This is a genomic window from Nonomuraea sp. NPDC049480, from assembly GCF_044465905.1.
Classification (GTDB): Bacteria; Actinomycetota; Actinomycetes; order Streptosporangiales; family Streptosporangiaceae; genus Nonomuraea.
Window position 1 is genome coordinate 56,496 of the sequence record NZ_JBITMD010000003.1, and the last position, 56,518, is coordinate 113,013.

49 protein-coding genes and 3 pseudogenes (2 of these 52 only partly in view) are annotated in these 56,518 nt (G+C 69.4%); 19 read left to right on the top strand and 33 right to left on the bottom strand.

Annotation, left to right across the window (positions count from 1 at the left end):
- The 5 genes from ACIBX3_RS10000 to ACIBX3_RS10020 form a co-directional block, all read right to left on the bottom strand.
- Window positions 1-551: the 5' portion of a HoxN/HupN/NixA family nickel/cobalt transporter gene (locus ACIBX3_RS10000; protein ID WP_397115155.1), read on the bottom strand. The gene continues 541 nt to the left of window position 1, outside the view; only the first 551 of its 1,092 coding nucleotides appear in the window; the start codon lies at window positions 549-551; its stop codon lies off the left edge, out of view.
- A gap of 149 nt (window positions 552-700) precedes the next feature.
- Window positions 701-1,009, bottom strand: a complete 309-nt coding sequence (locus tag ACIBX3_RS10005; protein WP_397115157.1) for a nitrile hydratase accessory protein — start codon at window positions 1,007-1,009, stop codon at window positions 701-703.
- A 32-nt stretch (window positions 1,010-1,041) separates the two neighbouring features.
- A complete protein-coding gene (nthA, locus tag ACIBX3_RS10010; RefSeq protein WP_397115159.1) occupies window positions 1,042-1,665 on the bottom strand; it encodes a nitrile hydratase subunit alpha in 624 nt (207 codons plus the stop codon).
- Entirely contained in the window at window positions 1,662-2,414 is a 753-nt protein-coding gene (gene nthB, locus ACIBX3_RS10015; protein WP_397115161.1) for a nitrile hydratase subunit beta, read from the bottom strand. The genes nthA and nthB overlap by 4 nt, the downstream gene beginning before the upstream one ends.
- Window positions 2,411-2,929: a DUF1097 domain-containing protein gene (locus ACIBX3_RS10020; RefSeq protein WP_397115163.1), complete on the bottom strand. Its 519-nt coding sequence runs from the start codon at window positions 2,927-2,929 to the stop codon at window positions 2,411-2,413. The genes nthB and ACIBX3_RS10020 overlap by 4 nt, the downstream gene beginning before the upstream one ends.
- Before the next feature lie 678 nt (window positions 2,930-3,607).
- On the opposite strand from ACIBX3_RS10020, the gene ACIBX3_RS10025 reads away from it, so the two are divergent.
- Complete coding sequence (locus tag ACIBX3_RS10025; RefSeq protein WP_397115165.1) at window positions 3,608-4,672, top strand: GlxA family transcriptional regulator; 1,065 nt, start codon at window positions 3,608-3,610, stop codon at window positions 4,670-4,672.
- A gap of 429 nt (window positions 4,673-5,101) precedes the next feature.
- Window positions 5,102-5,338: pseudogene (locus tag ACIBX3_RS10030) on the top strand (transposase domain-containing protein); the annotation flags it as partial.
- A gap of 642 nt (window positions 5,339-5,980) precedes the next feature.
- Here the strand turns inward: ACIBX3_RS10030 and ACIBX3_RS10035 are convergent.
- Together ACIBX3_RS10035 and ACIBX3_RS10040 are read right to left on the bottom strand one after the other, a co-directional pair.
- The gene (locus ACIBX3_RS10035) at window positions 5,981-6,529 is read right to left on the bottom strand and encodes a MarR family winged helix-turn-helix transcriptional regulator (RefSeq protein ID WP_397116362.1); all 549 of its coding nucleotides are present in this window, start codon (window positions 6,527-6,529) and stop codon (window positions 5,981-5,983) included.
- Between the two features lie 65 nt (window positions 6,530-6,594).
- Complete coding sequence (locus ACIBX3_RS10040; protein ID WP_397115167.1) at window positions 6,595-7,239, bottom strand: YitT family protein; 645 nt, start codon at window positions 7,237-7,239, stop codon at window positions 6,595-6,597.
- A 311-nt stretch (window positions 7,240-7,550) separates the two neighbouring features.
- Between ACIBX3_RS10040 and ACIBX3_RS10045 the strand changes: the two genes are divergently transcribed.
- Window positions 7,551-9,086 carry a GMC family oxidoreductase gene (locus tag ACIBX3_RS10045; protein ID WP_397115169.1) on the top strand — a complete coding sequence of 512 codons (1,536 nt, stop codon included), beginning with the start codon at window positions 7,551-7,553 and terminating at the stop codon, window positions 9,084-9,086.
- A 41-nt stretch (window positions 9,087-9,127) separates the two neighbouring features.
- Here the strand turns inward: ACIBX3_RS10045 and ACIBX3_RS10050 are convergent, their stop codons facing one another.
- The 5 genes from ACIBX3_RS10050 to ACIBX3_RS10070 all read right to left on the bottom strand — a co-directional run bounded on the left by ACIBX3_RS10050 (window position 9,128) and on the right by ACIBX3_RS10070 (window position 15,489).
- Window positions 9,128-10,102, bottom strand: a complete 975-nt coding sequence (locus ACIBX3_RS10050) for a helix-turn-helix domain-containing protein (RefSeq protein ID WP_397115171.1) — start codon at window positions 10,100-10,102, stop codon at window positions 9,128-9,130.
- Window positions 10,103-10,872: 770 nt separating this feature from the next.
- Window positions 10,873-11,571, bottom strand: coding sequence for an ABC transporter ATP-binding protein (locus ACIBX3_RS10055; protein WP_138711356.1), 699 nt, complete (start codon window positions 11,569-11,571; stop codon window positions 10,873-10,875).
- Entirely contained in the window at window positions 11,568-13,424 is a 1,857-nt protein-coding gene (locus ACIBX3_RS10060) for an ATP-binding cassette domain-containing protein (protein ID WP_397115173.1), read from the bottom strand. The genes ACIBX3_RS10055 and ACIBX3_RS10060 overlap by 4 nt, the downstream gene beginning before the upstream one ends.
- A complete protein-coding gene (locus tag ACIBX3_RS10065) occupies window positions 13,411-14,268 on the bottom strand; it encodes a branched-chain amino acid ABC transporter permease (RefSeq protein ID WP_397115175.1) in 858 nt (285 codons plus the stop codon). The genes ACIBX3_RS10060 and ACIBX3_RS10065 overlap by 14 nt, the downstream gene beginning before the upstream one ends.
- A 12-nt stretch (window positions 14,269-14,280) precedes the next feature.
- A complete protein-coding gene (locus tag ACIBX3_RS10070) occupies window positions 14,281-15,489 on the bottom strand; it encodes an ABC transporter substrate-binding protein (RefSeq protein WP_397115177.1) in 1,209 nt (402 codons plus the stop codon).
- Window positions 15,490-15,704: 215 nt separating this feature from the next.
- Between ACIBX3_RS10070 and ACIBX3_RS10075 the strand changes: the two genes are divergently transcribed.
- Entirely contained in the window at window positions 15,705-16,667 is a 963-nt protein-coding gene (locus ACIBX3_RS10075; protein ID WP_397116364.1) for an MBL fold metallo-hydrolase, read from the top strand.
- Between the two features lie 13 nt (window positions 16,668-16,680).
- Complete coding sequence (locus ACIBX3_RS10080; RefSeq protein WP_397115179.1) at window positions 16,681-18,279, top strand: FAD-dependent monooxygenase; 1,599 nt, start codon at window positions 16,681-16,683, stop codon at window positions 18,277-18,279.
- Between the two features lie 174 nt (window positions 18,280-18,453).
- Here ACIBX3_RS10080 and cutA read toward each other — a convergent pair.
- Both cutA and ACIBX3_RS10090 read right to left on the bottom strand, forming a co-directional pair.
- A pseudogene (gene cutA / locus ACIBX3_RS10085) lies at window positions 18,454-18,639 on the bottom strand (divalent cation tolerance protein CutA); the annotation flags it as partial.
- A 69-nt stretch (window positions 18,640-18,708) separates the two neighbouring features.
- Window positions 18,709-19,338 (bottom strand): GntR family transcriptional regulator, encoded by a 630-nt coding sequence (locus tag ACIBX3_RS10090; protein WP_397115181.1) that lies wholly within the window; start codon window positions 19,336-19,338, stop codon window positions 18,709-18,711.
- A gap of 22 nt (window positions 19,339-19,360) precedes the next feature.
- On the opposite strand from ACIBX3_RS10090, the pseudogene ACIBX3_RS10095 reads away from it, so the two are divergent.
- Together ACIBX3_RS10095 and ACIBX3_RS10100 are read left to right on the top strand one after the other, a co-directional pair.
- Window positions 19,361-19,612 (top strand): annotated as a pseudogene (locus ACIBX3_RS10095) (fumarylacetoacetase); the annotation flags it as partial.
- Window positions 19,613-19,796: 184 nt separating this feature from the next.
- Window positions 19,797-21,242 carry an aldehyde dehydrogenase family protein gene (locus ACIBX3_RS10100; protein WP_397115183.1) on the top strand — a complete coding sequence of 482 codons (1,446 nt, stop codon included), beginning with the start codon at window positions 19,797-19,799 and terminating at the stop codon, window positions 21,240-21,242.
- Between the two features lie 155 nt (window positions 21,243-21,397).
- Here ACIBX3_RS10100 and ACIBX3_RS10105 read toward each other — a convergent pair whose 3' ends face one another.
- The 13 genes from ACIBX3_RS10105 to ACIBX3_RS10165 form a co-directional block, all read right to left on the bottom strand.
- Window positions 21,398-22,894 carry an alpha/beta hydrolase domain-containing protein gene (locus ACIBX3_RS10105; protein ID WP_397115185.1) on the bottom strand — a complete coding sequence of 499 codons (1,497 nt, stop codon included), beginning with the start codon at window positions 22,892-22,894 and terminating at the stop codon, window positions 21,398-21,400.
- A gap of 501 nt (window positions 22,895-23,395) precedes the next feature.
- Window positions 23,396-24,370, bottom strand: coding sequence for a helix-turn-helix domain-containing protein (locus ACIBX3_RS10110; RefSeq protein ID WP_397115187.1), 975 nt, complete (start codon window positions 24,368-24,370; stop codon window positions 23,396-23,398).
- A gap of 51 nt (window positions 24,371-24,421) precedes the next feature.
- A complete protein-coding gene (locus tag ACIBX3_RS10115) occupies window positions 24,422-25,141 on the bottom strand; it encodes an SDR family NAD(P)-dependent oxidoreductase (RefSeq protein WP_397115189.1) in 720 nt (239 codons plus the stop codon).
- On the bottom strand, window positions 25,138-26,175 hold the full coding sequence (locus tag ACIBX3_RS10120) for a 2,3-butanediol dehydrogenase (protein ID WP_397115191.1): 1,038 nt from the start codon (window positions 26,173-26,175) through the stop codon (window positions 25,138-25,140). Before ACIBX3_RS10120 ends, ACIBX3_RS10115 begins: the two co-directional genes overlap by 4 nt.
- On the bottom strand, window positions 26,172-27,425 hold the full coding sequence (locus ACIBX3_RS10125; RefSeq protein WP_397115193.1) for an MFS transporter: 1,254 nt from the start codon (window positions 27,423-27,425) through the stop codon (window positions 26,172-26,174). Before ACIBX3_RS10125 ends, ACIBX3_RS10120 begins: the two co-directional genes overlap by 4 nt.
- Window positions 27,426-27,458: 33 nt before the next feature.
- A complete protein-coding gene (locus tag ACIBX3_RS10130; RefSeq protein WP_397115195.1) occupies window positions 27,459-27,992 on the bottom strand; it encodes a 2,4'-dihydroxyacetophenone dioxygenase family protein in 534 nt (177 codons plus the stop codon).
- A gap of 214 nt (window positions 27,993-28,206) precedes the next feature.
- Complete coding sequence (locus tag ACIBX3_RS10135; protein ID WP_397115197.1) at window positions 28,207-28,431, bottom strand: hypothetical protein; 225 nt, start codon at window positions 28,429-28,431, stop codon at window positions 28,207-28,209.
- A 542-nt stretch (window positions 28,432-28,973) separates the two neighbouring features.
- Entirely contained in the window at window positions 28,974-29,894 is a 921-nt protein-coding gene (locus ACIBX3_RS10140) for an ABC transporter permease (RefSeq protein ID WP_397115199.1), read from the bottom strand.
- Window positions 29,891-31,078, bottom strand: a complete 1,188-nt coding sequence (locus ACIBX3_RS10145; RefSeq protein WP_397115201.1) for an ABC transporter permease — start codon at window positions 31,076-31,078, stop codon at window positions 29,891-29,893. The genes ACIBX3_RS10140 and ACIBX3_RS10145 overlap by 4 nt, the downstream gene beginning before the upstream one ends.
- The gene (locus ACIBX3_RS10150; RefSeq protein WP_397115203.1) at window positions 31,075-32,727 is read right to left on the bottom strand and encodes an ABC transporter ATP-binding protein; all 1,653 of its coding nucleotides are present in this window, start codon (window positions 32,725-32,727) and stop codon (window positions 31,075-31,077) included. Before ACIBX3_RS10150 ends, ACIBX3_RS10145 begins: the two co-directional genes overlap by 4 nt.
- Window positions 32,728-32,867: 140 nt before the next feature.
- Window positions 32,868-34,262, bottom strand: coding sequence for an amidase (locus tag ACIBX3_RS10155; protein ID WP_397115205.1), 1,395 nt, complete (start codon window positions 34,260-34,262; stop codon window positions 32,868-32,870).
- Window positions 34,262-35,248, bottom strand: a complete 987-nt coding sequence (locus ACIBX3_RS10160) for a BMP family protein (protein WP_397115207.1) — start codon at window positions 35,246-35,248, stop codon at window positions 34,262-34,264. The genes ACIBX3_RS10155 and ACIBX3_RS10160 overlap by 1 nt, the downstream gene beginning before the upstream one ends.
- Before the next feature lie 626 nt (window positions 35,249-35,874).
- Window positions 35,875-36,519 carry a GntR family transcriptional regulator gene (locus tag ACIBX3_RS10165; RefSeq protein WP_397115209.1) on the bottom strand — a complete coding sequence of 215 codons (645 nt, stop codon included), beginning with the start codon at window positions 36,517-36,519 and terminating at the stop codon, window positions 35,875-35,877.
- Window positions 36,520-36,640: 121 nt separating this feature from the next.
- Between ACIBX3_RS10165 and ACIBX3_RS10170 the strand changes: the two genes are divergently transcribed.
- The 3 genes from ACIBX3_RS10170 to ACIBX3_RS10180 are packed head-to-tail and all read left to right on the top strand — an operon-like array spanning window position 36,641 to window position 39,221.
- The gene (locus tag ACIBX3_RS10170; protein WP_397115211.1) at window positions 36,641-37,678 is read left to right on the top strand and encodes an acetamidase/formamidase family protein; all 1,038 of its coding nucleotides are present in this window, start codon (window positions 36,641-36,643) and stop codon (window positions 37,676-37,678) included.
- Window positions 37,675-38,895: an amidase family protein gene (locus ACIBX3_RS10175; protein WP_397115213.1), complete on the top strand. Its 1,221-nt coding sequence runs from the start codon at window positions 37,675-37,677 to the stop codon at window positions 38,893-38,895. The genes ACIBX3_RS10170 and ACIBX3_RS10175 overlap by 4 nt, the downstream gene beginning before the upstream one ends.
- Entirely contained in the window at window positions 38,892-39,221 is a 330-nt protein-coding gene (locus ACIBX3_RS10180) for a hypothetical protein (RefSeq protein WP_397115215.1), read from the top strand. The genes ACIBX3_RS10175 and ACIBX3_RS10180 overlap by 4 nt, the downstream gene beginning before the upstream one ends.
- Before the next feature lie 243 nt (window positions 39,222-39,464).
- Here the strand turns inward: ACIBX3_RS10180 and ACIBX3_RS10185 are convergent, their stop codons facing one another.
- Genes ACIBX3_RS10185 through ACIBX3_RS10200 form a run of 4 tightly spaced genes read right to left on the bottom strand, consistent with a single transcriptional unit; the run spans window position 39,465 to window position 46,093 of the window.
- Complete coding sequence (locus tag ACIBX3_RS10185) at window positions 39,465-41,837, bottom strand: acetyl-CoA acetyltransferase (protein ID WP_397115217.1); 2,373 nt, start codon at window positions 41,835-41,837, stop codon at window positions 39,465-39,467.
- Between the two features lie 21 nt (window positions 41,838-41,858).
- Window positions 41,859-42,179: a hypothetical protein gene (locus ACIBX3_RS10190; protein ID WP_397115219.1), complete on the bottom strand. Its 321-nt coding sequence runs from the start codon at window positions 42,177-42,179 to the stop codon at window positions 41,859-41,861.
- Window positions 42,176-43,624, bottom strand: a complete 1,449-nt coding sequence (locus ACIBX3_RS10195; protein WP_397115221.1) for an aldehyde dehydrogenase — start codon at window positions 43,622-43,624, stop codon at window positions 42,176-42,178. The genes ACIBX3_RS10190 and ACIBX3_RS10195 overlap by 4 nt, the downstream gene beginning before the upstream one ends.
- Before the next feature lie 36 nt (window positions 43,625-43,660).
- Window positions 43,661-46,093, bottom strand: coding sequence for a CaiB/BaiF CoA transferase family protein (locus ACIBX3_RS10200; RefSeq protein ID WP_397115223.1), 2,433 nt, complete (start codon window positions 46,091-46,093; stop codon window positions 43,661-43,663).
- A gap of 281 nt (window positions 46,094-46,374) precedes the next feature.
- Here ACIBX3_RS10200 and ACIBX3_RS10205 point away from each other — a divergent pair, with 281 nt between their 5' ends.
- Window positions 46,375-47,322, top strand: coding sequence for a LysR family transcriptional regulator (locus ACIBX3_RS10205; RefSeq protein ID WP_397116366.1), 948 nt, complete (start codon window positions 46,375-46,377; stop codon window positions 47,320-47,322).
- A 173-nt stretch (window positions 47,323-47,495) separates the two neighbouring features.
- Here the strand turns inward: ACIBX3_RS10205 and ACIBX3_RS10210 are convergent, their stop codons facing one another.
- Complete coding sequence (locus tag ACIBX3_RS10210; protein WP_397115225.1) at window positions 47,496-47,798, bottom strand: hypothetical protein; 303 nt, start codon at window positions 47,796-47,798, stop codon at window positions 47,496-47,498.
- Here ACIBX3_RS10210 and ACIBX3_RS10215 point away from each other — a divergent pair.
- Window positions 47,776-47,910, top strand: a complete 135-nt coding sequence (locus tag ACIBX3_RS10215) for a hypothetical protein (RefSeq protein ID WP_397115226.1) — start codon at window positions 47,776-47,778, stop codon at window positions 47,908-47,910. The genes ACIBX3_RS10210 and ACIBX3_RS10215 overlap by 23 nt on opposite strands.
- Window positions 47,911-47,986: 76 nt before the next feature.
- Window positions 47,987-48,886: a hypothetical protein gene (locus ACIBX3_RS10220; protein ID WP_397115228.1), complete on the top strand. Its 900-nt coding sequence runs from the start codon at window positions 47,987-47,989 to the stop codon at window positions 48,884-48,886.
- Here ACIBX3_RS10220 and ACIBX3_RS10225 read toward each other — a convergent pair whose 3' ends face one another.
- Entirely contained in the window at window positions 48,887-49,837 is a 951-nt protein-coding gene (locus tag ACIBX3_RS10225) for a sulfotransferase family protein (RefSeq protein WP_397115230.1), read from the bottom strand.
- 157 nt (window positions 49,838-49,994) lie between these two features.
- On the opposite strand from ACIBX3_RS10225, the gene ACIBX3_RS10230 reads away from it, so the two are divergent.
- The 6 genes from ACIBX3_RS10230 to ACIBX3_RS10255 form a co-directional block, all read left to right on the top strand.
- On the top strand, window positions 49,995-51,257 hold the full coding sequence (locus ACIBX3_RS10230; RefSeq protein WP_397115231.1) for a lanthionine synthetase LanC family protein: 1,263 nt from the start codon (window positions 49,995-49,997) through the stop codon (window positions 51,255-51,257).
- Between the two features lie 319 nt (window positions 51,258-51,576).
- On the top strand, window positions 51,577-52,089 hold the full coding sequence (locus ACIBX3_RS10235) for a flavin reductase family protein (RefSeq protein ID WP_397115233.1): 513 nt from the start codon (window positions 51,577-51,579) through the stop codon (window positions 52,087-52,089).
- Between the two features lie 15 nt (window positions 52,090-52,104).
- Window positions 52,105-53,016, top strand: coding sequence for a glutathione S-transferase C-terminal domain-containing protein (locus tag ACIBX3_RS10240; RefSeq protein WP_397115235.1), 912 nt, complete (start codon window positions 52,105-52,107; stop codon window positions 53,014-53,016).
- Window positions 53,013-54,332, top strand: coding sequence for an NtaA/DmoA family FMN-dependent monooxygenase (locus tag ACIBX3_RS10245; RefSeq protein ID WP_397115236.1), 1,320 nt, complete (start codon window positions 53,013-53,015; stop codon window positions 54,330-54,332). Before ACIBX3_RS10240 ends, ACIBX3_RS10245 begins: the two co-directional genes overlap by 4 nt.
- Window positions 54,329-55,501 carry an LLM class flavin-dependent oxidoreductase gene (locus ACIBX3_RS10250; RefSeq protein ID WP_397115238.1) on the top strand — a complete coding sequence of 391 codons (1,173 nt, stop codon included), beginning with the start codon at window positions 54,329-54,331 and terminating at the stop codon, window positions 55,499-55,501. The genes ACIBX3_RS10245 and ACIBX3_RS10250 overlap by 4 nt, the downstream gene beginning before the upstream one ends.
- Window positions 55,498-56,518, top strand: the 5' portion of a protein-coding gene (locus ACIBX3_RS10255; RefSeq protein ID WP_397115240.1) for an LLM class flavin-dependent oxidoreductase. The gene runs 14 nt beyond the window's last position; only the first 1,021 of its 1,035 coding nucleotides appear in the window; the start codon lies at window positions 55,498-55,500; the stop codon falls past the right edge of the window. Before ACIBX3_RS10250 ends, ACIBX3_RS10255 begins: the two co-directional genes overlap by 4 nt.

The following is a 56,518-nucleotide window of genomic DNA, read 5'->3' on the forward strand; positions in this document are numbered from 1 at the left end:
AGGCGGTTCATCAGGCCCCGGTTGAGCAGGTGCCGCTCGAGCTCCTCCTGGTGCAGCCGGCCCTGCGTCATACGCCGCCACAGGCCGACGATGCCGGTCAGCACCATGAGGTTGAGCACGGCGACGAGCAGCAGGAACAGTACGGCCACGATCTGCGAGACCAGGCCGCCGACGTGGCGGAAGGAGCCGATGCCCGAGCCGGCGTGCCCCGCGGCGAGCGCGACGACGAAGGCGAGGGCGAGGACCACGGTGGAGTGGCCCATGGCGAAGAAGAAGCCCACGCCGACGGGTCTGCGTCCGCGTTGCATCATCAGCCTGGTGGTGTCGTCGATGGCTGCGATGTGGTCGGCGTCGAAGGCGTGCCGCATCCCGAGTGTGTAGGCAAGAGTTCCGGCTCCGGCGAAGGCCCCGGCGCCGGCCGGGCCGCTGGCGTAGAAGAGATACAGGCTCCATCCGATGACGTGCAGGGCGGCGATGACGCCGACGATGCCTGTGATGCGCAGCCGTTCGGCGCGGGTCCATCGGCCGGGGGTGATGGTCGTTGTGGTCACACACATGTCCTTGGCAGGGGCACCGCGCGGTGCCGTCGTCAGCAGCGAGAGGGGGCGGGCCGCACCCGTTGGTGGGGAGCCACTCGCGGGTGCGGCCCTGGCGGGCGGGGGTGGAACGGACGACCTGGAGGTCCGGGCCTTGGAACGGGTTACGTCCCGAGCAGGGCACGCATCTCGTTCTCTCCGACCAGACCGTGATCGACCAGTACGTGTTCGAGCGCCGCGAGCCAGTGCTCGTAGTACTGCCAGCTGCCCTGCTCGGCCGCGGGGGCGGACTCCCATGCGCCGATGGCGGCGATGAGCCGCTGCTGGAATGAGTCCCAGGGGTAGTGGCCGAACTCCGACAGGGCGACGGCGACGCCGAACGCCCGGCGCTGCCAGTCGGCGTCGAAGGTGGGCGCGTTCATGTCGGTGACGCAGGTTTCGTGCAGGGGTGCGGTGGTGGCGGTGGCCTCCATGGGATTCCCTTTCTCTGGAGTCCGGGTGCTGCTCAGGCGGCGGGTGAAGGAACCTCGGCGATGCCGATCATCGATTCGGTGGTGACCAGGGTGGCGAGTTCCTCCTCGGTCATGTCGTCGGTTCCGGCGGGCCGCTGCGGAACGACGAACCAGCGAGAATGACCGCTGCTGTCCCACACCCGCAGTTCGACGGACGGGTCGAGGTCCAGGCCGATCTCCTTGAGCACCACACGGGGCTCGCGGGCTGCGCGGGCACGGAAGGTCGGGTCCTTGTACCAGTACGGTGGGAGGCCGAGCACCGGCCAGGGGAAGCAGGAGCACAGGGTGCAGATGACCAGGTTGTGCACGCCGGAGGTGTTGGCCACGGCCTGCAGGTGCTCGCCTTCGGCACCGTCCATGCCGACGGGGAGGTCGAGTTCCGCGACGGCGGCCGGCGTGTCCTTGACGAGCCGTTCGGCGAACTCCGGGTCGGTCCAGGCGCGGGCGACGATCTTGGCTCCGTTGAGCGGCGTCATGTCGGTCTCGAAGTAGCCGAGCACCTTGTCGACGGTCGCGCCGGTGATCACGCCCTTCTCGATGAGCAGGGCCTCCAGCGCCCGGACGCGGGCGGCGCTGCGGGCTTCGCGGTCTTCGGGGTAGCCGAACTGTACGGTCACTGCTGTTCCTCCGTGGCGGGGGTGAGGTAGGCCTGGTAGAGCTCGCCGTAGAGCACGGCGCCGGGTTCGGCGAGTTCTCCCCAGATGCCGGTGGGTTCGAAGCGGACGGCGTAGACGGGCATGGGCTCTCCGATGCCGTCGGGGCCGGTGGAGCAGAAGTAGCCGTAGTCGCCCTCGAAGACGCGCTCCACGGTGCCGGTGCGGCCGCGCAGATTGCCCGGCAGCCGGGTGTGTTCGGTGGGCGGCACGTTCTTGACGGTCACGCGGTCGCCGACGGCGAAGGCCGGGGACTCAGCCGGACCCTGGCGGGGGGAGTCGCCCTCGCGCAGGTAGCGGATGACCTGGTCGTCGATGCGTTCGTCCCCGCCCTCGAGCTGTGCGAGTCCCGGATCCTGGAGGTACTCCGCGGCCTTCGCCTCCAGTTCCTCCGCGGTGATGTAGCCCTGGGAGACGAAGAACCCGCTGATGCCGCCGAGCCACTTCTCGTAGTAGCGGTACTGGAAGTAGGCGAAGGGGTGCATCGCCTCGGCGCCCTTGCGCAGGTCCGCCCAGGTCCAGACGGAGGTGAAGGCAGTGGGCACGTCCTCGATCGGGTACTGGGGCCCGGCGTCGCCGAGGTGGGCGCTCAGGCCCATCATCGCGATGTGGATGCCGAAGATGCGCTGCTCCCAGTCCTCGACGAAGACGCGGGGTTCGTAGGTGACGGGGCCGAGGTTTTCCAGGCCTCCCAGGTGGTGCTGTAGTTTCATGACCGTCCTTCCGGGGCCGGCTCGGCGGCCGGGCGTGCGGTCATCGCGGCTCCCCAGTGCTCCGAGGCGATGCCGAACACCGCGCCGAGGACCATGGACAGCGCCGCGACGAGCGCCGGGTTGCTGATGGATGCGGTGGTGATGCCGTGGCCGGTGGCGGCCACCGTGCCCACCGTGGAGGCGAAGCCCCACACGATGGCCGGGATCTTCGAGAGCAGGGGGATCTTCGACGCCTGCACCATGGCGGCGCTGCCCACACCCACGGCGACGACGGCGATGGCGGTGCCACCGCCCAGCGCGTGGATGACCAGCAGCGTCAGCGAGGCGATGACGATGCCGGTCAGGTTCGAGGCGATCGACCTCACCATGCCGTCGGTGCCGGCTCCGAGGATGAAGAAGGAGGCCCAGGCGATGAAGATGACCCAGACCGGAATGGTCAGGACGGTTGCGGTCATCAGCGTGGCGACTCCTCCGAGTACGCCGATGCTGATCGACAAAGCATCTAGCTGGCGCATGACCAAACACTCCTCTGGCGCCGAGTTCTAACGGCTCGGCGAAATTCGTGCCCGAACACGGGCAGGCGGCAATTGGCATGCTGAGGCGCGGAAGAGAATTGGGTGCCCTGGCGTGAAAGGCTTTCTGAAGGCTCGATCGGCGATGTCTAATCCGGTAGTTCGAGTGCTTCGATCTGGACGCGGATTTCCACGCCTATTCGGCTCCTGCCGCCGCGTGGCTCCCGGTGGGGAACGTGGCAGCAGCTGCCTTCGGTGCCGATCGTGTCGGCTCTGAGGTGGGAAGACACCAATAGGTTCCAGCTATTTTGTTTCATGCGAGTTAAAGATGCTTGAACAAGCGATTTCTGGCATTGACTTCCGCTGTCTTATGACATAGGGGCAGGAAAAGCCGCCCAGGCCTGCCGGTGAGGCCATGGGCGGCTGCGAGGTCGATATGAGCACTGGACCGATCAGGTCTTCGTGCGGTTAATATTTCTTCCCATGAGGCCGACGGAAGTGCGGCGCTTTTACTGACAGCTCGAAGCGATCGGTATCATCTATTCCAGGAACTCGGATCCCGGATTCCCCGGCTTCCACGTTCCCTCCTGGGAGGACAGGAGCCAAGGGCTGCAACCGACACACGAGCCACGATTTCGGACACGATGGGTAGCCCCGCACTCCCCGGGAGGAGGCCGGACCATGAACCAGAGCATCGCGGCCGCGGACAGCGGCACCGAACGCACGATGGTCTTCGTGCTGTACGACAAGGTGACACTGCAAGACGTGGCGGCGCCGCTGGAGATCTTCGCCCGGGCCAACGACTTCGGGGCCCGCTACCGGGTGCTGCTGGTCTCGCCCACGGGGCAGCCGGTCGGGACGACCGCGTTCACCCGGCTGAGCGCGGACATTCCAGTGGCCGACGCCCCCGACTCCATCGACACCCTCCTGGTGCCGGGAGGTGTACCGGCCGACTTCACCTTCGCCCCGGGCACGCATGACATACCGGAGGAGCTGACCCCGGACACGGTCCCCGAGGCGCTGGCGGCGGTCCGCGAGCTGGCGCCCCGGGCGTCGCGGATCGCCTCCGTCTGCACGGGCGCCTTCGTGCTGGCCGCCCTCGGGATGCTGGACGGACGCCGGGCGACGACCCACTGGGCACATTGCGCGCGGCTCGCCCTGGAGTACCCCCGCGTCATGGTGGATCCGGACGCCCTCTTCGTCCAGGACGGCCCCTTCATCACCGGCGCCGGGATCAGCGCGGGCACCGACCTGGCCCTGGCCATCGTCGAGAACGATTACGGCACCGACGTCGCCCGCAGGGTCGCCCGGTGGATGGTCGTCTTCCTCCAACGTCCGGGCGGCCAGGCCCAGTTCAGCGTCTGGTCCAAGGCGGGCGCCCCCACCACACGCGGCCTGCGCCAGGTCCTGGACGCTGTGGTCCTCGAACCCGCCGCGGACCACTCGACTGCCGCGATGGCCGCCCGCGCCGCGGTGAGCGAACGCCACCTGGCGCGGATGTTCCGCGACGAGGTGGGCATGACACCGGCCCGCTACGTGGAGCAGACCCGGCTGGAGGCGGCCAAGCTTCTCCTGGCGACCGGCGACGAAAGCCAGGAGTCCGTCGCACGGCGTGCCGGCTTCGGCTCCCCGGAGACGATGAGACGGATCTTCCGCCGCAACCTCGGAGTCTCGCCGGGGAGCTACCGCATCCGGTTCCGTACCACCGGCATCGACCCCCGGGAGCCGGGAGTCCAGCCGGCATGACTGAGCCGGCGCTCACGGTGCAACAGCTGGTTCGGGGTGGTGGTGCTGATGGTCGTGGCCACCCTCGTGTGGGTGCCGATCGGCGTCTGGATCGGGTTCTCCCCCCGATTGACCCGCATCGCTCAGCCGCTCGTGCAGATCCCGGCAGCCCTTCGGCCGAGAGGCGGGAGCTGCATCTGTCCACTTTGCGCATCGAATCACATGCGGGCGCAGCCGGCCTTGGCGAAAGGCGTTTTCTCGGCCGGAGGCGAGCGGGGATGGGTCCAATGCCGTTTAGTTAGCGATCTTGCTGGTGGCGTCGCTTGATGATCTTGATGGGTGAGTTAGGCGGTCCGAATCGGTTGACGGATCTCGTGGCGGTCGGCGCGTTGACAGCACTGATCCCTCGCCAGGTCCTGCACGCGGCCGTCGCCGCACACGAGTGCCGGGGAGCGTCGGGTTCGCAAGCTGCCCGCGCACGTGGTCGTCTATCTCCTGATCGCGTTGTGCCTGTTTCCAGACGATGATTACGAGGAGGTCGCCGAGAAGCTGACTGGGATGCTCGCATTTGTGCCGGGCTCGCGGCGGGAGCCGCCGACGCGAGGTGCGCGCGGCGTTGCGCCGTGGCCGAGGCCGGCCGCTTCCGATGCCGGTTCACCGCTTGCTCGACCTCCCGCCCACCAGTGACATGCGTTGCTCCTATGTCAAGCCGCTGCCGCGAGTGCGGTCGGCTGGACGGTTGTTTTGTCGGGTTGGAGGGTGTTGTAGACGATGCGGGCGAGGCGCCGTGTCACGGGCGTAGTCCAGGAAGGTGGTCAGCCGCGTGGACTCGTCCCAGGCGGGAGGCGTATCGGTTCGTTGCGTCATCGCGAGGAGTTTCCCGCAGCTCGGAAGGGGTGTCGAGTGATTAATGAGCGGGACCCTGCCGGGTGATGGCGGCACCTCGCCCTGGGGACGGCTGAACGCGGCGAGGACCTGTCGCAGGCGGATCGCCTCGGCGCCAAGGTGGCCTGGGCGAGTCGACGTAGGGGGCCTGCGTCGCTGGCCGGCTGCCTGGCGGGCCGGCTCCAGCGGCGCCAAGTACCGGTCACTCGACCACGAGGGCAGCATGGGGCGTGGGCGGCAGCACGGAGATCCACGCCGCGTCGGCGGACGCGGTCGAGCGCGTCGGCGTGGCGCGCCATCCTGTGACTCCCTGCCCAGGGCGCGCTTGCGTGCTCGTTCAACGCCGTCGAATGGTAGGCCAGCGCCATTGTCTGACGCGGCTGCCTGAACGTGGCCGTGGCGTAGCTCCTGAACACGCCTGGATCTGGTCGACGTGGTCACGGCTCAGTCCCGGCGCCGTACCCCGAGGTGCGGCGCCGAGTCGAGCAGCTTGCCCAGAGCCGAGGTGAGGGCAGCGCGCTCTTCGGGTGTCAGGAGCTCCGCCCACATGCGTTCGCGGATGTTGTGCTCGTGGTAGGTGTCCGCGATGGCTTTCTGCCCTGCTTTGGTGAGGGCGAAGGCGACCGCGCGACCGTCGTGCGGCGACTTGGTACGGCGGAGCAGGCCTTCGCGCTCAAGGGTGTTGGCCTGGCTCGACGCGGCCTGGCGACTCATGCCCGCGATCCGAGCGGCATCCTTGGCATCCATCGTGCCCACGATCCACAGAGCGAACATCAACCGGAAACCGGCCCAGCTCCAGCCATGCGGTCTGTGCACGGACGATTCGAGGTCGTAAACGACGGTGCTCGCCGCACGGTGCAGGGTCAGGACGAGTGCAGCAGCTTCGGTGTCAACCGGAGGCTCCAGTCGGCCGGCGCGGTCGAGGGCGAACCTCACGAACGACTGGAAGTCGAGATCGTCGATCGGCGGCGGCTCGCTCTTGTCCGTGGTCATGGGATCAGCTTGCCAGCACTGCAGACCTTCGCAGGCGTCACCCGTCACCTTGCTCAGTTACGCGATCATGGCGCCCGCGGGACGGGTCTGGTCTCTGCCAGCGGTCGGAGGCCCAGGAATCTGAATGCCAGCGCCACCATGGGGCCGGCCGCTACCACGAACAGCAACGTCCCCACACCAGCCGGGCCCCCGAGCGACCAGCCGATCACGAGTCCGATTCCCTCCGACACAACGCGAGCACCACCGACACCCAGCGGGAGCCGGAGATGGATGGCGAGCATGAGGCCGTCACGTGGTCCCGAACCGAGATGTGCTCCGACGTAGATCGCGCACCCGATCGCGAAGACCGCGATGCCGACAACCAGCGCTCCCAGCCGCTCGGCCACACCGGTGGTCCCCATCGACGCGAGCATCGGGGTCGCGAGCAAGAGGTTGAGACAGGTCCCGATCACCAGCACGTTGAGGATCGTGCCGATGCCGGGAAGGAGGCCGAGAGCGGCGACGATCGCGACGAGGAGGCTGCCGATCGCGATGGAGGCCGTGCCGATGCCGATGCCGAGGCGCTGCGCCAATGCGATGTGCAGGACTTCCCAGCTGGCGACACCAAGATTGGCGCGGATGGTCAGCCAGATCCCCGCCGACGTCACGATCAGGCCGAGCAGGAGCTGGACCACCCGCCCCGGCACGGTCGTTGGCCAGGTCACCCTCACGCGTCGGTCTCGATGGCGGAGACCCCCGAGATGGCGGTCGGGTTCAGGTCGGCCAAGCAGGCCGTGATCATGGTTTGCCTCCGGGCGTCCGCACGTGCGCGGCCTGAAAGGGATCCGCTCGAGGATCGATGTCCATCTCGATTCTCGAAGCGCATGGTGGTCGTTGACTTGGCCCGATGTGAACGACTCTTGGCGTAGTGCGAACAGTCCAAATGTGACTCTTTCCGGCACTGTCTGAGCACTCTCAGAATGAGCGCAGGCTCGGTCGAACGACCGGGCGCAGGCAAACGACCTGACCGGGAGAACTCGCCATGACGCTGCAGGCCGATGTGATCGTTGTCGGAGCCGGCTCCGCGGGCGCCATCCTTGCTCGCCGACTCGTGGACGCGGGACGTGACGTGCTTCTGTTCGAGGCCGGTGGCGAGGATTCCAACCCTGCGCTCCACGACGTCCTCCGCCTCGCCGAGCTCTGGTTGAGCCCCCAGGACTGGGGCTACTACACCGTGCCCCAGAAGAATGCGGCGAACCGGTTGCTCCACCTTCCCCGCGGCAAGGTGCTGGGCGGGTCCCATGCGCTGAACGCCGCGATCTGGGTGCGGGGCTGCGACGAGGACTTCGCGCACTGGGAGAAGTTGGGAGCGAGCGGGTGGGGCTGGGCCGATGTAGCGCCGGTCTTCGGCCGAATCGAGGCCTACGACGGCCGGCCGGCCCGTGCTCGTGGCACTTCCGGGCTCCTCGACGTGACCGTCGACTACCAGCTGGATCCCGTCCAGCAGTCGATCCTCGACGCCTCGGTGCAGGCGGGCCTCGCGGTCAATCCGGATTACAACTCCGGCACGCTGGACGGCGTCGCGAAGATGCAGTTCAACATTCGGGGGGCCGAGCGCTGGAACACCTACAAGGCGTACCTGAAGCCCGTACGGGACCGGAACAACCTCAAGATCGTCACGGGTGCCCGCGTGAATCGGCTGATCGTCGAGGACGGGGCCGTTGTCGGCGTCGAGGTCGACGTGGAGGGCATCGCCATGGAGGCATACGCCGCCGAGACGGTCCTGTGCGCCGGGGCCCTCGACTCTCCGCGCGTCCTGTTGCGCAGCGGAATCGGGCCGGCCGCGGAGCTTCGGGACCTGGGTGTCGACACGATCCTCGACCTGCCGGGCGTCGGACGCAACTTGCAGGACCATCTGCTGTCGCCCGTGATCTTCGAGACGACAGCGCGCGAAGTCGGTCCTCCGACCCCCGGTCTGGCGGCAGCCCAGACCCATCATTTCTGGCGCAGCCGCGAGGGGTTGGACTCTCCCGACACTCAGCCGATCAACTTCAGTGTGCCGATGTACTCCGAAGAATGGATGAGCGGCCCTGATTCGGGCTTCTCGCTCATGGCCGGCCTCGTCCGGCCGGAGAGCCGCGGCTCGGTCACGCTGACCGGACCGGGCGCCGATGATCCGATCGCCATCGACCTCAACGTGTTCGACGTGGACAAAGACCTCCAGACGCTCGTTGCCTCGCTGCGCAAGTGCCGCGAGATCGGTCAGCAGCCCGCTCTGGCCACCGAATGGGGTGCACGTGAGATCTACCCCGGCCCTGGCGTCGAGACCGACGAGGCGCTCGCCGACTATGCGCGCAGAACGGTGATCACCTACCACCACCAGTGCGGCACGTGCGCCATGGGCACGGGACCTGATGCGGTGGTTGACCCCGCTACCCTGCGGGTCCACGGGTTGCGCGGACTCCGCGTCGCGGACGCGTCGGTGTTCCCCCGAATCACCAGCGGCAACACCAATGCGCCTGCCTGCCTGGTGGGTGAGCGCGCCGCCGACTTCATCCTCGCCGAGGAAGCCGGCTGAGACAGGCCGGGCCCGCCAGAGTCAGCCACCTGGAGCTTCGGTCAGGTGGCTGGCATTCCCGCCGAACGGAACTGACGCGGTGAGACGCCGTACGCGATCTTGAACACACGGGAGAAGTGCGGAGCATCGGGCAGACCCCAGCGCGCTCCGATCTCGGACACGGACCGGCCTGCGTGCACCGGGTCGACAAGCATCCGACGACAATGCTCCAGGCGACGCGTGCGGATCCAGGACGACACGCTCATGCCCTCCGTGCTGAACAACTGGTGCAGCTGCCGCACCGAGATGTAGTGCGCGGCGGCGATCTGAGGCGGCGCGAGCGATTCGTCGTCGAGGTTCGCCTCGATGAAGTTCTTGATCTGGTTCAGCAGCCTTCGCCGAGGCTCGTTCGTCCCTTCCAACCCGACGTCGAGCTCGGTCGCGAACAGAGTGGTGACCAGGTCGATCGTGGTATGCGCGAGCCGCAATGCAGCGCCGCCGTTCAGCGACTCGAAGTTCTTCGCCATCCGGAGCAGGAACGGGCTGATCACCTGGCACATCGCGCGGTTCGCCGGCAGTCTGGTTGCCGTCAGCTCGCCCAGGTCCGCGGTGGGCAGGTCGATCGAGGAGCGGGGGAACATCAAGACGATGTGCCGCATGTTGTCGTCCGATATGAGTGTGTACGGCCTCGTCGTGTCGTAGAGGGAGATGTCGCCGGGGGTGAGCAGCGCTTCCTTGCCGTCCTGGAGCAACAAGCTGCTGCCGCGTAGCTGCATCGAGAGCTTGTAGTAGTCGCGACTCGAATTCGTTACCAGTTCCGGGGTTCGGAACACCGAGTGCTGACTGACGCGGATGTCGAACATGGCGAGCCGGTCGATGCGCTTGGCGCGCAGTTGCCCATGGAAAGAGTCGGGCCGGTCGGTCTGCACCTCCAGCGGAACGAAGCTCTCGGAAACGTGCGTTCGCCACTCGTGGAAGTCCGAGGTGAGGTAGCTCTCGACTCCATGTCGTGAGCGCGGTGTTGAACCCACCGTCATGAATCCTCCCGGTCCGATTGCTCGAGTCCACTTTGCACCCTCGATGTGACCGGCGACACAGTCTGGCACAACTTGCTCCTGCGTGCTAAAAATCCTGCACGGTGAGACAAGTTCCCAGGATCACCTCTGAAGTATTGGAAGTGATCTTGCTAGGGAGCAAATGATCGTGGGCGGCGTCGATAGTCCACCGTATACTACGATAAGTGATCATTCGTGTACTCTGGCGAATGTGGCTGTGCCGGAGCGTCGTCCGTTGCGGGAGCTGGTGGTCAGGTCGCGGGAAGCGGCCGGTGAGCTGCGGTCGACCGGTGCGGGCAGCATGCTGGGTGAGCTGGTCAAGGCGGTGCCGGAGCGGGCGTTGGGATCCGGGCTGACCGTGCATCTGGGCTATGCCACGGAGGCAGTACTTCCAGCGGATCCGGCACCGCACCGCCAACGCGGCCTGGCCGGTCGGAAAAGTTCTCCGCGAACTGCAACACGCTGACCAGCGCCAGCACAACTGGCGCAAGACCCCGTCGGCCATCAGCTGGAAACCAGCCGGCGAAGACCTCTCGCAGAACACTCCCGCCAGCCGGTCCCGGACCCACATCGCCGGCGTCGGGGACGGGTTCGCAGCCCACGCTGCCCGCACCGTCTCCACCGGGATTAACCGACCGATATCGCCAACCATCGACACCGCCCTCACAGACGAGCGCGGTCGACTCCTGCCAGCCAGGCATCCCGCAAGCCCGAGATCACCAGACCACCCCGAGATCACCAACAGCATCCGATCAATGATCCGTCCCCAGATACGTGCGTTGGAGCCGTTCAGGGTCTTCCACCAGAACTGATGCCGGACCCCGGTAGGTCAGCCGGCCTCCGGTGATGACGGCCGCCTCGGTCGAGATTCCGAGAGCGAGCTGTGCGAACTGTTCGACCAGCAACACGCCCATACCGTCCGCGGCGAAGTCCTTGACGAGTGGCAGGAGCCGCCTGAAGACCGCAGGGGCCAGTCCCAGCGACATCTCGTCGACCAGGAGGAAGCGGGGTCGGGTGACGAGCGCGCGTGCGAGCACGAGCATCTGCTGCTCTCCGCCGGACAGGAGGGTCGCCGCGCTGTCATGACGCTTGCGGAGCTCGGGGAACAGCTCGAAGGCGCGCTTGATGTCCGCGGATGAGCGCGTGGCGACGCGAAGGTTCTCGGTCACCGTCAGGGAGCCGAACACTGTGCGGCCCTGCTCGACGTGCACGATCCCCAGTCCCCGTCGACCGACCTTGCTGTGCCGGGTGATCTCCTGGCCGTCGCAGGTGATGGAACCCCGCGCGACGTCGACCAGTCCGGAGACGGCCTCGAGCAGGGATGTCTTCCCGGCTCCGTTCGGGCCGATGAGTGTCGTCACCTCACCCCGTCGGACGGTGAGGGACACGTCGGTGACGACGCGGCCACCTGCCCGGTCGACGCAGACCTGCTTCAGCGTGAGCTCGCTCATGTCGACTCCTCCCCGAGGTAGGCCCGCATCACCTTCGGGTCATTGAGGACGACGTCTGGTGTCCCGGCAGAGATCACGCGTCCGAAGTCGAGGACGACGAGTGACGTGCAGACCGATCGGACCATGTCCAGGTCGTGCTCGATCAGGAGGACCGCCGTGCCGAATCGTTCGGGGACCGCCTGGAGGTGGCGCCCGAAGCGGATGTGTTCCTCGTGCGACAGGCCCGCGGCGGGCTCGTCGAGCAGGAGCACCCGAGGACCACTCAACACGTGCGCGGCCACCTCCACGAGGCGGCGTGTGGCCAGGTCGACGTCGGAAAGGAGGGAATGCGCCGGCGGGCACTCGAAGTGCTCGAGCGTCTCATCGATCGCCGCACGATCAGGACGCCCGTGGGCGACCATGCGCACGTAGGCGCCCACCCGAAGGCCCGGCGGAACCCGATCCTGCTGGAATGTGCGACGCAGACCTGCCCGTGCCCGCGGCGTCGGCCGCAGGCCGGTCACGTCACGGCCACCGAGCTCGACCACTCCGCGCTCGGAACGGGTGAACCCGGTGAGGACATCGACCAGTGACGACTTCCCGGCTCCGTTGGGGCCGATCAGCCCGACGATTGCGCCAGTGGGTATGTCGAGGTCGACATCGTCGAGGGCGGTCACCGCACCGAATCGCAAGGTGATGCCGCGAGCCGACAAGGCCGGCCCGTGCGTCGCTGACGGCCCGGTCGGTATCCGGAGAGCCGGACGATTCGCCTCGGAGTGGGCGGTCGGCGAGGGTGCTGCGGTCACGGGTCCTCGTTCGGTCAGGTGCGTTGCCTCTGGTACCCGGCGTCTACGGAGCCGGCTCAGATTGTCCCCGAGGCTGTTGCCCGATGCGACCGCCTGAATGCCGGCGAGCCCGAACACCACCAGGGCCCAGTCCTGCGGAACGCCCCAGATGCGCAGCAGTTCAGGAATGCCGACCCAGAGCACGCCGCCGACCACCGCTGCGACGACGGCCTGCGCGCCCACCACTACCGCCAGGACGTACAGCGTGAGCGATGCGGTCGGTTCGAAGCTGCTCGGGTAGAGGACGCCGACCTGTCCCGCGGTCACGCCGCCGCTGATCCCGGCCAGGAGCGCGCTGAGACCGAACGCCGAGGTCTTGGCGAAGGGCACGTTGACGCCGGCCGCCGCAGTGCCTCGCTCGGAGTAGGCCACGGCGCGCCAGCTCGAACCGAGGCGCGTTCGCCCGAGATAGGTGACCAGGACCACTGAGGCAATGAGGACAGCGGCTGCCAGGACGAAGTAGTCCGGGTCGGATGCCGCCGCGTTCGGCCGACTGATGAAGAGCCCGTCGTTGGTCCCCGGGAACTGGGTGAGTCCGAGGGTCTGTCGAGCTGCCGCCGCGAAACCGAGAGTGACCACGGCGAGGTTGACACCGCGCAACCGGAGGGCTGGGAGGCCGATGACCACGCCGACGAGCCCCGACGCTATGCCGCCGACGGCGATCCACCCGATGAGCCCGCCGGGTGCCTGCCAGATACTCAGCTGGGCCACGACGACCGCGCCGACCGCGGCGAACGAGAGCTGACACAAGGAGATCATTCCGGCCCGTCCCGAGACGACTCCGATGCCGACCAGGGCGATCGCGGCTGCGACCACGGTGATGCCCAGAAAGATGAGGTACGGCGAGAGTGCACGACTGGCCACGATCGCGAGGAGCAGTGCGACCACTGCGCCTGCGGCCGGCATGAGCGGGTGCCGGCCGAAGTCGAAGCTGCCGACGAGCCGCGCCAACGGATTGCGGCCCTGCGCGTCGCGAGACTCGCGTCTCGCCTGAACGGCCGCGGCGCGACCGGTATCAACGGGCGACATCCCACACCTGATTTCTCTGGCTCCACAGCAGGAGCACGAGGATGACCGCGAACGGAATCCAGAACTTGAGGACAGACAGCTGGTTCGACTGGGCGAGGGCGCCCTGCAGCATGCCGAGCCCGATACCGCCCGCGACTGAGAGCCAGATGGACCGGAAGGCGCCGACCAGCGCGGCGGCGGCAGATGGCACCACGAGCATCGTCAGTGAGTACTGGTCGTTCGTCTGGGTCGGCGCGACGAGGGCGACCGCCACCGCCGCCACCACGCCGGTGGACAACCACACTGCGACGGTCAGAGACCTGGCGGGGACCCCCAGCAGCTCCGCTGTCGACGGTCGCTCCGCCAGCGCCCGGAGCAGTACTCCGGCATCGGTCCTGCGCAGCACCAGGTGCGCAGCACTCGCGACCGCGACCGCCAGCAGGCACATCACCACGGCGATCCACGTGACCACCGTCCCGCCGAGGTCGACCGCCGCACCGTGAACGAGCGGCGCGAAGTTCTTGGGTTTCGTGCCGAAGGCCATGAACGACGCCGACAGCGCGAGGAGCAGTGCTGCGATAGAGACTGCGGATCGGTGCGTGATGTCCGCCTCCGGCATCCAGTGTGCAAGCACTGCACCGAGGATGCCGGAGGCCGCCGTTGCGACGGCCACTCCGAGAAGCACGGCCAGAAGGGCCGGCATTCCATGGTCCGCCAGCGTGACTGCTGTGTAGGTCCCGAACATGGCCAACGCGAGCTGGGCGAAGTTCACGACCCGGATGAGCTGCGCCATCAAGGTCAGGCAGACGGCGATGGTGGCGTAGAAGCCGCCCAACGCCAGTCCGCTCAGAGCTCCTGAGATCATCGACTGCTCAACTCAGCCTTGGTCGACAATGAGCCAGTTGTCGGCGGCGTTCCGCCACGAGCCCTTGTCGAGGACGATCGGCCAGCCGGCGTGGTTCGGCTGGTGGCTGTTGCCCGGCCCGAACTGGTATGGCGTGCCGACCATGGCGTTCTCGATCGGCGCCATCTTCTTCAGTGCCTCGGTCACCGACGTGCGATCGATGTCGCCCTTGATCGACTTGAGGATGTCGACGAAGTACGTGGCTGCGAGGTATCCGCCCTGTGAGAACGACGTCAGCGCAAGCCCTTGCTTGGTCATGAGCTCGCGCCAGTCCTTGTTCGCTGTCGCGTTGGTGTCTGTGAAGGGGAGGAACTCTGCCGGCACGTAAATCTTCTGCCCCGCCGGCGCGGCCTTCGCGAACTGCTCGGAGTACACCGAGGTCAGGAACAGCCAAGTGATCCCGGTGACGTTCTGGGCCACCGCGGCCTTGAGCATGCCCAGGGCATCCGGTTCGACGAAGTTGGCGAAGACGGCGTCGCAGCCCTCCTCCTTGACCTTCACCGCCTGGGGCGTGTAGTCGGCGTTGCCGTAGGGCACGGTGTCGTCGATGTAGGCCAGCTTCGCGCCAGTCGCCTTCGTCCAGGCGTCGATCGCCGACTGATAGGCGGGCTTGGAGGCTCCGGTGATCGCGACGAAGGCACAGATCTTCTTGACGTGCAGCTTTTCCGAGCCGAACGTCAGCGTCATCTGTGAGTCGAGGTAGGGCCCGGCGTTGACCGGGGCCATCACCGGGCTGTTGAAGCATCCTGGCCCGACCCCGGTACCGACGATGCTCATGATCTTCTGCTGCTCGTAGAACTTTCCGTTCACATCACAGTCGACCAGGCTCGCGCCGCCCACCATGGCAACGGCATTCTTGCTGGTCACGATGTCTCGCGCTGTCTGGGTTGCGGTCGCCGGGTCCGCCTTGTCGTCTGCGACGACGTACTGGATCTTGCGTCCGCGGATCCCACCCGTGGCGTTGACCCCGTCGAACACCGCCTGCGCCGCCGCAGATGCCTCGGGAAATGTCGCCGGACCGCTGAGTGCGTTGATGGAGCCGACGACGATGGGTTCGTCCGCGGATCCTGAACCACCACCACTGCCGCATGCGGCGAGAAGCAAAGCTGACGTTGCGGCAGCGGCAAGGGCCGAGACCTGATTCTTCATGTGGAGCCTTTCGACAGGACGTCGGATGTCCATCGGGGCCAGCGTCGCCGCAACGTTAGGAACACCGTGCGCTTCCAGGCTTGGCGCAGCGGGTAGGGAACTTGGCCCAGCGGGCACGACCCCATCTGCATGCCGGCTGTGCTTCACAGAGCCGACGACTCGTGGTTATGGTCCTACTCGTAAAAGGTTTTACGAGTAGGACGGCGGGTGCCAAGATGCCCCCCGTCACCCGAACAGATGGGATCGGCATGGCCGGCAAACCCTTCGCGTCCTCGGCGGACATCAGTGCGAAGCAGCAGACGCTCGAGGTGCTCGCAGAAGGGGTATACGCCCTGACCGCGGAGGGCGACCCCAACGTCGGCGCCATCGAGGGCGAGGACTTCCTGGTCTGTTTCGAGGCGCTGGCGACGCCGACCGCAGCACGAGACTGGCTGGCGGAGCTCAGGAAGCACACGGACAAGCCCGTGAAATACCTCGTCCTGTCGCATTACCATGCGGTGCGCGTCCTCGGTGCAAGCGCGTTCGACGCCGAGGTGATCGTGGCGCACGAGAACACCCGCCGGCTGATCGCCGAGCGTGGCAAGCAGGACTGGGCGTCGGAGTTCGGGCGGATGCCTCGCCTGTTCAAGGATCCCGAGTCGATCCCGGGGCTCACCTGGCCGACGGTGACATTCACCGACCGGTTCACCATCGATCTCGGTGGTGATCGCGGTGACCTCGTGTTGCAGTACTGCGGGCGCGGCCACACGGCCGGCGACATCGTCGCGTGGTTGCCCTCGCAGAAGATCCTGTTCGCCGGTGACCTCGTGGAGGCCCAGGCGGCGCTGTACACCGGAGACGCGTTCCACCGCGACTGGGCGGCGGCGACGCTCGACAACGTTGCTTCCTTCGGAGCCGAACAACTGGTGGGTGGCCGTGGGGCTGTCGCGCGCGGTGCGGAGGCCGTCAGCGCGGCGATTGAGCAGACGCGCGGCTTTCTCACCACCATGATCGAGCACGTCGAAACCGTCCAGAAGCGTGGTGGCACCCTGAAGGAGGCGTTCGAGGCGACCCACACAGCGTTGGCGCCGAAGTTCGGGCACTGGCCGATCTTCGAGCACTGCCTGCCCTTCGACGTCGCGCGGTTGTGGGATGAGCTCTCCGGCACCGACTGGCCCCTCATTTGGACCGCCGAGCGCGACCGCCAGGTGTGGGACCTCCTTCAATCCTGACGGGACGCACACGATGAATCAGCACCAACCCGTGCTCGTCCTCGGAAACGGGCCCGTCGGTCAGACGGCGGCCCTTCTTCTCGCTCGCTGGGGGATCCCCGTCGTTGTACTCGACGGCCGCCCCGCTCGCGATCTCGTCGGATCCAAGGCGATATGCCAGCAACGCGACGTCCTCGACATCTGGGAGAGCGTCGGCGTGGGAGCGACTCTTGCGGCCGAAGGCGTGACATGGACCCGGGCGCGCACGTTCTACCGCGATGACGAGCTGTTCACGATCGATTTCGAGGACCCCGGCGCCTCGCCGTTCCCCCCGTTCGTGAACATCTCCCAGTGCCGCACCGAGGAGGTCCTCGACGATCAGATCGAAGCCCAGCCGCTGATCGAGGTGCGCTGGGGCCACCGCGTCATCGCGATCGCGCAGGATGCCGAGGGCGTGACCGCGACCTGCGAGACGGAAGCGGGGGAGATCGAGGTTCGCGGCAGTTACCTGCTGGCCTGCCCCGGAGCCCGTGGTGATGCCATCCGGGAGATGCTCGGGCTCTCGTTCGAGGGGCACACCTTCGGTGACCAGTTCCTCATCTGTGACCTGCGCACCGATCTTCCGGGGTGGGAGCGCGAGCGGCGGTTCTACTTCGACCCCCAATGGAACCCGGGCCGGCAGGTGTTGATCCATCCATGTCCGGACTCGACCTTCAGAATCGACTGGCAGGTGCCGGAGAACTTCGAGCTCGCGGAGGAGGAGCGCACCGGAGCGCTCGATGCCCGCATTCGCCAGATCATCGGCGACTGCGACTACGAAATCGTGTGGAAGTCGGCGTACCGCTTCCACTCGCGCGTGGTGAACCGCATGCGGGCCGGTCGTGCTCTCCTGGCCGGCGACGGAGCACACCTGGTGGCGCCCTTCGGCGCCCGGGGCCTCAACTCGGGCGTGCAGGACGCGGAGAACGCCGCGTGGAAACTCGCCTACGTGCTCAACGGGTGGGCGCCTGAGTCACTCCTGGACACCTACCACCACGAGCGACACGCGGCTGCCCTGGAGAATCTGGAGGTCACCGGAGCGACCATGCGCTTCCTGGTTCCGCAGACCGAGGAGCAGTGGGAGGACCGCAGGCGGACTCTCGAAGCCGCGCGTCACGACACGGACGCCCGTGCCCGGGTCGATTCGGGCCGGCTGGCCGAGCCGTTCTGGTACGTCGACTCGCCGCTCACCACGCCGGACTCCCGCGGCCCGTTCGCCGGTCGGCCGGCCAAGGGCACGATGCCCACACCGGCGCCCGGTGTGCTGATGCCGGACTTTCCCGTGCGCGGCGCCGACGGTGGCGAGACGCACCTGCGCCGACTCCTGCGCGACGGAATCACGGTGCTCGTTGGCGCGGCGTGTTCGCCGTCGGTACTCGGCCAGGCCCGCGAAGGCTCCGTGGGTCCGGTTCAGGCCTATGCGTTCGCCGACCTGTCGCCCGCCTTGGCGGGCGTCATGGGCGCAGAAGCCGCCGAGGTCTGGGTCGTACGACCCGATGCCCACGTGGCCGCGGTCCTCCGTGACCCATCGCCGGCCGAGCTCACTCGAGCGCTCGACCGCGTACTCGCACGCGGTCTTCCCGTCACCGCCTGACCATTCCCACCCTTCGACCGACCCGGAGGCACTACGCCATGGCTCACTACCAGCGTGTCGGCAACGTTCCGGCCAAGCGCCACACGCAGCACCGAGACGGAAGGGGGCGGCTCTACTACGCTTTTCAAGAGCGGCGAGTCGCGTGTTGACCGTGAGAGCCGCGAGCTTCCAGGCGCTCGTCTCCTCGATCCCGCTTTCCCAGCGGATGATTCTCGTCACAGGCGAGAGGTCAATGGAGGCGGCGAGTCCGGCACGGAGAATGGCGTGCGCCAGCTCGACGGCCTTCTCCTTACCTTCGATCGTCGTGTGAACCTCGATCAGTTCCGCCATGAGGCCATCCTTCGCGGAGGTGGGGATCATCACCCTATCTGCGGGATGCGCTAACGGGCTGACTTCGTGACAGGCAGCGGGTAGGCGACTTCGAGCGCATCACCGCGCGCTATGAACTCCTCCATGAGCAAGGGACGATCTTTGTTCAGAGTAATTCTGGTGATGTGCAGAAGCTGGGTTCCTGGAACGGCTTGGAGAGTGTCGGCCCAGGGCATGGGCGTCCGGAAGCGAGGCGTCGTCCGCCCATGGGGTCTCCGCCGCAACGCTGAACGGGAGAAGGATTCGGTGGAGGCGGCGCGTATCTCCGCAGCTCTGCATGACGGAGCGGACCAGCATGGGTTCGCCGGTGGGAATGCCTAGATAGTCGGCATGCGTCACCGTGGCGTTCTGACGGACGACGGACGGCGTATCGAGGTCCTGCCACGTCAGGTCGCACTTGTCGGAGTAGCCCTCCGGCGACTGGACCAGCCCTCTGTCATCGCTACACGCGGGCCGCGCATGCGTGGAACGGACGAACGTCCCCAAGGGTCGCTTGACCTCGACCAAGCCCGCCGTCTTGAGCTCGTTGATCGCGTTGCGGATGGTGGGGCGGGATAGGCCGAACTCCTCCGCTAGCTGCTGCTCAGAGGAAAGCGGCTGCCCGGCTGGGAAGGTGCCGTCAAAGATCCGCTCTTTGAGGTACTCGGCAACCTGCTTCCAGCGGGAGACCGGCGTCTTGATCTCCACCATGTGCGGCTCCTAGCTGGGGTGCGACATCCAAGCGTGGGAGTACGTGCCCCTCGGTCCGTTCCTGGGAAAGTCGTTCCACACATCGATCTCGCCGCGGATCGTGCCGCTGGCGGCCTTGGACACAGCGAGGGTCGCCCCGCCCGCGCGGGACCCGCGGCCGGCGGAGTACCTGGACGACAGCAGCGGCTCTCCGTGGGGACTCGACGTCCGCCTCGACGTGGCCTTGAACGGGCACGTGATCTCGCGCCCACCGTTCGCGTCGATGTACTGGACAGGGGGCCTGGGCGAGGTACGCGGCCGGATCACCGCCGGCTGACACCGGGTAGCCCGACGCGGACACCGGGTAGCCCGACGCGTTGCGGCCATTGCCAACAGGTCGGCACGCAGATCCAAGCCCCCACGTTCGCCGCCTACCGATACTGGGCCGGACATCAAGTTGTGGGCGACAGGAGAGCATGATGACCGAGAAGCTGTTCATCGAAGGTGAGTGGGTGTTTGCGTCGGGCGGGTCCTTCGAGACTTTGGATCCCGCCACCGGCGAGACGATCACGGAAGTCGGAGTCGCCTCGCGAGGCGACGTCGACGCGGCCGTGGCGGCCGCGCGCGCCGCGCTGGGGGGCGCCGATTGGACCGGGCTCCTTCCGGTGCAGCGTGCAGCGCTACTCTTTCGTCTCGCCGCCCTGATCGAGGAGAACGCCGAGGAGCTGGCCCAGCTGGAGACGCGGGACCAGGGCCAGCCGATCGGCATCTCCCGAGCGGTCTCCGTCGCCGGCGCCGCGGAACACTTCCGCTACTACGCCGGGTGGGTGACCAAGGTGCAGGGGACCGTGAACCCGGTTTCCTTCCCGGAGACCCTGCACTACACCAAGCGCGAGCCCATCGGAGTCAACGCGCTGGTCACGCCCTGGAACTTCCCGCTGATGATCCTGGCCTGGAAACTGGCTCCGGCCCTCGCCACCGGGAACACCGTGGTGATCAAACCCAGCGAAGTGACGCCGCTGACCAGCCTGCGACTCGTCCAGCTCTGCGCCGAGGCGGGCTTCCCCCCGGGCGTGGTCAACATCGTCACCGGCGACGGGTCGGTGGGCGAACTGCTGAGCCGGCACCCCGACGTCGACCACCTGTCCTACACCGGCTCGACAGCGGTCGGCCGGCGGATCACGATCGCCAGCGCGGAATCCAATCTCAAGCGGCTCACGCTCGAACTCGGCGGAAAAGCGCCGAGCATCATCGCGCGCGACGCCAACATCGACGCGGCTGTCGGGGGGAACTTGCTCGGCGGGACGCTGAACACGGGACAGGTGTGTGCGGCGTACACCCGGTTCTACGTGGACAAGGCACGTGAGGCGGAGTTCGTCGACAAGCTCGCCGCGGGCATGGGTTCCCTGCGCCTCGGACCTGGGGCCGACGAGTCCACGGCTCTTGGGCCACTCGTCTCCAGCCGGCACCGCGACCACGTCGATCGTCTCGTGCGCACAGGCGTGGAGGAGGGTGCTGAGCTGGTCACCGGGGGGAGCCCGGTCGACGGTGACGGTTACTTCTTCGAGCCGACGCTGTTTTCCGGAGTGAACGACGAGATGACGATCATGCGCGAGGAGATCTTCGGCCCGGTGCTCGCGATCACGACGTACGACGGTGACGCCGAACTCGACCACCTGCTCGCCCGCGCGAACGACACTGAATATGGCCTTGCCGCGACGATCTGGACGAAGGATCTCGCGATGTCGCAGCGGCTCGCCAACGGCATCAAGGCCGGTGCCGTCTTCGTCAACATGCCGCCAATCCCGGACATGGCTGCACCGTGGGGCGGTTACAAGGCCTCGGGATGGGGCCGAGAGATGGGTCCGTGGGCGATCGACGCGTACACCGAACTCAAGTCCGTCTGGCTGCACTACGGAGGTTGACGACGCCGGCTGGTGGGACGGAGGGTGACGGTTGCCACCGTTCATCGACCGAGGTGAGCGGGGCCGCGTGCGGAGCACTCGGATCCACGTCGTCGGCCGTTGACCCGGCAATGGTGCGGCCTCGCCACGCAGACTGGCGAGGCCGGAACCACCTCTCAGCTCCCTACCGAGGATCGGGCGGCTTCAGATCGGATTGCCCATGCGTCGCGAGGGAGCACGTAACCATCCTGCTTTGCCACCTTGAGAGCCGCGTCGACCTGCTTCAGGTACCGCTTATGGGTGCCATACATGTCGTGAAGCTGGTCAGCGGAGTAAGGCACGTGTGCTCCGACCAGGAAGCACAACCCGGCGCCGATGTTCCCGGCATGGTTGGCACTCGTCGGTGCGGTGAAGCTCGGCAGTCGAACGCCACCGACCACCTGTCCATCCCTGTCGCGCGCGATCGAGCCTGCCGGTGCGCGGTCGAAGTACGAGCTGGGGGCGGCTGGCTTACCGGTGGTGACCCAGCGGTTGACGGACTCGACAGCGGCATTGAGGACGACCTTGGTGTTCACCGCACTGAAATAGGGCTTGATCGCGCAGTCACCGATGGCGCTCGAGAACGACAGCGGTCCTGACGGCCCCATGATCGACTGGTCGCGCAGAACCATCCGATCGACATAGGTTCCAGCGTCCAGTGAGGCGTGGGACGACCCGGCGACCTCCCAGTGGCGCACGAACGAGGACCCGACCGTCTTGGCGGGAAACATGGTGGACCACGCCTCCGAGTCGACACTCACTGCCGGTGTCCGCAGGTCCGCGCGCAGTCGGCTGGCGCGATCGAGGAAGACGAACCCATCGAAAAACCCGTACAGAGGCTGAATGGCGTTGTAGTAAGTGCTCAAACGGCCTGCTGATTGCGACTCGCCCATGGCCAGGACGCGCTTCACCACCCGACCGGGAAGCGGCTGCGCCGGTGCCTTGTTCGCCTTGAGCGAGGCCGCGACCTGCGTCATCACGTCCCAGGACAGGGGGTCGACTTGGGCGCAATTCGGCATGCCGCATACGTCAACGGGACCGTTCGTGGCGGGATCTGTGTTGTCGGCAGCCACGTCGAGGTCACCGTAACGCGCTGGGCTCCAGCGCTTGAGCTGCTCGACGCCGACCCGCTGCGCCGACACCACCGCGACGGCGTACCCGGCACGCATCAGGTGGTCGTAGGACTCAGCCCAGGCGAAGTCGATGTCCTGACCCACCGTCACGTTCGCCCACTCGACGACCAGGGTTCCGTTGAAGGCGCCCGGCCGGGGAGTACGGACGAGCACACGCGTCTTGTAATGCCACCCTGCGTCGATGATCTCGGCTGTCTTGAGCGAGTTGGAAACAGCGCCGCGGTAGCGATGAGCAGAGCCTTCGGCGTAGTACTCGCGCTCCGAGTAGCCGTATTGCGACAGGTCGACCGCGGCAGCGGCGAGGGGCGTCGTATCCGGAACGTTGACCGGCACGAGTACTGCCTTGGACACAGTCATGTGGTGTGGGCCGGCGTCCGAATGGGCGACACCCATCGCGGGGCTGTTGGTCAGCGCGATAAGCGCCAAACCGATCCCCAAGCCTCGGATCAGGGTGGTGAATCGCCGCTCAGCGATTCGTGACCGTGAGGGATTGATCGTCATTCACCTTTACCTCTCGATCGAACACAGGCCGAGCGCGCGCTGGAACAACCAGCCCGTATCAGAGCGCGGCCACTCGAGCATTTGCTTGATCCTCTGTCCACGACCGCGCGCGAGGTTGGTCGGACCGTGCAGGATGGTTGGCCCTGCGCGCACGTTCGCGACACCTCCGGACCCCGCAGGTGGAGTGGGCATGCGCGAGGAGCTTCGGCGTCGCCCTGCGGGGGACGTCAAACCGCCCCAGAGCTGCGTTGGCTGAAGACCGTCGGGGTGAGCGTCTGGGGAAAGGCGCACGTGATGCGTCAGGTGGGGACCGGGAAGGCGAACGCGAGCGAACCGTCCGAGGACGCGGTGGGACGGCTCGCTGGCCGACCTGGCCCAGGCGCTGCGTGACCTGCGCCGGCGCGCCGGCGCAGGTCACGACCGGATGCCGGGACACGCCCCGGCTCATGTGGGCGAACCTTGCCCGCACCGCTCGCGCTACGGGAGGCGTGTCTCCTCCGTTTACGCGATCGGCTTCGTCGTCTCCCCGCGGGCCTCGCTCGGGGTGAGGCTGAACCTGGCGCGGAAGAGGCGGGCGAAGTGGGCCTGGCTGGAGAACCCCCACCGGTGCGCGACGTCGGCGATCGTGGTCCGCCGCGCCCCGGGTCCGGTGAGCTCCTGATGCGCCCGGACCAGGCGCCGCTCCATGATGTACCGCGCCGGCGACCTACCGGTCGACTCGAAGATCCGCGCCAGATGCCGTACCGAGATGCCCATGACCCCGGCCACCTGAGAGGCTCCGAGACAGGGGTCGTGCAGGTGGCGCTCGATGTAGTCCTCGGCCACGATGAGCTGCGACTGATAGGCGTCGGGCCCCGTCCGCCCGCCCGTACGCTCCTCGGCGAGCTGCCTGAGCAAGTCGAGCACGGCACGTTCGGCGTCGCCGGGATCGTGCCTGTCACGCAAGGCGGCCAGCCCGCCGAGCAGGGAGCTCAGCGCGGCCACGAGCGCGCCCTCCCGCGCCGTGCCTCGCCCGAACAGCATCGGCCCGGGCAATCCGCCTCCTACGCACGCCTGCGCGAACAGGTCACGTGGCACGTCCACCAGAATCTGCCGCATGGGGGAGGAGAACCCGAACAGGTACGGCCGGCGCGTGTCGTAGACGACCAGTTCGCCCGCTGTGGCCGCGAGGCAGCCGTTCTCGTGCAGGAACACCGCCTCCCCCTTGACCAGCAGGGTCGCGAACACCGAGTCCTTGGGCGTCGATCTGACCGTCTGCGGGCTGCGCTCGATGGCGTGGGCGTTGCCGGCGATGTCGGCCAGGCGCAGCTCGCCCAGCTCGATGTTGGTCTGCCTGGCCAGCAGGCCCTGCTCGGAGTAGGAGGTGCAGGACAGGCCCACCAGCGCCTTGCGAGTGTAGTCCTCCCAGTAATGGATGCGCTCGGAGGGTTCGACGTGCTCGGTGGTGGCCTGGGAGATCACGGAGAGGGCGGACATGCGACCTCCTGGTGTTCGTGCATGTCAGGGGAAATCAGCTTAGGTGACGGGTCACACCGCCAGGTAGCCCCCATCCACAGGGACGACCGCGCCGGTGACGTATGAGGCCGCCGCCGAGCACAGGAAAGCCACCACCGAGGCGACCTCGCCCGGCTGCCCGAGACGCCCGGCCGGGATGCGGGCCAGGACCTGGGCCGTGGCCTGGGGATCGTCGAGCACGCCCCGGGCCAGCGGGGTGATCACGAAGCCGGGCGCGACGGCGTTGACCCTGATGCCGTCGGCGGCGTACTCGGCCGCCAGCGACTTGGTGAGCTGGGAGACGCCGCCCTTGCTCGCGCTGTAGGCGGGCCGGTCCCGGCTACCCGAGAAGGCGAACATGGACGAGACGTTCACGATGGCGCCGCCATTCTCGGCCAGGGACGGGCGGGCGGCCTGGCAGGCGACCATGACAGCGGTGAGGTTGATCTCGATGACCCGCTGCCAGCGGGCGAGGTCGTACTCCTCGCGGTCGTGGCTGACGCCCGCGCAGTTCACCAACGCGTCCAGCGGCTCGCCCGCAGACAGCAGGCCGGTCAGCCCGGCACGATCCAGCACGTCGTGCTCCACCACGCGGACGCGCGGGTGGCCGGGCAGATCGCCGGGGTCGGCGGGCGGCAGGCCCAAGGCGGTCACGTCGGCGCCCAACTCGGCGAGGAGCACGGCCGTGGCCGCACCGATCCCCGAGGTGCCCCCGGTCACGAACGCCCGCCGCCCCGCGAACTCCCCGCTCACCACCGCTGCTCCCCAGGTCGTACCAGCACTTTGACCTGCTCCTGTCCGCGCAACAGCGCCTCGAATCCATCACGTACGACGTGCTCCAGAGGGATGGTGGAGGTGACGATCCCGGCCAAGTCCACGCCCTCCTCGGCCACCATGCGGATCAGCTCCGGATAGACGTCGCGGTATCCCACGCTGGTCATGATCGTCTGCTCGTTGTTCACCAGGGCGAAGGCGTCCACACTGACCGTGCCGGTCAGACCGAGCAACATCACCCGCCCGCCCCGCCTGGTGGCGGCCAGGCAGGCACGCAGGGTGTCCTGTGAGCCGACCACCTCGAACGTGACGTCCGCCCCCTCGCCGCCGGCCAGGCCGGCGAGGTCCGCGCCGGTCTCGGCGGCTCCCAGGCGCAGAGCCATCTCGCGGCGAGCCGGGGACCGGTCGGCGGCGACGATGCGCCCGGCGCCGTACCGTGCGGCGAGCTGGGTGACGAGCAGCCCGATCGGGCCCAGGCCGAGAACGGCGACGCTCTCGCCGGGGCGGATCCCGGCCCGGCGCACCGCGTGCAGGGCGACGGCGGCCGGCTCGAACACCGCTGCCTGCTCCAAGGAGACCGGCTCGGGCAGCCGGTGCAGCATGTACGCGGGCACGGTGGCGTGCTCGGCCAGCCCGCCGTGCCCCATGAGCCCGGCGAACCCGAAGTGCCGGCAGATGTTGTACTCCCCTGCCAGACACCGTGGGCAGCGACCGCACCGGTAATGCGGCTCCACCGCCACCCGGTCCCCCGGGACGAGGCCGGTGACACCGCTGCCGATCTCGGTGACGGTGCCGCAGAACTCGTGCCCCAGGATGAGCGGAGCGGCCACGCCGGACTCCGGGTGTGCCTCGCCCACGGGGACGGCGTGCGGCCCGTCGGCGTATTCATGAAGGTCGCTGCCGCAGATTCCGCAGTACGCCACCTCGATCGTCACCTCGCCGGGGCCGGGTGGCGTCACCGGGACGTCCTCGACGCGGACGTCCTTGGCCCCGTACCAGAGCACCGCCCTCATGCGGCCGCCCGGCGGCGCAGCACGGCGGGAGCCGTCTCCTTCAGCGCGAAGCACAGCGCCACCACGACCAGCGCGCCACCTGCGGCGATGAACATCGCGGCCTGCAGCCCCCACTGGTCGGACGCCCAGCCCGCGACCATCGGTCCGAGAAAGCCTCCGGCCAGCTCGCCCACACCCATGATCACGCCGAGCGCCGTGGCCAGCGCGCCGCGCGGCACCGTCTCGGCCGGGATCGTGGCCATGAACAGCGTGAAGCAGCCGAGCCCGGTGTAGGTGACCACCATGATCGCGCCGAGCAGCACGGGGCTCTCGACGTAAACTACGGCGAGCGGGCAGCACACCGCGAGCACCGTGAACCCGATCAGCGCCGGTTTGCGACCGATCCGGTCGGAGATGGCCGGGGTCGCGAATCCCCACAGCACCCACGCCACCCCCAGACAGGTCATGACGCCACTCATCGTGCCGGGACTGAAGCCCTTGACCGAGGTCAGATACGTCGGGGTGAAGGTGATGATGGTGACGAACCAGGTGAGGTAGCAGCAGGCGATGAGCATGCACACGACGATGTTGCGCAGCTTGAGCACCTCGCCCAGCGGCACCTTGACCGCTGCCGCCTTTTCCTGGGGCGCTTTGGCCGGCGTTCGCGGAGACCGCTCGCGCACGAACTTCCAGATGAGCGCGGCCATGACCAGCCCAGGGATGATCGTGACGTAGAAGGCGACGCGCCAGTCGTATGTCTCCGCGATCCACACCACGACCAGCGGCGCCAGGATGCCGCCGAGCAGTCCTGCCGACGAGCCCTGCAGCAGGCCCATGTTGAGGCCCCGGCGGCTCTCCCGGGACGCCTCGACCATCAGAGACTGCGCCATCGGCAGCACCGCGCCCTCGGCCGTGCCCATCAGCGCCCGCGCCACGAGCAGCCCGGCGAATCCGCCCATGAGCCCGGACGAGGCGGAGAACAGCGAGAACAGCACCACGGTCACGATCAGAATCGGCTTGCGCCGGCCGAGCGCGTCGGACAGGCGGCCGGCGAACATGCCGGCCAGTGCCCAGGTGAGCGCGAGCACGCCGGAGAGGGTTCCGAGTTCGGCGTTGGACAGGCCGAAGTCTTCGTTCATGTACGGCGCCAGGAACGACAGCGCCTGACGGTCGAAGAAGACGAACCCGAAGGACAGGAAGAGGATGACGAGCAGGCGGATCTCGTACCGGTCGGCCGCGCGGGCTTCCGGCGCTGCAGTGGTGTCAGTCATGACGGTCTCACTTCAAGGGGGGTGCGCCGCGGCTCAGCGGAACAGGGAGTCGACGTAGTCGGCGCCGATCCCGACCTTCTCGTAGTGCTCGCGGCACATCTTGATGTAGTCGTGCACGTCGAAGAAGCCGTCGGGGTCGCCGTGCTCGTCCAGCCAGATGAGCGGGCCCTTGACGATGAAGAATGTCTTCATCGGCTCGTCGCTGTCGTAGGCGATCAGTGTGTGCCCCTCGCCCGGGGCCTCGTAGACGAAGTCGCCCGCGGTCGCCGTCCAGGGCCGCTCCAGGTAGCCCCACTTGCCGGAGATCGTGTACGCGAACACCTCGTGCGGGTGGTAATGCCGGTTGACCAGCCCCGCCTCCTTGGCGCGCAGGATGTCGGCCCAGCTGTTGTCCTTGACGTTGATCCACAACGGTCGGGAGCCGACAGTCTCGGTGAACGGCACGTAGTAGCGGTCGTCGTCGGTGGCCACCTTGGACAGGTAGACCTCGGGCAGAGCGTCGGGGCGGAAGGAGTTCTCGATCGGCTTGAGATCCTTCCAGAACTCTCCGGTAGGCATGTCGGGCATGTGAACGGCCCCTTTCGTCGCTTGTTTCCCGGAAGTGAATCCTGGAGGGGCCGGTGCCGTCTTTCCCGTGGAAGACCTGGCCGCTTGCAGATTCCGGACATCCGCCGGCGGCGGGCACGATCAGGCTCGCGCCCGCCCGGCACGGTCGCGACGTTCGGGTAGGCCGGCATCGAGGTCTTTCACGCATGCCAACGCGACTGCTGACCACCGGTGGTCAGCTGGTCGAGCTCAGGGTGCACCTCTCCCAGCCCTCGTGCCACGCGCAGCGCGTGCGGTTCTCCACGCCGGATGCCGCGATCGTCATCCGGACGGCCGACAAGCCCACAAGCCGATGCTTTGTCTCGACGCTGCCGCTGACACTGACCTGTGATGATTTCGCCGGCAGGAGAAGGTCAGCTACAAGGTACTTCGCCGTGGCGCCCACGTCGTGGAGGTCCATGATGAGGTTCCTCGCGAGTTGGGTGGTCCAGGCTGCGGTGGAATGGGCGGTGGCGCTGAGGACGCGGTCGCGCTGAGGTGCGGGCTCGGTGTTCGGCCAGGCCGTTTCGGGCGGGATGCCTTGGCGTGGTGGCGGCGTAGTAGGTCGCGGTGCCAGCGTAGGACGGTGTCCGGGGGGAGACGATCAGGTGGAGCTGTCGCAGCCTGAGCCGGGGGAGGCGGTGGAAGCAACGCGGCGAGGAACGCCCGGTCGGATCGGGTGAGGCGTACGACGGCGAACAGGCTCGTGAGCGCCAGGCAGGGCAGTCGCAGCAGCACCATGCATCATCCTGGCGTACCCCGCCTCGTGGTCTTCAGATGTGTCGAGAACCGGCAGGTCACAACCCATGGATAGGGGTTTCGGCACCTACAGGGCAGCCGGGGTGGGCGCGGCGGGCAGGACCGCTCTCCCCCTGGCCAGGCCGCGTGGGCCCGCCGGACCGCGCCGCTCGTCTTCGGATAGGTGATCTCCGCCGGATCCCGGGCGGGTCAGGATCGGCGTCATCAGGCACGGGCCTCTCGGACGAAGGGCAGGGTGAGCGCGGACGGCGACCGGCTGGCGCCGGTCAGGCCGCTGACCGCGAGCAGCGCCAGCAAATAGGGGGACATGACGAGGACGGCCGTCGGCAGATGGATGCCGAACGCCGGGGCGGCGAACTGGAGGGCCTGGGCGACGCCGAAGAACAGGCAGGCGAACAGGGTCGGCCAGGCCCGCCAGCGCCCGGCGATGACCGCGACCACGGCGAGGTAGCCCGCGCCGGAGGTGAGGTTCTCGGTGAAAGCGTGCACGTCGGAGAGGGCCAGGTGCGCCCCGGCCAGCGCCGAGGTCAGGCCGGTCAGCAGGACCGCGCCGTAGCGGAGCGCGGTGACGGGCAGCCCGGAGCGGTCGGCGGTGGCGGCGTCCTCGCCGATCGCGCTGACCGCGAGGCCGAGGCCCGTCCGCCGGCCGAACAGGACGGCCAGCGCGGCCACCAGGGCGAACGAGACGTAGCCGAGGGCGGTCTGCTCGAACAGGGCGGGACCCAGGAACGGGATCTCGTGGAGCAGGGGGATCTTCACCGGGTCGAAGCCCGGCACCGACCGGTCCTGGGTGAAGATCAGCCGGGTGCCGTAGGTGGTGGCGCCGAGCGCGAGCGCGTTGGCGGCGATCCCGGTGACGATCTGGTCGGCTCTGAGTGTCACGCTGAGGACGGCCTGAAGGAGCGCGACCAGCAGCCCTGCGGCGAGCGCGCAGCCGACGCCGACCAGGGCGCTGCCGCTCTGGTGGGCACCGACCGCCCCGGCGAACGCGCCGGTCAGCATCATGCCTTCGACGCTGAGGTTGAGGACTCCGGCGCGCTCGCTGACCAGTTCCCCCGAGGAGGCCACCAGCAGCGGGATGGCCAGGCGTACGCCTCCTTCGAGCAGTTCTCCCACTGCGCTCACCGGGCGGTCTCCTTTCTGAGGATCATCGCTCCGGCGATGACGATGATGAGGACGCTCTGGACGACCTGGACCGAGGAGGCCGGTACCCCGGCCGCGAGCTGGAGGTTGATCCCGCCGGAGGCGAGCATGCCGAACAGCAGGGAGATCCCGGCGACGGCCGTCAGCGAGCGGCGGGCCAGCAGGCCGACGACGAGTCCGGCGAAGCCGTAGCCGGAGGTGAAGTTCTCGGCGAGCACATAGGGGACGGTCGCGACGAGGGCGGCTCCGGCCGTCCCGGAGAGGCCGCCCGCGGAGGCCAGCGCGCCGATCTGGAGGCGGGCTACCGGCAGCCCGAGCCGCCGGGCGGCGGGGGCCGACAGGCCCACCGCGGTCAGCCGGGTGCCGGTCGCCGTCCTGCGCAGGACGATCCCGGTGACGACGGTCGCCGCCACTGCCACCAGCACCGCGATGGTCGCCGGCGACCCGGTCAGGACGAGCAGCGGCAGCCGGGCCCCCGCTGCGAGCGGCTCGGACTGTGGCAGCGTGTCGGCCGAGGTCACGGGCTGCCGCAGTAGCCCCTCCTCGTGGACGGCCAACGAGACCAGGCCCAGCCCGACGAAGTTCAGCAGCAGCGTGGTGATGACCTCGTTGACCCCGCGCCGCGCCTTCAGCCAGGCCGCGATCGCGGCCCACGCCGCTCCGGCGCAGAACCCGGCCCCCAGCACGAGTGGCACTGCCAAGACGGCGGGTGTCGCGTCGGGCAGGTTCACCCCGACCGCGGTCGCGCCGATCCCGCCGACCCCCAGCTGCCCCTCACTCCCGATATTGACCAGCCCCGCCCGGTAGGCGACGGTGAACCCGGCCGCGATCAGAGCGAGCACGGCCGCGGCGTTCAGCGCACTGCCCAGCGCATAGGGAGTCCCGGCCATACCCTCGGCCAGCGCACCAGCGGCCTCCCCGACGGAGGCCCCGCTACCGACCACCAGTGGAACCCCGACGGCGAGCGCAGCCCCCACCGCCCCCGCATAAACCAGCAGGTCCCGCACCATCCGCCCGGTCCGCCCCGCCCGCTCGATCCGCAGAACGTTCGCGACGCGGCGGGCGAGCCAGGTTCCACCTCGGGCGCTTCGCCTGGTCAGGGAGGCGGCGCCGGGAGGCGGCTGCTGTTCGGCGCGGCCTTCGGAGTCGCTCAGGGCCCTCGTCATGAGGCCACTCCCACCATGAGATCGCCGATCTCAGCGCGCGCGCTCGGCGCCGAGCAGGGGACGGGGCCGAGGAGGCGGCCCCGGTAGGCGACCATCACCCGGTCGCAGAGGGCCAGCAGCTCGGACAGCTCGCTGGAGACGACCAGCACGGCCGCACCATCCTCGGCGGCGCGCCGGATCCGGTCCAGGACTGTGTCCACCGCGCCGAGGTCGAGGCCGCGCGTCGGCTGTGCCGCCACGAGGAAGCGCAGCGGACGGATGGCCAGTTCCCGGGCGAGGACCACCTTCTGCTGGTTGCCGCCCGACAGCGTCGCCATCGCCGCCGCGGGCCCCGCGGCCTTGATGCCATGCCGCTCGATCACCCGAGCCGCCTCGGCGTGCAGAGCCTTCCGATCGAGCAGCCCTCGCCGCCGGAACCGCGCCAGCTCCCCGAGGAAGAGGTTCTCCGCGACGCTCATTCCGGGCACGCACCCCTCGTGATGCCGATCCTCGGGAATCACCCCGACCCCGGCCGCGGTCCGCCGTCCCGGACCGACCCCGCTCAGCTCCACTCCGCCGACGCTGAAGCGCCCCTCGGCATCCAGCGCCCCGCTCAGAAACGCCACGAGCTCGCTCTGCCCGTTGCCCTCCACCCCCGCGATCCCGACGATCTCGCCGGCTCCGATCCGCAGGTCGACTCCGTCGACTGCCGCACTCCCATCTCGCCGGACGACGCGCACCCCCTCGATCGCAACCCCGGCCAACGCCTCAGCCTCAGCGCCGCCCGGCCCCGAGCCTCCGGCCGACGCGACGGCGTCAGCGCTACGCGAGAGCGAGGACTCGGACGACGCGGCGGCGGGAGCGTGCCGCGGGGCCGGGGATGCCGAGGGGATAGCCGGCAGGGACGGGGCGGGCAGGTCGAGGCCGGCGGTGAGGAGGGGGTTCAGGTCGGTCAAAGGGCGGCCGAGCATGAGGGAGACGAGGTGGTCGCGGCCCAGGCTGGTGAGGGGGCCGGTGCCGGCCACCCGGCCGCCGCGCAGGACTGTGGCGGTGTCGCCGGCGGATTCGATTTCGCCGAGTTTGTGGGTGATGAGGAGGACGGCGTGGTCGGCGGCGGCGATTCTGCGGCAGGTGGCCATGAGGGACTGGACTTCGGTGGGGCCCAGGACGGCGGTGGGCTCGTCGAGAAGGATCAGGCGGGGAGAGCTGAGAAGGGCCTTGACGATTTCCACCGACTGGCGTTCGCCTACGGGGAGGTTGGCGGCGCGAGCGGTCAGGTCGACCGACAGGCCGTAGGAGGACTCGATCTCGGCTACGCGAGCCTTGAGCTCTCTGGTCGGGAGGCGGAGGCGCAGGCCATCGCGGAGCAGGAGGTTCTCGGCGACCGTCAGGGTCGGGACCAGGCTGAAATGCTGGTGGACCATGGCGATGCCATGCTTCAGTGCATCGGCGGGGCGGCGCGGGCGGTAGGGCTCGCCGTAGAGGCGCATCTCGCCCTCCTCCAGCGCGGCCGCGCCGTAGACGAGATTGCAGAGCGTCGACTTCCCGGCGCCGTTCTCGCCCAGCACGCAGTGCACCTCACCCGCGCGGATCATCAGATCGACGCCGTCCAGAGCGCGCACGTTGCCGTAGGTCTTGCCGACGCCGGTCAGCTCCAAGGCAGGATTCATCAGGCACTCCCTTAGCGGTGTTAGGGCCGCTGGCGGCCATGCCCCGAGGGGCGCTCCGGCTGACGCCGGCCGCGACGCGGCCGCGGTGCGCCGGGCAAGAGGGAGCTCGGTAACCTCGTCGCGGCGGGCTGACCGCCCGTTCACAGGACCGGCCAGGGTGCGGCCTCTTCGAAGGCGAACGCCGCGTTCAGGACGTCGAGGTCGGCGAGATGCCGGCCGACGAGCTGGATCCCGACGGGGAGACCGTCGGCGGTGAGTCCGGCGGGCAGCGAGATCGCGGGCTGGCCGGTCAGGTTGAGCGGGAGCGTCATCGACAGCCACGCGGACGGGTCGACGTCGCGGCCGTCGATGACGGTCGGGCCGATGTTCCCCGGGGCGAACGCCGTGACCGGCGAGGTCGGGGTCAGCAGCAGGTCGAAGCGTTTCATGTGGGCGGCCATGGTCCTGCAGACGCGCTGCCGGACGGCGCGGGCGTCGGTGAAGTCCTCTGCCGTCCAGGGCCGGTCGAGCAGGTTCCTGAGATAGGGAGCCGGCTCATGTTTGAGCGCGAGTTCCCGCAGACCCCGCAGATCGGTCTCGTTGGCGATCATCGCGCCGAACGCGGCGAACGGATCGGGAAAGCCGGGATCGGCCTCCTCGACCACGCACCCGAGCCCCTCGAAGACCTCGGCGGACCGGCCGGCCAGCACCCGGATCTCCGGTTCGACCGCGGCATAGCCCCAGTCGTAGGAGAGCCCCACGCGCAGGCCGTCGAGCGGACGCCGGGTCACGGTCGCCGAGGCGGCAGGCAGGCTGAAGCGGTCGCGAGGGTCGGGGCCGGTGAGGACCGCGTAGGCGAGGGCGGCGTCGGCGACGGTGCGGGTCAGGGGGCCCAGATGTTCTAGGGCGTCCCAGCTCGATACGCCAGGGAGCCTTTCGTCCTTGCATCCGGGGTAGGCGGGGATGCGGCCCATTGACGGCTTGAAGCCGACCGTTCCGCAGAGCGCGGCGGGGATCCGGATGGAGCCGCCGCCGTCGCTGCCGAGCGCCAGCGGCACCAGTCCGGCCGCGACCGCGGCGGCCGAGCCCGCACTGGATCCGCCGGGGCTCAGCGCGGTGTTCCACGGGTTGCGGGTCGAGGGGAAGATGAGGTTGTCGCCGACCGCCGCGTACCCGAACTCCGAGGTGTTGGTCTTGCCGACCACGATCGCGCCGGCGGCGCGCAGCCGCTCCACCGCGATGTCGTCCTCGTCCGGGACATGGTCGCGGTAGGCGGCCGACCCGAACGTGGTGCGCAGGCCCCGGGTACAGACGAGGTCCTTGATACCGACCGGCACCCCGGCCAGCGGTCCCGGGTCCTCGCCGCCGGCGATCCTGCGCCCCAGATCGGCGGCGGCCTTCCTGGCACCCTCGGCGTCAAGGGTGCAGAAGGCGTGGATTTCGGGCTCGATGCGGGCAGCGTGCGCGAGGAACTCCTCGACCAGGTCCATCGGGGCGAGGCCGCCGGTCCGGACCTGCTCGGCGACGGCCGCGGCCGTCAGCGGGCGGGCTGCCATCAGCTCGTCTTGATCTTCCCGGCGGCCAGGTCGGCGCTGATCTGGTCGATCTTGGCGGTGACGGTCGCGTCGGCTCCGCAGAGCACGATGCCGGAGGCGCCGGTGCCCGAGCCGAGGCCGAACGGCTTGGCCTCGGCCTTCCAGGTGCCGGCGACCAGCTGCTTGACTCCGTACTCGGTGGCGAAGCCGATGTCGGATTTGGTGAACCCGGCGAACGCGGCGTCGGTGGAGCACTGCTGGACGAGCGGGCCGCCGAGTACCTTGGTGCCGGTCTCCTTGGCGCCCTGGAGCATGCCTTGTAGACCGCTGTTGAGGATCTGGTAGAAGACGTCGCCGCCGGCGCCCGCGTCGGCGGTCACGGCCTGCTTGGCTTTGGCCACGTCGTCGAAGTCGCCGGTGTACTGCGGGGGCAGCACGGTGATGCCGGGCCTGGCGTGATTGGCGCCCGCCTCGAACTGCTTGGCCACGGCGACGATCGGCGGGATCTCCAGGCCCGCGACGAAGCCGACCTTGCCCTTCTTGGAGATGAGCGCGGCATAGGCGCCGGCGAGGAACGCGGCGTCGTCCTGCTTGGGGTCGTAGGCCGCGAGGTTGGCCGTCGGGGTCGGCGGGCCGCCCACCTCGACGAACTTGACGGCCGGAAACTGCTGGGCGGCGCGGCGGACGTCGGCGTCGGTCTGGCCGCCGATGGAGATGACGAGCTGGGAGGTCTGGGCGAACCGGACGAGGGCCTGCTGGTAGTCGGCGGGCGCGACCTTCTCCACATAGGTGATCTCCACCTGTCCGCCGAGGTCCTTTTTGATCCGCTCGATGCCCTCGTAGGCGGACTGCATGTAGCCGGCGTCGGAGATCGAGCCGGGGATGAGGACCCCCACCTTGGTCTTGCCGGAGGTCGCGGCGTCCGTCTTCTCGGCGGAGCAGCCGGTGGCGGCGAGGGCTAGGACCGACGCGCAGATCGCGGCCGTGCGCAGGGTTCCAAGGGCCATGTCGGTATCTCCATCGGGGGGTGCGAAGTAGCTGGCGAGCAATGTATACAATCGCCGCGTTTCCCTGCGGGGAGCGAAATATTGCCGGTGTGTTTCGGGCCCACCTCCAGCAGGCGGACCGACGACCAGGCCGAACACCCTCATCAGGGGCGCAGCACCGCGGGCCGCAGCCGTCGCGACAGCCGCCGGCCCGCGGCCGAGCAGGCACGCCGGCCCGATGATGAGGACAGCCAGTCAGTTCACGCTTGCGAACAGGACGGACACCAGCATGGCGACGGTGTCGACGACCAGCGACAACAGCGCCTTCACGGCATTGAGGTACTGGACGTCGGCACTGACCCGAGCATGAGGACGGTCGGCAGGATGATGCCGAGGTCGCCCACGAAATCTGCGTCGTATACAGAGCGTCAGGAAGATCCCCGCAGCGAGCGGCAGGCCCCCGTCCTCCCTGTCCCCAGGCTCACCAGCAGCCGGGAGAGCAGCAGCTGGTCGGCGAATAGGGCCGCGCCCCGAGGGCAGCAGGGTGCCGCCGCCTGCGACGGCGTTGCAGAGGCCCGCCAGATGGCCGGCGCCGGCGAGGAGGAGGGCGCGTCCTCAAGGTCATCCCAGGATCGTATACACCCGTTTCAGCGGCAGGGCCGCCGACGGTAGGCGGAGGTCGCCTGGGCGATGTGATCGGCGACCACCCGGCGGACGCGCTCGGGGTCTCCCGCCTCCAGGGCGGCGCAGATCTGCTCGTGCTCGTGCCAGGAGTCATGGGCGCGGCGCGGCAGCTCGACCGCGTAGACCCAGGCGATCTTCTGGCTGAGCTGGGTGATGAGATGTCTGAGGGTGGTGCTCCCGGAGGCCTCGGCGAGCACCTCGTGGAAGCGGCTGTTGAGCCGGGTCACCTCGTCGAGCCGGCCTTCGCCGACGGCCTCGAGCCCCAGCGAGGTCAGCTCCTTCAGGCGGCCGAGCTGTTCGGGGGTGCGGCGGAGCGCGGCTCGGGCGGCGCCGAGGGGCTCCAGGAGGGCACGGATCTCCAGGAGGTCGGCGGCCTCGTCGTCGGAGAGCTCGGCGACGAAGGTACCGACATAGGGGCGGGACAGGACGAAGCCCTCGGCCTCCAGCGTGCGCAGCGCCTCGCGCACCGGAACCCGGGAGACCCCGTACCGCTCGGCCAGGCCCTCCTCGGTGAGGCGCTGACCAGGCAGGAAGGTGCCGCGGATCACGTCGTCGCGGATCGCGCGGCACACCTGCTGCGGCGACATCCTGCGGGTGCTTGCGCTCACATTCCCCCTCGCGGCCTGGCGCTGCTCGCACCTGGATGGTTGTATACGACCATTCTCTGCCGATGATCGGAACCCTTTGACGAACCTACTACAGCCTGGTCGCGGCGCGACATCGGGCGATGTGTACCTTCCGGCCGAGCCTGGCGAGGTCTCCTGGGGCCTGCTGCCGAACGCGGTCAGCCCGCCGGTCAGCAGGGTCGTCTCGGGCACGGTCGTGTGCCTCGACACGATCAGCCATGAGGGCCTGCTGGAGGATCAAGGGCGCGACCCCGCCGCGTTCTTCGCCGCCGCCGGGATCGGCGCGGTCCTCGACGACGCCGCGGAACTGGCCCGCTCCGGGACGCACGACCCGCTCGTCCATGGACCGCACGTCGTCACCGGGCCGATCGAGGTCGAGGGCGCACTGCCGGGGGACGTCCTGGAGGTCGAGATCCTGGAGCTGCGGCGGCGCGCCCCCTACGGAGTCATCAGCAACCGTCACGGCAAGGGCGCGCTGCCCGGCGAGATGCCCTTGGCCCCGGACGGCTGGGATCCTGCCGTCCCGGTGCCGCCGGTCTGCACGATCGCGACCGTCGAGGGCGGCCGGGGGGCGATAGCGGTCGGCGACGGCCGCCGCCTCACCTTCCCGCTCCGCGAATTCCTCGGCATCATGGGGGTCGCACCCGCCACCGGCAGGCCCGTGCACTCCGTTCCGCCCGGTCCGCATGGCGGCAACCTCGACGTCGGCCCGCTGGGCGTCGGAGCCCGGCTGTTCCTGCCCGTCCAGGTGTCCGGAGCGATGTTCTACGCGGGCGACCCGCACTTCGCGATGGGCGACGGCGAGGTCGCACTGACCGCGTTCGAGGCCCCGCTGCGCGCCACCCTCCGGCTGACCCTGCACTCCGACGCCGCCACTCGTTCCCTGGCCGCCGCGCTCGCCGCCCCCTACGCCGACACCGGCGCCGAGCATCTCCTGCTGGGCCTGGACGAGGACCTCGACGAGGCGGTCCGCAAGGCCACCCGGTCCGCGCTGGCCCTGCTCGGCGCCCGATACGGCCTTCCCGCGCCTATTGCCCTCGCCTATCTGAGCGCCGCCGCCCACCTGCACGTCTCCCAGGTCGTCGATATCGTCAAGGGTGTTCACTTCGCCGTTCCCAAGCCCACCCTGGAGTACCTTTGACCGCGGAATCCGCCTTCGTCCCCTGGCTGCCCGTCTCCGAGGCGGCCGCGGGCCGCCGGCTGGCGGTCAAGGACGTCATCGACGTCGCGGGCCTTCCCACCGGAGCGGGCCATCCGCGCTGGCGCGAGACCCACCCCGTTCCCGGCCGCGACGCCGAGGCCGTCGCCCGCCTCCGCTCCGCGGGCTTCACCGTGATCGGCAAGACCCACACCGACGAACTCGCCTACAGCCTCGCCGGCACCAACGCCCACTACGGCACGCCGGAGAACCCCGCCGCCCCCGGCCGCCTGCCCGGCGGCTCCTCCAGCGGCTCCGGCTCGGCCGTCGCGGCGAACCTGGCCGACCTGGCCCTGGGCACCGACACGGCCGGCTCGATCCGCGTCCCCGCCTCCTACACCTCCCTGATCGGCTTCCGCCCCACCCACTCCCGCGCTCCCCGCTCCGGCATCGTCCCCCTTGCCCCCTCCTTCGACACCCCGGGCCTCATCGCCCGCGACCCTTCCCTCCTCCGCACCGCCGCGACGGCCCTCCTCGACCCGCCCGCGAACCACTCGGAGCGGGTGCCGAGGCCAATAGGCCCTCCGGTCCACCCGCGAGCCGCCGTCACGCCCGCGGATCGCGCGCCCGGGTTCGAGCGGGTGCTGGTGCCGGCGGATCTGCCGGTCGGTGCGGAGGTGCGCGACGCCGTGATGGCCGGTGCCCGGGCGCTCGGCATCGAGGTCGAGGAGGAACCGCTGTTCGGTGGGGCGGAGGGGTGGGAGGGGGCACGGGCGGCGTTCGCGGTCGTCCAGGGGGCCGAGGCGTGGGCCTGCCATGGTGAATGGATCCGGAGGGAACGGCCTCGCTTCGGGCCCGGCGTCGCCGCGCGCTTCGCCGCGGCGGAGGCGATCAGCGCCGATGAGCACGCCGAGGCGGAGGAGGCCCTCAAGGAGGTGGCCGATCTCCTGCACCGGGTGCTGCGGGCAACCGTGGTCGCCCTGCCGACGACGCCGGTGCCCGCGCCCCGGCTGGGTGCGGCGCCGGCCGATCGGCTCGCGGTCGTCCGGCTGACGTGCCTGGCTCCGATCGCGGGGGCGCCCGCGCTGAGCCTGCCGGCCCTGACGGCCGGAGGGCTTCCGCTGGGGCTGTCGCTCACCGCATCGCCGGGACTCGACGAATGCCTGCTCGGCCTCGCCGGACAACAATCTGGGGGTCTTCCTGGCGGAGGCGGGCCTTGATCGCCGAGGTTCGTCCCGCTGACGGACGCAGTGGCGTCATCCGCCTGTGCGGTGCTCACCACCAGCGCCCGCACAAGCAGCTCGACGTGCTCCAGATGGCCGACGAATGCCCGCAGCGTGTTGACGATCGTTGCGGCTCGCTCGATCTGACGGCTGACACTCTCAAGGCCGTACCGCAGTTGACCGCCGGCCTCGCCGGCCAGCCGGCCGTTCGCCACCAGGGACTCGGTGCGCGCCCGGATCCCGGCGAGAAGTTGCCGGCCGCGGCGAGCGGCTGGCCCAACTCGTGGGCAATGGCCATCGCCATGTCACCCATCGCGTTGTAGCGCGCCAGATAGTTCTCGCGATGCTGCTCCAGTTCTCGCCGCGCCTCCCCGCGCACCCGGGTCGGAGGGCAGCCATGACCGTGACGCCCTTGAGTTCGTCGGCGACGCCGATGACGGCGCAGCTGAATTGTTCCCTGATTTCTGTGTATGCCCGGGGGCACCCTCATAGGGAAACTCTTGATTCCCGATGACGTCGTCGCGGCGGACCAGGGTCGCGGATCATGCTCGCCGCTGCTCTCCGTCTCAGCGGTTGCGCCACTGAGGGCGGCGCTTCTGGGCGAAGGCGGTGATGCCCTCGATGGCGTCCTCGCTGACCATCAGCTCGTCGAGCGCCTGCGACGGATGGGTGACGGCATCGATCACATCGGGGATCGCCTGCGTCTCGTCCATGATCTGAAGGGAGGCCCGGATCGAGGTGGGCGATCCCTCCAGGATCTCCCGTGCGAGCTCGCGGGCACCCTCCAGCGCTCGCCCCGGCTCGGTCACCCGGTTCACCAGACCGTGCTCCAGGGCTTGCGCCGCGGTGAGGCGGCGGCCGGTGAGGATCATTTCGCCGGCCAGCTTCTGGGGCAGTGCCCGAGGCAGCCGCACCAGCCCGCCCGCACCGGCGACCAGGCCGACCTTGACCTCGCTGAGCGCGAAGAGCGCGGTGGCGTCGGCCACCACGAGATGGCAGGCCAGGGCGATCTCGAAGCCGCCGCCCATCGCGAAGCCGTTCACGGCCGCGATGACGGGCTTGCGCATGCCGCGGCGGGCGGTCAGCCCCGCGAAGCCGTTCTTCGGCACCCACATCGGCTTGCCGGAGGCCGAATACCGCAGGTCGTTGCCCGCCGAGAACGCCTTGTCGCCGGCGCCGGTGAGGATCGCCACCCACAGGTCCGGGTCGGCGAAGTAGGCGTCGAAGACCTGGTCGAGCTCGTCGTTGGCGGGCGGGTGGAGACTGTTGCGGCTTTCCGGCCGGTTGATGGTGATCTCGAGGACGTGACCGTCGCGGCGCACGTGCACGTGCTCGTAGTCGTCGCGGAACCCGGCGGGCCTGGCCGGGAACAGCTCCTCCATCCTGGTGTCGCTGACCGTCGCGCGGTTGCCGAAGCCGAAGGAGCGGACGTACACGCGGCAGCCGATGGCCTCGCCGCCGCCGAGCAGGTCGAGGATGTCCTCGTCGCCGTCGGCCGTCATCGCCAGGAACCGGCGGCCGTCGGCCTCCAGCCGCCCGATCACGATGCCGGTACGGCCACCGCCGCGGTCATGTTTGACGGTGCAGGTCTCGATCGTGCCCCAGCCGTCGGCGTGGACGGCCTGCTCGACGGACGGCCAGGCGTCGATCTCGGCCTGGAGGCCGGCGCTGCCGTCCGGGCGCCACTCGGCGGGGCTGGTCGAGTAGACGCCGACCGAATACTTGCTCAGGGTTCCGCCGTTCGCGCCTATCAGCCCGTAGGCGCCAGGCTGATCGCGAAGGCCCCGGACGGTCTCGGCTATGGCGTGCATCGAGTAGTTGTTGCCTGCCCCGCCGAAGAACGGCAGGCCCCCGGTGACGGTGAGGCCGCGCGGATCGTCGGCGGGCAGGCCGAGTCCGTCGCAGATGTTCGACACGGCGATGGGGAAGCAGCTGTACAGGTCGATGGTGGTCAGGTCGGACACGCCGATCCCCGCGAGTTCCAGGGCGTGCCGGGCGGCCAGGACGGCGGCGGGGCTGAGGCTGAGGTCGGCCCGGTCGAGCAGGTCGCGCTCACGCAGGTCCGCGTGCCCGTGCAGGAACACCCACTTCTCCTCCGGCACGCCGAGCCGCCGGGCCGTGGCCACAGACATCAGCAGCACGGCCGCGCCCTGGTTGACCTTGTCCCGCGCGACGAGGAAACGGGTGTACGGCTCGGCGATGAGCCGGTTGTCCGGCGTGGGAGTGACGAGCTCCTCGGCGCTTCGCTCCGTGGGCGCGGCCGCGTGCGGGTTGGCCGCGGCGATCTTGGTGAAGGGCGCGAACAACGCCCCCATGTCGGCGGCGTACTCCTCCTTGCGCTGCTTCAGCCTGGCCCGGCGCGCGTTCTCGAACAACGCGTACTGACTGGGCGCGTCCGTCAGACCATGGGTGACGTGCAGCTGGGAGACCAGGCCCTTGAGGCCGTAGCCGCGGTCCTCCAGGTCACCTTCGACGTTCTCGCTGAAGTCCGGCTTGTTCTCGGCCTTGGCGAGGTGCTGGATCGTCGAGATCGCCTCGGATCCGACGATCAGGGCCGCCTGGGACGAGCCTGCCGCGATCGTCGCGGCGAGCTCGTTGACCAGGTGCTGCGGGGACTGCCCGCCTGCCACGTCGAGGATCGCGCGACGGGGGTCCGCCCCCACTCGCCGGGCGACCGAGCGGGGGTAGTTGCTGGACTTGCCGAGCGGGGCGCGGGCGCCGGGCGTGGAGATCTCGAACTGCCGCACCCCTGCCACGGTGTCGATGGCGGAGGCGACCGCCGTGACGTCCGCGCCGGTGTCGGCGATCGCGTCACGAGCCGCGGCCGCGGCCAGCTCGACGGGGGAGAGCTGCCGGTATCCGGGCTCGCCGAGCCGTTCGGATGACTGCCCGGCGCCCACGAGCACCGGCGTCCGGGGGTCGATCTCCTGCAAGGCCATGTTCTCGCTCCAGCGCATTTCTCAGAAGACCAGGACGGGTTCGACGGCGACGCCTGCCCGCGCCACCGCCTGCCCGATCTCCTCGAACGGATAGGTGATGATCAGCTTCTCCACCGGCAACGAGCCGTTGGCCCGCATGCGCGGGAGTCTGGGCAGGAAGCCAGCGGGCACGGCGTCCCCCTCGATGGAGCCGCGTACCGTCTTCCCGCCGGCGATCAGGTCCTGCGCGTCGATGGCGACCATGCGAACGAGGATCTCCCCGTCGTCCGGCTCGGCCAGTTCCACCTCTTCCAGGACGAACGGTTGCCGCGGGCCCCGCGGCACGGCGGCAGTGATCTTCACATCCCCTCCCCGGGTACGAAGATGGACTTGGTGCGGAAGTAGGCCGCCAGGCCCTCGGGCCCGTATTCCTTGCCGATGCCGCTGGCCTTCCACCCGCCGAACGGGGAGCCCGGATCGAGGGTCCACATGTTGAGCCCGATGCTGCCGGTCTCGATGCGGCGCGCCACGGCCAGCGCGTGTCCGGTGTCGGAGCTCCAGACGCTGCCGGCCAGCCCGTAGTCGGAGTCGTTGGCGATTCCGATCGCCTCCTCCTCAGTGTCGTACGGGATCACGCACACGACCGGGCCGAAGATCTCTTCTCGGGCGACGCTCATCGCGTTGTCGACGTCGGCGAAGACGGCAGGCTCCATGAACCAGCCCCGCGGCCGGTCCGCCGGCCTGCCGCCACCGGTCACCAGGCGTGCGCCTTCCGACCGCCCGCTCTCGACGTAGGACTCGACGCGTTCCCGCTGGCGCCGGCTGACGAGCGGGCCCATCGTGGTGGACGGGTCCAGGGGGTCGCCGACGCGGAACGACCGTGCGACGCCGGCGAGGCCGTCCACGACCTCGTCGTACCGCTCGCGCGGCGCCAGCACCCGGGAGTTGAGGAAGCAGGACTGGCCGGCGTTGACGAAGGACAGGAAGCCCAGGCCCTGGATCACCTGGGAGAGGTCCGCGTCACGCAGTACCACGGCCGCGGACTTGCCGCCCAGCTCGAGGGTCACCGGCTTGAGCGCCTCGCCGCAGATGGCGCCGATGGCGCGTCCGGCCGGAGTCGAGCCGGTGAACGCCACCTTGTCGACTCCCGGATGCCTGACCAGCGCCTCGCCGGTGTCCCGCCCTCCGGTGAGGAGGTTGACCACTCCGGCCGGCAGGCCGGCCTCGGCCACCGCCTCCATGAGGAGCCGGCTGTCGAGCGAGGTCTCGGGGGCGGGCTTGAGGACGACCGTGCAGCCGGCGGCGAGCGCGGGCGCGAGTTTCATGGCGGTCAGGGCGAGAGGGTAGTTCCACGGCACGATCACGGCGACCACGCCGACGGGTTCGCGCTGGATGCGGACGTGCCCTTGATAGGACAGCGCGGTGCGGGTCTCGTCGTCGAAGCCGGCCCGGGCGAGTGCGGCGTAGTAACGCAGGGTCCCGGCCAGGGCCGTGACGTTGGCCTGCTCGGACAGCGCGAGCGGCATGCCGTTCTGCCGGGACACCAGCTCGCTGAGCTCCTTGGCCCGGCTCTCGACGGAGTCCGCCAGCCGTTCCATCAGCTCGGCACGCTCCGCCGGCGCCGTGGCCACCCACGGTCCTTGGGCGCGGCGGGCGGCCTCGACAGCGCGGTCGACGTCCTTGGGGCCGGCGTCGGCGATGGCGCCGAGCGGCTCCTCGGTGGCGGCCTCGATGACCGGAACGGTCGTCGTGGCCAGCGGCTCGGTCCACTCCCCATCGATGTAGAGGGTGTGGTCGTGCACCAACATGGATATCTCCTGTTCGCTGTCGCGCCTGATTTCGGCTCAGGCGCGAGAACCGCCCTCTTCCAGTGCGCCGGCGCGCAGCAGCTCCTCCATCTCCGGCTCCGGCAGGCCCAGCCACTCCTGGCAGATCTCCCTGGTGTGCTCCCCCTGCAGTGGCGCGGGCCCGAGGAGGGGGTCGGCGACGTGCTGGAACCGCGCGGGACGGGCCTCGGTCAGCAGGCCCTCCGCACGGCCAGGCTGGTGAAGGACGGTGAGGAAGCCCCGCGAGGACAGGTGCGGGTCGCCGGGGTAGTCGGAGACGCGCAGCATGGCGCCGGCCGGAACTCCGGCCTGCTGGAGCAGCTCCATGACCTTGCGGGGCTCGTGGCCACTCGTCCATCGCACCAGGGCCGCCTCGATCTCCTCGCGTCGTTCCAGGCGTCCCGCGGCGGTCGCGAGCTCCGCGTCCTCGGCCAGGTCGGGACGACCGATCACGGAGCACAGGCGCTCGAAGTCCTTACGGTCGCGGACGTCGATCGCGCACCATTCGTCGTCGCCGGCGCACGGGTACACGCCTTGCGGAGCATCGGTGGTGCCGCCTCCCGCGGTCAGCGACCCGGGATTCAACGACTCGGCGAGCAGCAGGTCGGCCATCGCGGTCAGGATGACCTCGGCCTGAGAGACGCCGACCGTGCCGCCCTCGCCGGTCCGCCGGCAGCGCACGAGCTGGGCGAGGACGGCGGTGGCGCAGACCCGGCCGACCAGATGGTCGGGATAGATCGTCGTCGCGTCGCTGAACCCCTCCGCCACGTCCGGGTAGCGCCACAGCGAGGTCAGCCCGGTCGAGGCCCGGACCAGCGGGCCGTAGCCCATGCGCTTGCTCCACGGGCCCCAGGAGCCGAACGCGCTGCTGTCCGCCATGACGATCTTCGGGTTGATCGTCCGGAGATCGTCGTACCCGAGTCCGAGCGACTCGAGGGTGCCGGGCTTGAAGTTCGACAGCACCACGTCAGCACCGGCGACCAGCCGCTTGAACAGCGCGACTCCCTCGGAGCAACGCAGGTTGAGCCCGAGTCCGCGCTTGTTGCGATGCCCGGAGACGAACGAGGCGGTGATCGCCTCGCCGGTGAGCGACTGGCGGCTGCCGTCGGGAAAGGCGCGGTTCTCGACCTTGACGACGTCGGCGCCGAAATCCGCGAGCAGCCGGCCGGCCTCCGCACCCGCCACGATCACGCCGAGGTCGAGGACACGCACCCCGCTCAGCGGCTGCCGCCGTCCCTCGAAACCCTGGTCGGGGGAGCTCGCAGGTTGCTCGCCGCCGTCCCCGGAGTGGTCCAGCTCGGCGAAGACCTCGGCGTTGTGCTCGCCGGGCAGGGGCGCCCGGCGCCGGAGTCCCGCCCGCACACCGTCGAGCTCCAGAAACCCCGTGGGCACGCGGCCCGTGAGGCCGGGGGTGACCTCGACGTCGGCCAGCGCCCCGCGCTCCGCGAAGTGCCCGGCGTCCAGCACCTCCCGTGGAGTGAGCACGGCGGCGATCGGCACGCCGAGCCGCTGCCCCTGCTCCACGAGTTCGTCCCTGCTCTGGTCCCGGAACAACTCCCGGATGTAGGCATGGATCTTGTCCGCGGCCATGAACCTGGCGCCGAGCGACTCGTACGCCGGGTCGGAGAGCTCTTCGGGCTCGCCCAGCCAGGCCCGCATGCCGCGCCACTGGCGGGCGCTGAGCAGGCATACCCGGACATGGCCGTCCGCGCAGGCGAAGATCGGGTACAGGTGCCTGCCGTCCGGACGCCCTCGGGGCAGATCGGTGGGACGTGTCCCGCCGGTCGCCGAACCGCCGATTCCGTAGCCCGGATCGAGAACCTGCGCGACAGCCTCGCTGACGGAGAAGTCGATGTGGTCGCCGCGACCGGTCGCCAGGCGGTTGAGGTAGGCCAGGAGCGCGGTCCAGGCCGCCTGGTACGCGGCGGCCTCCGTGGCCAAGGAGCCCGGCGGCAGCAACGGAGCCAGACCCGGCAGCCCGGAGCGCGAGAGGACGCCGCCCAGGGCCAGATGCACGCGCTCGGTGGCGGTGTACCCGCTGTAGGGGCCGGTCTGCCCGAAGTCGGAGATCGACAGGATCACCAGAGCGGGGTTGCGGGCGGCCACCGCACCGAAGTTCACGCCCTGGTCCGCCATATCGCCGGGACGTCCGCCCTCGATCCAGACATCGGCGGCGTCCAGCAGCGCCAGCAACCGATCCCGGTCCTCCGAACGGATCAGGTCCAGGGTCACGCCTCGCTTGCCGGCGTGGTGCGTGGCGAAATGCAGGCTCGTTCCCTCGTGCAGGGGCGCCAGCCGCCGTGCGTCGGCGCCACCCGGCGGTTCCACCAGGATCACGTCCGCTCCGAGATCCGCGAGAAACCGGCCGGCGGTCCCTTCCCTCCCGGCCGTCGTGTCGACCACGCGGACCCCGAGGAGGGGCAGGGAGCAGGAGTTTCCGCTCTCAGACATCCGTCATCACATTCCTTCCGGTCACCGGCCGTCCCTTAACGCGTTTCGGGCATGCGCGAGCAGGCCCGTTGGGCATGTCGAGGAGAGGACGGGGCGATGAGGTGACGACCCCGGTTCGGCGGGCCGCCCGAGTTACCGCGAAGTCAACGGCGCGTCTCGTACGTACAGGGTCGCATCACCGTCATCTCGCTGACCATGGCCGATTTCCGAACGTGCACGTTTCCGGAACCGCAACGTGTGAAGTTCTCGTGAAGTGCGGAAAGTGATCCAGAGGTTTGGATGTGATCTTCTGTGAATGGTTTATTGGCCAGGTGGACATCCAGCAGCTTCGCTACTTCGTCACCGTCGCCGACGAGCTCCATTTCGGGCGCGCGGCGGAGCGGCTGCGCATCAGCCCCTCGCCGCTGAGCCGCCACATCCGGGCGCTGGAGCACGAACTGGGAGCGGAGCTGTTCCTCCGCCGGTACCACAACGTGCAGCTCACCCGCTTCGGCCGGGACTTCCTGGAACACGCTCGCGATGTCGTGCGGCGTTTCGATGCGCTGAAGGGCCTCTCCCGCGACCGGGACGCGTTCGCCGAGCGACGCTGCCACATAGGAGCGACCCCGTTGGCCGCACCGCAGATTCTCGACGCCGTGTTGTCGGCCTTCCACGAGACGGCCCCCGAGACGGAACTGCCGGTGACGCTGGAGTCCACAGCGGACTTGCTGCCCAAAGTGACAAGCGGTGGCATCGATCTGGCGGTGGTGCATCTTCCCGTGGAAGAACCGCGCCTGCACGCCTTGCCGCTGGGACAGTCGACCTTCGCGGTCGCTGTGCGGGCCGACGACGTCCTGGCCGGCCGCTCCTCCGTATCCCTTCGCGACCTGAAGGGCCGCAAGGTCCTCACCACCTCCCGCAAGGTCCACCCCACGCTTTTGGGAACGATCCAGGAAGCCATGATCGAGGCCGGAATAGTCCGGATCATGGAGATCCCCAACGATCCGGTCCAGTCCATCGCGCACATCCTGCACACCGGCGCGGTTGCGCTGACGCTCACGGGGAGTCATCCGTCGGCGCGCCTCCTCTACGACACGCCCGCAATCGCCCTCATCCCATTGGATGAGCCGCGCATGATCCTCACGGCCGGTCTGGTGTGGGATCCGGCGACCGAGAAACGACTGCCCACCGTGGGCAAGGTGCTCGCCGTACTGCGCGGTAAGTATGGCGAGCACCTCATGACCCTTTGAGGCAGCGGAAAGCCTTGCCTCAACACTTCTGCCGGTGCGTGGCGGCGGCCGCCCGTCCATCGGCGGGCGCCGACCGGTCCAGTATCAAGGTCTGCGACGGCAAGAAGGATGATCGTGTCGCGCAAGAGCATGGCGGCGCGAGATGGCGCCCGAACTTCCTGCCGCCGCGGAGCTTATTCCCATAGGGGGAGTGGGCGGCCGGCGCTGTTCTTCATTGCGGCGGTGTAGAGCGCCTGTGCGGCGGCGACATCCTGGACGGCGGTGCCGGTGGAGTCGAAGACCACGAGGTCGCCAGGGTGTTCGCGGCCGGTCTTCGTGCCCAGGACGATCTCGCCGAGCTCGGCCTTGACCGGTGTCTGCGGGCGGTGGTGCAGTTCGCCGACCGCGGCGCACTGGTGGGTGACATCGGTGACCAGGGTTGCGGCGGCGAGCAGGTCGTCGTGGAGTTCGCGTTTGGCGGGCGCATCTGAGCCCACCGCCGCCATGGTCGAGGCCGATCTTCCGCGCCTGCCGGAGGTGCTGGAGCAGTGGCACACCGCGGTGGCGCCGCAGGTGAGGGCGGCGCTCACGGATGCCGCCAAGGCGTGACGGCGGACTCAAAGGAAACGTTCAAAGGGAGGCCTCGTCCGTGCCCAGCTCCGTGCCATCGCCTAGTCTCGCGACCATGTCGATCGACGAGAACGCCGTCCTGCTCCCTGACCCTGATCGCGCCGTGGTCGCGATCGAGCCGCCCGCCGCGGGGGAGGGGTACTGGGCGGGCGCGCCCAGCGCGGTGGCCGTGGACGGGCTGATCTATCTCGCGTACCGGCTGCGCCGCCCGGTCGGGCAGGGCCGCGGGTACGCCGTCGTGGTCGCTTGCTCGGCGGACGGTGAACGCTTCGAGACGCTGACCAGTGTCACACGTGAGCAGATGGACGCCGAGTCCCTGGAGCGGCCCTCGCTGGTACGCCTGCCGGACGGGCGCTGGCGGCTGTACCTGAGCTGTGCTACCGCCGGCACCAAGCACTGGCGGGTGGAGGTGCTCGAGGCGGCCGATCCGGCGGCGTTCGATGCGCGCTCGCGCGTCACCGTCCTGCCGGGCGATCCGAAGACCGGGGTGAAGGACACGGTCATCGTACGGCGGGATGGTGTGTGGCACCTGTGGGCCTCCTGCCATCCGCTGGCAGATCCCGACGAGGCCGACCAGATGGTAACGGACTACGCCACCAGCGCCGACGGCTTGGAGTGGACCTGGCACGGCACCGCTCTGAGCGGCCGTCCAGGTCTGTGGGACGCGCGCGGCGCCCGGGTCAGCGCGGTGCGTTTCGATGACGACCGAGTGACGGCGTTCTACGACGGGCGGGCGAGTGCGGCGGAGAACTACGAGGAGCGTACCGGCATCGCCGTCGGCACGGACCCGGCCGCGCTGACTCCGCTGGGCGAGGCGCCCGCGACGGAGTCGCCGCATCGTGGCCGGGGCCTGCGTTACCTGGAACTCGTGGACCTGCCCGGCGGCGGGGTCCGGCTGTACTACGAGTACACCCGCCCGGACGGCGCCCACGAACTGCGTACCGAACTGCGGTGATCAGGACCGGCGGCCGTTGCGCGACTGCCGCTGCCCCGGCGGCCGGGCGCCGACCAGGCCGCCGGAGCGTTCGCGGGGGCGGAGCCAGTCGCTGAAGTCCTCCCCTGTGACGCGCTGGAGCAGCCGGATGTCCTCGGCGAAGTACGGGATGAGCTGCTGCCGCTGCTCCCAGGACAAGGGCCGGCGAGCCGGGCCGCGGCGCTGGAGCAGAGCCTCGACCGGCATGGCCAGGGCGGCGGGCAGACGCCTGCGCAATGACGACAGCATGAGGTGCCGGGCACCCTCGGCCGGGTGCGCAGTCACGTTCTCCCTGGCAACCTCGGTGAGCACCCCTTGGCGCACGCCGAGGAAGGCGCAGATCCGATCCAGCGTGGCGGCGGGCCGGTCGACGATGTCCCGGTAACGGAAGATCAGCACCTGGTCGCGGGGGAACAGGCCGAACAGATGCTCCAGCTGTTCGCCGTACCGGCCCAGCCCGACGTAGTGCCAGAAGTGCCCCCACCCCTCGGCGCTCCGCAGCTGCTCGGCCTGGCACGCACGCACCAGGTCGCCGATCGGCTCCAACCCGGCCGACCACAGATGCGTCCAGTTGGAGTGGGCCCGCTCGACCGGGTCGCGCAGCGTCAGGATGAGCCTGACGTCGGGGATGGCGGCGTGGATGCGCCGCTGAGCGGCCAGATCATAGAGATAGAAAGGCGTGGACTCCCCGGTCAGGGTGCCCGGGGGCGCTTCGGCGAACAGCGCCTCGTAGTCCGCGCGCCGCCAGATGTGCTCCTGATAGGTCGCGGCGTCGCCGGGTCCGCCTCTGTCGGGCGGCGGGCCGTCGGTCAGGAAGAACTTCGGCTCTTTGATCGTGGACAGATAGAGCTCCGGATGCTGCTGCAGCGTGCTGTGCAAGGCGGTCGTCCCCGCTTTGGGTACACCGGCGATCAGGAAATCAGGCAGGGACACTGTGTTCCTCCCGGCGTTCGTCAGGTAGCCCTATTTTCCTACCAGAAGTATGGGATACTCAAGTATGGGTTTGGACAGGACTCGCTCGCCGAGCGAGCGTGCCGAGACACCCCTGACCGCCGCCATCCTGGCCGGGCGATGGATACGCTCAGCCGCCGTGGATGACGAGGGCGGGAGGCGCTGGAGGGCCAATCCGGATGCCCGGGGCCGGTCGGCGCTCGCCGCCGCCGAGCCTGCCTCGCTGTACGCCGGGGCGGCCGGGATCGTCCTGTTCTTTCTGGAACTGGCCGCGGCCACCGGGCACGAGGCGTACCTGGAGGACGCCCGCGAAGGTGCTCGCTACCTCGCGACCACCTGGCGGGACCAAGCCGACTTGTCGCTCTATCACGGCCTGACCGGCACAGTCGTCGCGCTCATCGAGGCCGGGTGGGCGCTCGGCGACGGCCGCTTCGAGGAGGAGGCCGTGGCCGCGGCCGACCGGATCGTCCGCGCGGCCCGCCCGACGGACGGCGGCCCCGGCTGGACGGGAGATCCCGCCCAACGCGGCGACGGCGGGATCGTGCTCGGGCTCTTGCGGGCCGCCACCGCGCTGGGCGTGCCGGCGTATGAGGAGATCGCGGTGGCGGCGGGGGAGCGCATCTCCGGGCTGGCCGTGCCCGGACACCGGTTCGGCGACTGCCCGGACCTGCCCGTGGACGCGGTCACCCCGGGATTTCTCGCCGGCACGGCGGGGACGGCGTTCCTGCTGGCCCGCCTGTACGGCCTCACCGGCGAGCGGCGCTTCCTGGAGGCGGCGGACCGGGGCGCCGGCTTCGTGCGCGAGGTCAGCACCGTGACCGACCGGTGCGCCGTCGTGCCGCACCACGTGCCGCACGAGCGCACGCTGCACTATCTGGGCTTCTGCTCGGGCTCGGCGGGCGTGGCCCGGATGTTCTACGAGCTGTACCGGGTGACGGGTGCCCCGGGGCACCTGGAGTGGGTGGAGCGCCTGGCCAACGGCATCCTGCAGAGCGGAGCGCCGCGTCGGCGCACGCCCGGGTTCTGGAACGTGGCCTGCCAGTGCTGCGGCACCGCTGGGCTGTTGGAACTGTTCACCGGGCTGTGGGCGGTTACGGGGAAGGACGCCTACCTGGCCTTCGCCCGCGGGCTCGCCGAGCATCTCATCGGCTCCGCCAGCGACCCCGACGGCCGGGGCCTTCGCTGGTACCAGGCGTATCGGCGGCTTCGTCCCGGCGAAGTGAGTGCGGACACCGGCTACATGGTCGGTGCGGCCGGCATCGGCGCGGCCCTGCTGCACCTCGATGCCGCCATGCAGCCGCGTCACGCACGCCGGGTCATCCTCCTGCCCGACAATCCGTTCCCCGCCATCCCCGTGCCGCCCGGCCGGCTACGTGACGAGAATTACCCTCTAAACCAGTAGGGAATGTTGACTTATTGGAGATCGCGGCTTAGCGTCGTTGGTATGAGCCAGGGCTTCCTCCTGACAAGGCGCTCCCACGTGGACTTCGGCCACGTCGCCAGCGCGCAGTGTCGTTGATCACGGACCCGTAGCCGCCGAATCCCACCCTCGTGCTCCCGGCGTGGCCGACGCCGTCCATGCCTTCTCCGACGACTCCTCTTTCTCCGCGCCCCCGGCAGCCGCCGGGGCGCCACGTGAGCATGCCTACTCCCGTGAGGAACTCTCTCGTGATCGTGCCATCAAAGACCTTGCGCCCCACCGGCGGAATCGGGGTGCTCTCATGACCGACACGCTGCCCGACCGCGCCATCGCCGCCGACCAGTTCAGGCAGGCGCTCGCCGTGCACGCCAGCGGCGTCGTGGTCATCACCGCGCAGAACGACGGCATTCCCGTGGGCCTCACCGCCACGTCCTTCTCCTCCGTCAGCCTGGAACCACCCCTGGTCTCCTTCTACGTGGACCGTTCCTCCACCACCTGGCCGCAACTGGGCGCCGCCGACCACTTCGCGGTCAACATCCTGGCCAGTGACCAGGCCGAGCTGGCGGCCCGCTTCGCCCGCAAGAACATCGACCGCTTCGCCGCGCCCACCCGCTGGCGGCCCGGACCGCTGGGCGCCCCGCTGCTGCAGGACGTCTCGGCGCACCTGATCTGCCTGCCCTACGAGCGAGCCGAGGTCGGCGACCACCTCCTGGTGGTCGGCCTGGTCGCCGAGGCCGGCGTACGGCACGCCGGCCGCCCACTCCTCTACCACCAGGGCCGCTTCGGCCGCTTCCTGGCCCACCCCGACTCCTGAACCCCGGAGCAGCTTGTGTCCACAACCACGCAGACGCGGGCCTACGCGAGCCCCGTCGACCACACCGCGTACGGCCACTACGGTCCGGGGCGCCTGCACCTGTCCCCGGACTGGAACCGCCCGGTCTATCCCTTCCAGGGCCGGATCACCGCCGACGGCTCCAGCGGCTTTCTCGCCGAGCCTGGCCGCTACCACCTCTACGTCGCCTGGGTCTGCCCCTACGCCCAGCGCGCCGCGATCGTCCGCAAGCTCAAGGGACTGGAGGACGTCGTCTCCCTGTCCTATGTCGACGACGAGCGCGACGGCCGCGGCTGGGCCTTCCGGGAACGCCGCGGCGCCGACCCGGTCAACGGCTTCACCCTGCTGGAGCAGGCGTACGAGGCGACCGAGAAGGGGTACGGCGGCCACATCTCGGTCCCCGTGCTCTGGGACCGGCGGACCGGCACGATCGTCAGCAACAACTTCCCCGACATCACGATCGACCTGGCCACCCGGTTCGAGCAATGGGCCGACACATCGATCGATCTCTACCCGGACGCGCTGCGCCCCGAGATCAACAAGCTGAACGGGTGGATCTACTACGACGTCAACACCGGCGTCTCCCGCGTGGCCCGTGCCACCACCGAGGACGACCGCGAGCGGGAGCGCCACGTGGTTGTATCGGCACTGGAACGCCTGGATGAGCGCCTGTCCGAGCAGCGCTTCCTGGCCGGGGACACGATCACCGAGGCCGACGTGCGGCTGTGGGTGACGCTGGCCAGGTTCGACGCCGAGTACAACCGCGGCCACCTCGTCAGCGAGCGGGAACTGAGCGACTTCGAACACCTGTGGCCCTACGCCCGTGACCTCTACCAGCGGCCCGCCTTCCGCGAGACCACCGAGGGCCTGCCCGCAACCTGGGACGCGCCCCACGGGCGGGGCCGATGACGCGCAAGCAGGTCCACCTGGCGGCCCACTTCCCCGGCGTGAACAACACCACCGTCTGGGCCGACCCCCGCTCCGGCAGCCAGATCGACTTCGCCTCGTTCGTCCATCTCGCGAAGACGGCCGAGCGTGGCACGTTCGACTTCTTCTTCCTCGCCGAGGGGCTGCGGTTACGCGAGCTGAAGGACCGCATCCACGATCTGGACGTGGTGGGCCGGCCGGAGTCGCTCACCGAGCTCAGCGCGCTGGCCGCGGTGACCGACCGGCTGGGCCTGGCCGGGACCGTCAACGCGACTTTCAACGAGCCGTACGAGCTGGCCAGGCGCCTATCCACGCTCGACCACCTGAGCGAGGGCCGGGCCGCGTGGAACGTGGTCACCACCTCCGACGCCTTCACCGGCGAGAACTTCCGCCGCGGCGGCTACCTGGACCGTGCCGACCGGTACGGGCGGGCCGCCGAGTTCGTCCGCCTGGCGCGCGAGCTGTGGGACTCCTGGCAGCCCGACGCCATCGTCGCCGACCCGGCGGCGGGACGGTTCATCCACGAGGGGGCCATCACGATGGTCGAGCATCGCGGCACGCACTTCTCGGTGAGTGGCCGGTTCACCCTGCCTCGCAGCCCGCAAGGCCGCCCCGTGATCATCCAGGCGGGCGACTCCGACGAGGGCCGCGAGTTCGCCGCCGCCAACGCCGACGTGATCTTCACGCCGCACGGCAGGCTGGAGGACGGCAAGCGCTTCTACGCCGACGTCAAGCGCCGCCTGGGCAAGTACGGTCGCGAGCCGCACCAGTTGAAGATCATGCCTGGGGTGACGTTCGCGCTGGGCGACACCGAGGAGGAGGCCGCGGAGAACGCCGCCCGCATCCGGCGTCAGCAGGTCGGGCCGCAGACCGCGATCGTCTTCCTGGAGCAGGTGTGGGGTCGTGACATGTCGGCCTACGACCCGGAGGGCCCGCTGCCGGAGGTCGATCCGGACCTGTCGGAAGGCGTCTCCCAGGGCAGGGTGGCGATCAAGGACAGGGCGGCCGTGGCGGCCAAATGGCGGGCGCTGGCCGAGGAGAAAGGCCTGTCGATCCGGGAGCTGGTCATCGAGGTGACCGGGCGGCAGACGTTCATCGGCACCCCCGAGAGCGTGGCCCGGCAGATTGACGAGCACGTGCAGGCCGACGCCGCCGACGGGTTCATCCTCGTGCCGCACCTGACGCCGGGCGGGCTGGACGAGTTCGTGGACCGGGTGGTGCCGCTGCTGCGTGAGCGCGGCGTCTTCCGCACCGAGTACACCGGCGCCACCCTTCGTGACCATTTGGAGCTGGCATGACGTTGCACTTGGCCGTGGCGCTGGACGGCGCGGGCTGGCATCCTGCCGCCTGGCGCTCATGGGACTCCCCGGAGGGGATCTTCTCGGCACGTCACTGGGCTGGGCTGGTGGCCGAGGCCGAGCGCGGGCTGCTCGACTTCGTCACCATCGAGGACGCGTTCGGGTTGCAGTCCACGCTGCCCGACGGCGACGACGACCGCACCGACCAGGTGCGGGGACGGTTCGACGCGGTGTTGCTCGCGGCCCGGCTGGCGCCGCTCACGAGCCGGATCGGGCTGGTGCCGACCGCCACGGTCACGCACACCGAGCCGTTCCACGTGGCCATCGGCATCGCCACGCTCGACCACGTCAGCGGCGGCCGGGCCGGGTGGCGGGCGCAGGTCTCGCCGCGGGCCTCGGAGGCGCGGCTCGTCGGCCGCCGGGAGTTCCCGCCGCTCGATCGGCTGTTGAACCGGCAGGGCGGCGTGGACCTGTCGGCCGACCCGCAGGCGCGCGATCTGTTCGCGGAGGCGGCGGACGCGGTGGAGGTGGCGCGGCGGCTCTGGGACAGCTGGGAGGACGACGCCGAGATCCGCGACGTGGCCACCGGCAGGTTCATCGACCGGGACAAGCTCCACTACATCGACTTCGCCGGGCGGTTCTTCTCGGTCAAAGGACCGTCGATCACGCCGCGCTCGCCGCAGGGGCAGCCGGTGGTGACCGCGCTCGCGCACGCGCGGCTGCCGTACGAGTTCGCCGCCGGCGGCGCCGACGTCGTGTACGTCACGCCGCACTCGCCCGAGCAGGCCCGCGCCATCGTCGAGGAGGTCCGAGGGCTGTCCGGCGAGCTGAAGATCTTCGCCGACCTGGTCGTCTTCCTGGGTGAGGACGCGGCCGGGCGCAAGGCGCGGCTCGACGAACTGGACGGGGCCGAGCTCGTCTCCGACGCCGCGATCTTCACGGGGACCGCCCGGGAGCTGGCCGAGGTGCTGCTGGAGTGGCGGCGAGCCGGCATCCAGGGGTTCCGGCTGCGGCCCGGCGCGCTGCCGCACGACCTGGAGCGGATCACCCGGGAGCTGACGGCCGAGCTGCGAGGGCGAGGGGCGTTCCGGCACGAGTACGAGGCATCCACGCTGCGCGGGCTGCTCGGCCTGCCTCACCCGGTCAGCCGCTACGCGGAGGTGTCATGAAATTTCTGCTCATCACGTTGATCGTGCACAACGACGACCGATCACCCACCGAACGTTTCCGCGAGGTCGTCGACAACGCGGTGCTGGCCGAGGAGCTCGGCTTCGACGGGTTCGGCGTGGGAGAGCGGCACGAGCGGCCGTTCATCGCCTCCTCGCCGCCGGTCGTGCTCAGCCACATCGCGGCGAAGACGTCACGGATTCGGCTGTTCACCGCAGTGACCACGCTGAGCCTGCTCGACCCGGTGCGCGCTTACGAGGACTACGCCACCCTCGACCACCTGTCCGAGGGGCGGCTCGAGCTGATCATCGGCAAGGGCAACGGCGCGGCGCAGGCCGAGCTGTTCCACGTCACGGCCGAGGACCAGTGGGAGCGCAACCGCCAAGGGTACGAGCTGTTCCGCCGCCTGTGGCGGGAGGACAAGGTCACCTGGTCAGGCCGCTTCCGGCCGCCGCTCGTCGAGGCGGAGACCTGGCCGCGGCCGCTGCAGCGGCCGATCCGGGTCTGGCATGGCAGCGCCACCAGCAAGGAGTCGGTGGACCTGGCCGCCCGTTACGGCGATCCGCTGTTCTCCGCCAACGTCACCAACCCCATCGACCCGTACGCCGAGCTGATCGACCACTACCGGGAACGCTGGGCGCACTACGGCCACGACCCAGCCGACGCGCTGGTCGGGGCCGGCACGGCGGGTTACTACGCGGCCCGCACCTCGCAGGAGGCCATCGCGACGTACCGGCCGGTCTATGACGCCCGCGTGGCGTTCCAGCGGAAGCTCGGGCTGCCGATCGTGTTCCCGACGCTGGAGGACGCCATCGAGCGCAGCTCGATCCTGGTCGGCAGCCCGCAGCAGATCATCGACAAGGTGCTGCGCTACCACAAGCGGTTCGGGCACGAGGTCATGCACCTGCACGCCGACGCCGACGGGCTCACCCCCGAGCAGCACCGGGACGCGCTGGAGCTGTTCCAGACCGAGATCGCGCCCGCGCTGCGGGCGGAGATCCCCAGCAGGCCGTTCCCCG

What these genes read in the sequence shown, in the direction of transcription:
- ACIBX3_RS10160 (WP_397115207.1), bottom strand. Translation starts at nt 35,248, where the DNA reads ATGGCCCTTGGAACCCTGCGCACGGCCGCGATCTGCGCGTCGGTCCTA.
- ACIBX3_RS10155 (WP_397115205.1), bottom strand. Translation starts at nt 34,262, where the DNA reads ATGGCAGCCCGCCCGCTGACGGCCGCGGCCGTCGCCGAGCAGGTCCGG.
- ACIBX3_RS10055 (WP_138711356.1), bottom strand. Translation starts at nt 11,571, where the DNA reads ATGAGCGAGCTCACGCTGAAGCAGGTCTGCGTCGACCGGGCAGGTGGC.
- ACIBX3_RS10075 (WP_397116364.1), top strand. Translation starts at nt 15,705, where the DNA reads ATGGCCGGCAAACCCTTCGCGTCCTCGGCGGACATCAGTGCGAAGCAG.
- ACIBX3_RS10105 (WP_397115185.1), bottom strand. Translation starts at nt 22,894, where the DNA reads ATGACGATCAATCCCTCACGGTCACGAATCGCTGAGCGGCGATTCACC.
- ACIBX3_RS10200 (WP_397115223.1), bottom strand. Translation starts at nt 46,093, where the DNA reads ATGTCTGAGAGCGGAAACTCCTGCTCCCTGCCCCTCCTCGGGGTCCGC.
- ACIBX3_RS10150 (WP_397115203.1), bottom strand. Translation starts at nt 32,727, where the DNA reads ATGAATCCTGCCTTGGAGCTGACCGGCGTCGGCAAGACCTACGGCAAC.
- ACIBX3_RS10120 (WP_397115191.1), bottom strand. Translation starts at nt 26,175, where the DNA reads ATGAGGGCGGTGCTCTGGTACGGGGCCAAGGACGTCCGCGTCGAGGAC.
- ACIBX3_RS10045 (WP_397115169.1), top strand. Translation starts at nt 7,551, where the DNA reads ATGACGCTGCAGGCCGATGTGATCGTTGTCGGAGCCGGCTCCGCGGGC.
- ACIBX3_RS10125 (WP_397115193.1), bottom strand. Translation starts at nt 27,425, where the DNA reads ATGACTGACACCACTGCAGCGCCGGAAGCCCGCGCGGCCGACCGGTAC.
- ACIBX3_RS10050 (WP_397115171.1), bottom strand. Translation starts at nt 10,102, where the DNA reads ATGACGGTGGGTTCAACACCGCGCTCACGACATGGAGTCGAGAGCTAC.
- ACIBX3_RS10080 (WP_397115179.1), top strand. Translation starts at nt 16,681, where the DNA reads ATGAATCAGCACCAACCCGTGCTCGTCCTCGGAAACGGGCCCGTCGGT.
- nthB (WP_397115161.1), bottom strand. Translation starts at nt 2,414, where the DNA reads ATGAAACTACAGCACCACCTGGGAGGCCTGGAAAACCTCGGCCCCGTC.
- ACIBX3_RS10035 (WP_397116362.1), bottom strand. Translation starts at nt 6,529, where the DNA reads ATGACCACGGACAAGAGCGAGCCGCCGCCGATCGACGATCTCGACTTC.
- ACIBX3_RS10100 (WP_397115183.1), top strand. Translation starts at nt 19,797, where the DNA reads ATGACCGAGAAGCTGTTCATCGAAGGTGAGTGGGTGTTTGCGTCGGGC.
- ACIBX3_RS10220 (WP_397115228.1), top strand. Translation starts at nt 47,987, where the DNA reads ATGTCGATCGACGAGAACGCCGTCCTGCTCCCTGACCCTGATCGCGCC.
- ACIBX3_RS10060 (WP_397115173.1), bottom strand. Translation starts at nt 13,424, where the DNA reads ATGTCGCCCGTTGATACCGGTCGCGCCGCGGCCGTTCAGGCGAGACGC.
- ACIBX3_RS10070 (WP_397115177.1), bottom strand. Translation starts at nt 15,489, where the DNA reads ATGGACATCCGACGTCCTGTCGAAAGGCTCCACATGAAGAATCAGGTC.
- ACIBX3_RS10020 (WP_397115163.1), bottom strand. Translation starts at nt 2,929, where the DNA reads ATGCGCCAGCTAGATGCTTTGTCGATCAGCATCGGCGTACTCGGAGGA.
- ACIBX3_RS10130 (WP_397115195.1), bottom strand. Translation starts at nt 27,992, where the DNA reads ATGCCCGACATGCCTACCGGAGAGTTCTGGAAGGATCTCAAGCCGATC.
- ACIBX3_RS10025 (WP_397115165.1), top strand. Translation starts at nt 3,608, where the DNA reads ATGAACCAGAGCATCGCGGCCGCGGACAGCGGCACCGAACGCACGATG.
- ACIBX3_RS10245 (WP_397115236.1), top strand. Translation starts at nt 53,013, where the DNA reads ATGACGCGCAAGCAGGTCCACCTGGCGGCCCACTTCCCCGGCGTGAAC.
- ACIBX3_RS10185 (WP_397115217.1), bottom strand. Translation starts at nt 41,837, where the DNA reads ATGGCCTTGCAGGAGATCGACCCCCGGACGCCGGTGCTCGTGGGCGCC.
- ACIBX3_RS10110 (WP_397115187.1), bottom strand. Translation starts at nt 24,370, where the DNA reads ATGTCCGCCCTCTCCGTGATCTCCCAGGCCACCACCGAGCACGTCGAA.
- ACIBX3_RS10005 (WP_397115157.1), bottom strand. Translation starts at nt 1,009, where the DNA reads ATGGAGGCCACCGCCACCACCGCACCCCTGCACGAAACCTGCGTCACC.
- ACIBX3_RS10065 (WP_397115175.1), bottom strand. Translation starts at nt 14,268, where the DNA reads ATGATCTCAGGAGCTCTGAGCGGACTGGCGTTGGGCGGCTTCTACGCC.
- ACIBX3_RS10250 (WP_397115238.1), top strand. Translation starts at nt 54,329, where the DNA reads ATGACGTTGCACTTGGCCGTGGCGCTGGACGGCGCGGGCTGGCATCCT.
- ACIBX3_RS10235 (WP_397115233.1), top strand. Translation starts at nt 51,577, where the DNA reads ATGACCGACACGCTGCCCGACCGCGCCATCGCCGCCGACCAGTTCAGG.
- ACIBX3_RS10195 (WP_397115221.1), bottom strand. Translation starts at nt 43,624, where the DNA reads ATGTTGGTGCACGACCACACCCTCTACATCGATGGGGAGTGGACCGAG.
- ACIBX3_RS10090 (WP_397115181.1), bottom strand. Translation starts at nt 19,338, where the DNA reads ATGGTGGAGATCAAGACGCCGGTCTCCCGCTGGAAGCAGGTTGCCGAG.
- ACIBX3_RS10135 (WP_397115197.1), bottom strand. Translation starts at nt 28,431, where the DNA reads ATGGACCTCCACGACGTGGGCGCCACGGCGAAGTACCTTGTAGCTGAC.
- ACIBX3_RS10145 (WP_397115201.1), bottom strand. Translation starts at nt 31,078, where the DNA reads ATGACGAGGGCCCTGAGCGACTCCGAAGGCCGCGCCGAACAGCAGCCG.